This is a genomic window from Kribbella sp. DT2 (assembly GCF_049844575.1).
In the GTDB taxonomy this organism is placed as follows: Bacteria; Actinomycetota; Actinomycetes; order Propionibacteriales; family Kribbellaceae; genus Kribbella.
In genome coordinates, this window is the sequence record NZ_JBNCLH010000011.1 from 233,099 (window position 1) to 285,443 (window position 52,345).

61 protein-coding genes and 2 riboswitches (2 of these 63 cut by a window edge) are annotated in these 52,345 nt (G+C 69.9%); of the genes, 20 read left to right on the forward strand and 41 right to left on the reverse strand.

What is annotated here, in order from left to right; all coding sequences use genetic code 11:
- From ACLQ2O_RS36750 to ACLQ2O_RS36760, 3 genes are all read left to right on the forward strand, one after another.
- Window positions 1-71 carry the 3' end of a DUF418 domain-containing protein gene (locus tag ACLQ2O_RS36750; RefSeq protein WP_425841579.1) on the forward strand. Its footprint begins 1,147 nt before the window's first position, so 71 of the gene's 1,218 nt are visible here — the last part of the coding sequence; its start codon lies beyond the left edge, outside the window; it ends in the stop codon at window positions 69-71.
- A 24-nt stretch (window positions 72-95) separates the two neighbouring features.
- The gene (locus ACLQ2O_RS36755; RefSeq protein ID WP_425841582.1) at window positions 96-824 is read left to right on the forward strand and encodes a TetR/AcrR family transcriptional regulator; all 729 of its coding nucleotides are present in this window, start codon (window positions 96-98) and stop codon (window positions 822-824) included.
- 121 nt (window positions 825-945) lie between these two features.
- Window positions 946-2,682: a transglycosylase domain-containing protein gene (locus tag ACLQ2O_RS36760; RefSeq protein WP_425841585.1), complete on the forward strand. Its 1,737-nt coding sequence runs from the start codon at window positions 946-948 to the stop codon at window positions 2,680-2,682.
- A gap of 129 nt (window positions 2,683-2,811) precedes the next feature.
- On the opposite strand, the gene ACLQ2O_RS36765 is transcribed toward ACLQ2O_RS36760, so the two are convergent.
- The 6 genes from ACLQ2O_RS36765 to ACLQ2O_RS36790 form a co-directional block, all read right to left on the reverse strand.
- Window positions 2,812-3,345: an EF-hand domain-containing protein gene (locus tag ACLQ2O_RS36765; RefSeq protein ID WP_425841588.1), complete on the reverse strand. Its 534-nt coding sequence runs from the start codon at window positions 3,343-3,345 to the stop codon at window positions 2,812-2,814.
- 229 nt (window positions 3,346-3,574) lie between these two features.
- Complete coding sequence (locus ACLQ2O_RS36770) at window positions 3,575-3,958, reverse strand: hypothetical protein (protein WP_425841590.1); 384 nt, start codon at window positions 3,956-3,958, stop codon at window positions 3,575-3,577.
- The gene (locus ACLQ2O_RS36775; RefSeq protein ID WP_425841592.1) at window positions 3,955-5,334 is read right to left on the reverse strand and encodes a DUF4331 domain-containing protein; all 1,380 of its coding nucleotides are present in this window, start codon (window positions 5,332-5,334) and stop codon (window positions 3,955-3,957) included. Before ACLQ2O_RS36775 ends, ACLQ2O_RS36770 begins: the two co-directional genes overlap by 4 nt.
- Before the next feature lie 2 nt (window positions 5,335-5,336).
- Window positions 5,337-5,612, reverse strand: coding sequence for a twin-arginine translocation signal domain-containing protein (locus tag ACLQ2O_RS36780; protein ID WP_425841594.1), 276 nt, complete (start codon window positions 5,610-5,612; stop codon window positions 5,337-5,339).
- A 215-nt stretch (window positions 5,613-5,827) separates the two neighbouring features.
- Window positions 5,828-6,244, reverse strand: a complete 417-nt coding sequence (locus ACLQ2O_RS36785; protein WP_425841597.1) for a DUF805 domain-containing protein — start codon at window positions 6,242-6,244, stop codon at window positions 5,828-5,830.
- A gap of 122 nt (window positions 6,245-6,366) precedes the next feature.
- On the reverse strand, window positions 6,367-7,338 hold the full coding sequence (locus ACLQ2O_RS36790; RefSeq protein WP_425841600.1) for an endonuclease/exonuclease/phosphatase family protein: 972 nt from the start codon (window positions 7,336-7,338) through the stop codon (window positions 6,367-6,369).
- A gap of 163 nt (window positions 7,339-7,501) precedes the next feature.
- On the opposite strand from ACLQ2O_RS36790, the gene ACLQ2O_RS36795 reads away from it, so the two are divergent.
- Complete coding sequence (locus tag ACLQ2O_RS36795; RefSeq protein ID WP_425841602.1) at window positions 7,502-7,954, forward strand: PaaI family thioesterase; 453 nt, start codon at window positions 7,502-7,504, stop codon at window positions 7,952-7,954.
- 4 nt (window positions 7,955-7,958) lie between these two features.
- On the opposite strand, the gene rox is transcribed toward ACLQ2O_RS36795, so the two are convergent.
- The 5 genes from rox to ACLQ2O_RS36820 form a co-directional block, all read right to left on the reverse strand.
- Complete coding sequence (rox, locus tag ACLQ2O_RS36800) at window positions 7,959-9,374, reverse strand: rifampin monooxygenase (RefSeq protein WP_425841604.1); 1,416 nt, start codon at window positions 9,372-9,374, stop codon at window positions 7,959-7,961.
- 108 nt (window positions 9,375-9,482) lie between these two features.
- Entirely contained in the window at window positions 9,483-10,793 is a 1,311-nt protein-coding gene (glyA, locus tag ACLQ2O_RS36805) for a serine hydroxymethyltransferase (protein WP_425841607.1), read from the reverse strand.
- Window positions 10,790-11,170 (reverse strand): glycine cleavage system protein GcvH, encoded by a 381-nt coding sequence (gcvH, locus tag ACLQ2O_RS36810; protein WP_425841610.1) that lies wholly within the window; start codon window positions 11,168-11,170, stop codon window positions 10,790-10,792. Before gcvH ends, glyA begins: the two co-directional genes overlap by 4 nt.
- Window positions 11,171-11,179: 9 nt before the next feature.
- Window positions 11,180-12,286, reverse strand: a complete 1,107-nt coding sequence (gene gcvT, locus ACLQ2O_RS36815) for a glycine cleavage system aminomethyltransferase GcvT (protein WP_425841612.1) — start codon at window positions 12,284-12,286, stop codon at window positions 11,180-11,182.
- Between the two features lie 45 nt (window positions 12,287-12,331).
- Window positions 12,332-12,433: riboswitch (glycine riboswitch) on the reverse strand.
- A riboswitch (glycine riboswitch) is annotated at window positions 12,434-12,526 on the reverse strand. It abuts the riboswitch before it with no gap.
- A 62-nt stretch (window positions 12,527-12,588) separates the two neighbouring features.
- Window positions 12,589-13,638 (reverse strand): mandelate racemase/muconate lactonizing enzyme family protein, encoded by a 1,050-nt coding sequence (locus ACLQ2O_RS36820; RefSeq protein WP_425841615.1) that lies wholly within the window; start codon window positions 13,636-13,638, stop codon window positions 12,589-12,591.
- A 164-nt stretch (window positions 13,639-13,802) separates the two neighbouring features.
- Between ACLQ2O_RS36820 and ACLQ2O_RS36825 the strand changes: the two genes are divergently transcribed.
- Window positions 13,803-14,276 carry a carboxymuconolactone decarboxylase family protein gene (locus ACLQ2O_RS36825; protein WP_425841618.1) on the forward strand — a complete coding sequence of 158 codons (474 nt, stop codon included), beginning with the start codon at window positions 13,803-13,805 and terminating at the stop codon, window positions 14,274-14,276.
- 166 nt (window positions 14,277-14,442) lie between these two features.
- Here the strand turns inward: ACLQ2O_RS36825 and ACLQ2O_RS36830 are convergent, their stop codons facing one another.
- Complete coding sequence (locus tag ACLQ2O_RS36830) at window positions 14,443-14,949, reverse strand: NUDIX hydrolase (protein WP_425841621.1); 507 nt, start codon at window positions 14,947-14,949, stop codon at window positions 14,443-14,445.
- The gene (locus ACLQ2O_RS36835; RefSeq protein ID WP_425841624.1) at window positions 14,895-15,548 is read right to left on the reverse strand and encodes a GNAT family N-acetyltransferase; all 654 of its coding nucleotides are present in this window, start codon (window positions 15,546-15,548) and stop codon (window positions 14,895-14,897) included. Before ACLQ2O_RS36835 ends, ACLQ2O_RS36830 begins: the two co-directional genes overlap by 55 nt.
- A 54-nt stretch (window positions 15,549-15,602) precedes the next feature.
- Here ACLQ2O_RS36835 and ACLQ2O_RS36840 point away from each other — a divergent pair, with 54 nt between their 5' ends.
- Complete coding sequence (locus ACLQ2O_RS36840; RefSeq protein ID WP_425841626.1) at window positions 15,603-16,094, forward strand: winged helix-turn-helix transcriptional regulator; 492 nt, start codon at window positions 15,603-15,605, stop codon at window positions 16,092-16,094.
- A gap of 60 nt (window positions 16,095-16,154) precedes the next feature.
- On the opposite strand, the gene ACLQ2O_RS36845 is transcribed toward ACLQ2O_RS36840, so the two are convergent.
- Entirely contained in the window at window positions 16,155-16,478 is a 324-nt protein-coding gene (locus ACLQ2O_RS36845) for a hypothetical protein (RefSeq protein ID WP_425841629.1), read from the reverse strand.
- Window positions 16,479-16,587: 109 nt separating this feature from the next.
- Here ACLQ2O_RS36845 and ACLQ2O_RS36850 point away from each other — a divergent pair, with 109 nt between their 5' ends.
- Window positions 16,588-17,124 (forward strand): MerR family transcriptional regulator, encoded by a 537-nt coding sequence (locus ACLQ2O_RS36850; RefSeq protein ID WP_425841632.1) that lies wholly within the window; start codon window positions 16,588-16,590, stop codon window positions 17,122-17,124.
- On the opposite strand, the gene ACLQ2O_RS36855 is transcribed toward ACLQ2O_RS36850, so the two are convergent.
- Both ACLQ2O_RS36855 and ACLQ2O_RS36860 read right to left on the reverse strand, forming a co-directional pair.
- Window positions 17,107-17,940: an ABC transporter permease gene (locus ACLQ2O_RS36855; RefSeq protein ID WP_425841635.1), complete on the reverse strand. Its 834-nt coding sequence runs from the start codon at window positions 17,938-17,940 to the stop codon at window positions 17,107-17,109. The two genes, ACLQ2O_RS36850 and ACLQ2O_RS36855, sit on opposite strands and share 18 nt — an antisense overlap.
- A complete protein-coding gene (locus tag ACLQ2O_RS36860; protein ID WP_425841638.1) occupies window positions 17,937-18,779 on the reverse strand; it encodes an ABC transporter ATP-binding protein in 843 nt (280 codons plus the stop codon). Before ACLQ2O_RS36860 ends, ACLQ2O_RS36855 begins: the two co-directional genes overlap by 4 nt.
- Window positions 18,780-18,938: 159 nt before the next feature.
- Between ACLQ2O_RS36860 and ACLQ2O_RS36865 the strand changes: the two genes are divergently transcribed.
- Window positions 18,939-19,850 (forward strand): MarR family transcriptional regulator, encoded by a 912-nt coding sequence (locus tag ACLQ2O_RS36865; RefSeq protein ID WP_425841640.1) that lies wholly within the window; start codon window positions 18,939-18,941, stop codon window positions 19,848-19,850.
- On the opposite strand, the gene ACLQ2O_RS36870 is transcribed toward ACLQ2O_RS36865, so the two are convergent.
- The 3 genes from ACLQ2O_RS36870 to ACLQ2O_RS36880 form a co-directional block, all read right to left on the reverse strand.
- On the reverse strand, window positions 19,843-20,007 hold the full coding sequence (locus tag ACLQ2O_RS36870; RefSeq protein ID WP_425841643.1) for a hypothetical protein: 165 nt from the start codon (window positions 20,005-20,007) through the stop codon (window positions 19,843-19,845). The two genes, ACLQ2O_RS36865 and ACLQ2O_RS36870, sit on opposite strands and share 8 nt — an antisense overlap.
- A 31-nt stretch (window positions 20,008-20,038) precedes the next feature.
- Window positions 20,039-20,185, reverse strand: coding sequence for a hypothetical protein (locus ACLQ2O_RS36875; protein ID WP_425841645.1), 147 nt, complete (start codon window positions 20,183-20,185; stop codon window positions 20,039-20,041).
- A 98-nt stretch (window positions 20,186-20,283) separates the two neighbouring features.
- Window positions 20,284-21,390, reverse strand: coding sequence for an NAD(P)/FAD-dependent oxidoreductase (locus ACLQ2O_RS36880; RefSeq protein WP_425841648.1), 1,107 nt, complete (start codon window positions 21,388-21,390; stop codon window positions 20,284-20,286).
- A 195-nt stretch (window positions 21,391-21,585) separates the two neighbouring features.
- Between ACLQ2O_RS36880 and ACLQ2O_RS36885 the strand changes: the two genes are divergently transcribed.
- On the forward strand, window positions 21,586-23,256 hold the full coding sequence (locus ACLQ2O_RS36885; protein ID WP_425841651.1) for an alpha/beta hydrolase: 1,671 nt from the start codon (window positions 21,586-21,588) through the stop codon (window positions 23,254-23,256).
- Here ACLQ2O_RS36885 and ACLQ2O_RS36890 read toward each other — a convergent pair.
- The 4 genes from ACLQ2O_RS36890 to ACLQ2O_RS36905 form a co-directional block, all read right to left on the reverse strand.
- On the reverse strand, window positions 23,138-23,905 hold the full coding sequence (locus ACLQ2O_RS36890; protein WP_425841653.1) for a hypothetical protein: 768 nt from the start codon (window positions 23,903-23,905) through the stop codon (window positions 23,138-23,140). The two genes, ACLQ2O_RS36885 and ACLQ2O_RS36890, sit on opposite strands and share 119 nt — an antisense overlap.
- Window positions 23,906-24,147: 242 nt before the next feature.
- Window positions 24,148-24,966 (reverse strand): SigB/SigF/SigG family RNA polymerase sigma factor, encoded by an 819-nt coding sequence (locus ACLQ2O_RS36895; protein ID WP_425841656.1) that lies wholly within the window; start codon window positions 24,964-24,966, stop codon window positions 24,148-24,150.
- An 82-nt stretch (window positions 24,967-25,048) separates the two neighbouring features.
- Window positions 25,049-26,266, reverse strand: a complete 1,218-nt coding sequence (locus ACLQ2O_RS36900) for an APC family permease (protein WP_425841659.1) — start codon at window positions 26,264-26,266, stop codon at window positions 25,049-25,051.
- Window positions 26,267-26,349: 83 nt separating this feature from the next.
- Entirely contained in the window at window positions 26,350-27,174 is an 825-nt protein-coding gene (locus ACLQ2O_RS36905) for an SAM-dependent methyltransferase (RefSeq protein WP_425841661.1), read from the reverse strand.
- A gap of 406 nt (window positions 27,175-27,580) precedes the next feature.
- On the opposite strand from ACLQ2O_RS36905, the gene ACLQ2O_RS36910 reads away from it, so the two are divergent.
- Window positions 27,581-27,814, forward strand: coding sequence for a DUF397 domain-containing protein (locus tag ACLQ2O_RS36910; RefSeq protein ID WP_425841664.1), 234 nt, complete (start codon window positions 27,581-27,583; stop codon window positions 27,812-27,814).
- Between the two features lie 336 nt (window positions 27,815-28,150).
- Here ACLQ2O_RS36910 and ACLQ2O_RS36915 read toward each other — a convergent pair whose 3' ends face one another.
- Window positions 28,151-28,342: a hypothetical protein gene (locus tag ACLQ2O_RS36915; protein ID WP_012919557.1), complete on the reverse strand. Its 192-nt coding sequence runs from the start codon at window positions 28,340-28,342 to the stop codon at window positions 28,151-28,153.
- 23 nt (window positions 28,343-28,365) lie between these two features.
- Window positions 28,366-28,560 (reverse strand): hypothetical protein, encoded by a 195-nt coding sequence (locus ACLQ2O_RS36920; protein WP_425841667.1) that lies wholly within the window; start codon window positions 28,558-28,560, stop codon window positions 28,366-28,368.
- A 452-nt stretch (window positions 28,561-29,012) separates the two neighbouring features.
- On the opposite strand from ACLQ2O_RS36920, the gene ACLQ2O_RS36925 reads away from it, so the two are divergent.
- On the forward strand, window positions 29,013-29,882 hold the full coding sequence (locus ACLQ2O_RS36925) for a helix-turn-helix domain-containing protein (protein WP_425841837.1): 870 nt from the start codon (window positions 29,013-29,015) through the stop codon (window positions 29,880-29,882).
- Between the two features lie 3 nt (window positions 29,883-29,885).
- Here the strand turns inward: ACLQ2O_RS36925 and ACLQ2O_RS36930 are convergent, their stop codons facing one another.
- Window positions 29,886-30,512 carry a DUF2461 domain-containing protein gene (locus ACLQ2O_RS36930; RefSeq protein WP_425841669.1) on the reverse strand — a complete coding sequence of 209 codons (627 nt, stop codon included), beginning with the start codon at window positions 30,510-30,512 and terminating at the stop codon, window positions 29,886-29,888.
- 31 nt (window positions 30,513-30,543) lie between these two features.
- On the opposite strand from ACLQ2O_RS36930, the gene ACLQ2O_RS36935 reads away from it, so the two are divergent.
- A complete protein-coding gene (locus ACLQ2O_RS36935; protein WP_425841672.1) occupies window positions 30,544-31,668 on the forward strand; it encodes a MalY/PatB family protein in 1,125 nt (374 codons plus the stop codon).
- On the opposite strand, the gene ACLQ2O_RS36940 is transcribed toward ACLQ2O_RS36935, so the two are convergent.
- Both ACLQ2O_RS36940 and ACLQ2O_RS36945 read right to left on the reverse strand, forming a co-directional pair.
- Window positions 31,649-32,800 carry an epoxide hydrolase family protein gene (locus ACLQ2O_RS36940; RefSeq protein WP_425841675.1) on the reverse strand — a complete coding sequence of 384 codons (1,152 nt, stop codon included), beginning with the start codon at window positions 32,798-32,800 and terminating at the stop codon, window positions 31,649-31,651. The two genes, ACLQ2O_RS36935 and ACLQ2O_RS36940, sit on opposite strands and share 20 nt — an antisense overlap.
- Before the next feature lie 49 nt (window positions 32,801-32,849).
- Window positions 32,850-33,104 carry a hypothetical protein gene (locus tag ACLQ2O_RS36945; protein ID WP_425841677.1) on the reverse strand — a complete coding sequence of 85 codons (255 nt, stop codon included), beginning with the start codon at window positions 33,102-33,104 and terminating at the stop codon, window positions 32,850-32,852.
- Window positions 33,105-33,430: 326 nt separating this feature from the next.
- On the opposite strand from ACLQ2O_RS36945, the gene ACLQ2O_RS36950 reads away from it, so the two are divergent.
- A complete protein-coding gene (locus ACLQ2O_RS36950) occupies window positions 33,431-33,829 on the forward strand; it encodes an ArsR/SmtB family transcription factor (RefSeq protein WP_425841680.1) in 399 nt (132 codons plus the stop codon).
- Window positions 33,826-34,845: a cation diffusion facilitator family transporter gene (locus ACLQ2O_RS36955; RefSeq protein ID WP_425841683.1), complete on the forward strand. Its 1,020-nt coding sequence runs from the start codon at window positions 33,826-33,828 to the stop codon at window positions 34,843-34,845. The genes ACLQ2O_RS36950 and ACLQ2O_RS36955 overlap by 4 nt, the downstream gene beginning before the upstream one ends.
- Here the strand turns inward: ACLQ2O_RS36955 and ACLQ2O_RS36960 are convergent.
- Window positions 34,799-35,311 (reverse strand): GNAT family N-acetyltransferase, encoded by a 513-nt coding sequence (locus tag ACLQ2O_RS36960; protein ID WP_425841686.1) that lies wholly within the window; start codon window positions 35,309-35,311, stop codon window positions 34,799-34,801. The genes ACLQ2O_RS36955 and ACLQ2O_RS36960 overlap by 47 nt on opposite strands.
- 85 nt (window positions 35,312-35,396) lie before the next feature.
- Here ACLQ2O_RS36960 and ACLQ2O_RS36965 point away from each other — a divergent pair, with 85 nt between their 5' ends.
- Window positions 35,397-35,669 carry a DUF1905 domain-containing protein gene (locus tag ACLQ2O_RS36965; protein WP_425841688.1) on the forward strand — a complete coding sequence of 91 codons (273 nt, stop codon included), beginning with the start codon at window positions 35,397-35,399 and terminating at the stop codon, window positions 35,667-35,669.
- Between the two features lie 88 nt (window positions 35,670-35,757).
- Here the strand turns inward: ACLQ2O_RS36965 and ACLQ2O_RS36970 are convergent, their stop codons facing one another.
- Window positions 35,758-37,356 carry an ABC-F family ATP-binding cassette domain-containing protein gene (locus tag ACLQ2O_RS36970; RefSeq protein ID WP_425841690.1) on the reverse strand — a complete coding sequence of 533 codons (1,599 nt, stop codon included), beginning with the start codon at window positions 37,354-37,356 and terminating at the stop codon, window positions 35,758-35,760.
- Window positions 37,357-37,519: 163 nt separating this feature from the next.
- Between ACLQ2O_RS36970 and ACLQ2O_RS36975 the strand changes: the two genes are divergently transcribed.
- A complete protein-coding gene (locus tag ACLQ2O_RS36975; protein WP_425841693.1) occupies window positions 37,520-37,771 on the forward strand; it encodes an amphi-Trp domain-containing protein in 252 nt (83 codons plus the stop codon).
- Here ACLQ2O_RS36975 and ACLQ2O_RS36980 read toward each other — a convergent pair.
- Entirely contained in the window at window positions 37,768-38,676 is a 909-nt protein-coding gene (locus ACLQ2O_RS36980; protein ID WP_425841696.1) for a helix-turn-helix domain-containing protein, read from the reverse strand. The genes ACLQ2O_RS36975 and ACLQ2O_RS36980 overlap by 4 nt on opposite strands.
- A gap of 108 nt (window positions 38,677-38,784) precedes the next feature.
- Between ACLQ2O_RS36980 and ACLQ2O_RS36985 the strand changes: the two genes are divergently transcribed.
- Together ACLQ2O_RS36985 and ACLQ2O_RS36990 are read left to right on the forward strand one after the other, a co-directional pair.
- Complete coding sequence (locus tag ACLQ2O_RS36985; protein WP_425841699.1) at window positions 38,785-39,804, forward strand: aldo/keto reductase; 1,020 nt, start codon at window positions 38,785-38,787, stop codon at window positions 39,802-39,804.
- Window positions 39,805-39,846: 42 nt separating this feature from the next.
- Window positions 39,847-40,842: a 2-dehydropantoate 2-reductase gene (locus ACLQ2O_RS36990; RefSeq protein WP_425841701.1), complete on the forward strand. Its 996-nt coding sequence runs from the start codon at window positions 39,847-39,849 to the stop codon at window positions 40,840-40,842.
- Here the strand turns inward: ACLQ2O_RS36990 and idi are convergent.
- On the reverse strand, window positions 40,831-41,400 hold the full coding sequence (gene idi / locus ACLQ2O_RS36995) for an isopentenyl-diphosphate Delta-isomerase (protein WP_425841704.1): 570 nt from the start codon (window positions 41,398-41,400) through the stop codon (window positions 40,831-40,833). The two genes, ACLQ2O_RS36990 and idi, sit on opposite strands and share 12 nt — an antisense overlap.
- Before the next feature lie 202 nt (window positions 41,401-41,602).
- Between idi and tyrS the strand changes: the two genes are divergently transcribed.
- On the forward strand, window positions 41,603-42,823 hold the full coding sequence (gene tyrS / locus ACLQ2O_RS37000; protein ID WP_425841707.1) for a tyrosine--tRNA ligase: 1,221 nt from the start codon (window positions 41,603-41,605) through the stop codon (window positions 42,821-42,823).
- A 3-nt stretch (window positions 42,824-42,826) separates the two neighbouring features.
- On the opposite strand, the gene ACLQ2O_RS37005 is transcribed toward tyrS, so the two are convergent.
- Window positions 42,827-43,429 carry a TetR/AcrR family transcriptional regulator gene (locus ACLQ2O_RS37005; RefSeq protein WP_425841710.1) on the reverse strand — a complete coding sequence of 201 codons (603 nt, stop codon included), beginning with the start codon at window positions 43,427-43,429 and terminating at the stop codon, window positions 42,827-42,829.
- A gap of 94 nt (window positions 43,430-43,523) precedes the next feature.
- On the opposite strand from ACLQ2O_RS37005, the gene ACLQ2O_RS37010 reads away from it, so the two are divergent.
- Window positions 43,524-44,270: an SDR family NAD(P)-dependent oxidoreductase gene (locus ACLQ2O_RS37010; RefSeq protein WP_425841713.1), complete on the forward strand. Its 747-nt coding sequence runs from the start codon at window positions 43,524-43,526 to the stop codon at window positions 44,268-44,270.
- Window positions 44,271-44,487: 217 nt separating this feature from the next.
- On the opposite strand, the gene ACLQ2O_RS37015 is transcribed toward ACLQ2O_RS37010, so the two are convergent.
- The 8 genes from ACLQ2O_RS37015 to ACLQ2O_RS37050 all read right to left on the reverse strand — a co-directional run.
- Window positions 44,488-44,826: a hypothetical protein gene (locus ACLQ2O_RS37015; RefSeq protein WP_425841715.1), complete on the reverse strand. Its 339-nt coding sequence runs from the start codon at window positions 44,824-44,826 to the stop codon at window positions 44,488-44,490.
- On the reverse strand, window positions 44,813-45,106 hold the full coding sequence (locus ACLQ2O_RS37020) for a hypothetical protein (protein WP_425841718.1): 294 nt from the start codon (window positions 45,104-45,106) through the stop codon (window positions 44,813-44,815). Before ACLQ2O_RS37020 ends, ACLQ2O_RS37015 begins: the two co-directional genes overlap by 14 nt.
- Window positions 45,106-46,335 carry an NRAMP family divalent metal transporter gene (locus ACLQ2O_RS37025; RefSeq protein ID WP_425841721.1) on the reverse strand — a complete coding sequence of 410 codons (1,230 nt, stop codon included), beginning with the start codon at window positions 46,333-46,335 and terminating at the stop codon, window positions 45,106-45,108. The genes ACLQ2O_RS37020 and ACLQ2O_RS37025 overlap by 1 nt, the downstream gene beginning before the upstream one ends.
- Window positions 46,332-46,748, reverse strand: coding sequence for a hypothetical protein (locus ACLQ2O_RS37030; protein WP_425841724.1), 417 nt, complete (start codon window positions 46,746-46,748; stop codon window positions 46,332-46,334). Before ACLQ2O_RS37030 ends, ACLQ2O_RS37025 begins: the two co-directional genes overlap by 4 nt.
- Before the next feature lie 73 nt (window positions 46,749-46,821).
- Window positions 46,822-47,301, reverse strand: a complete 480-nt coding sequence (locus ACLQ2O_RS37035; protein ID WP_425841727.1) for a hypothetical protein — start codon at window positions 47,299-47,301, stop codon at window positions 46,822-46,824.
- Window positions 47,301-47,840 carry an isochorismatase family protein gene (locus tag ACLQ2O_RS37040; RefSeq protein WP_425841730.1) on the reverse strand — a complete coding sequence of 180 codons (540 nt, stop codon included), beginning with the start codon at window positions 47,838-47,840 and terminating at the stop codon, window positions 47,301-47,303. Before ACLQ2O_RS37040 ends, ACLQ2O_RS37035 begins: the two co-directional genes overlap by 1 nt.
- A 553-nt stretch (window positions 47,841-48,393) precedes the next feature.
- Complete coding sequence (locus ACLQ2O_RS37045) at window positions 48,394-50,058, reverse strand: family 43 glycosylhydrolase (protein WP_425841732.1); 1,665 nt, start codon at window positions 50,056-50,058, stop codon at window positions 48,394-48,396.
- Window positions 50,058-52,345, reverse strand: partial view of a DUF2961 domain-containing protein gene (locus ACLQ2O_RS37050; RefSeq protein WP_425841735.1) — the 3' portion only. It continues 922 nt past the right edge of the window; the window shows 2,288 of its 3,210 coding nt (coding positions 923-3,210); its start codon lies off the right edge, out of view; its stop codon occupies window positions 50,058-50,060. Before ACLQ2O_RS37050 ends, ACLQ2O_RS37045 begins: the two co-directional genes overlap by 1 nt.

Sequence of the window (52,345 nt, forward strand, 5' to 3'; positions counted from 1 at the left end):
AGCGGTACGGGTACCGCGGGCCGGTGGAACGGCTGATCCGGTGGTTCACCCATGGTGGCCATCGGCGATGATCGGACCATGCGAGCCGAGACCAGATGAGCGCTGACCGACATCCGGCCGACCTGGCCCGGCTGTGGCGGACCACCGGTCCGTCGCGGCTGGGCCGGCCGGCCGAGCTCGACACCGAGCGCGTCGTCCGGACGGCGGTCGAGCTGGCCGATCGCGACGGGCTCGACGCGGTCGCGCTGGCCAAGCTCGCGACCTCGCTCGGCGTGACGACGATGGCGCTCTACCGGCACATCGGGTCGAAGGACGAGCTGCTGGTGCTGATGCAGGACCTCGCCATCGGTCTGCCGCCGAAGCCGACGGCGGACCCGGACGACTTCCGCGCGGGCCTTCGCCAGTGGGCGAGCGCGATGCGACGGATGTACGCCGCTCACCCGTGGCTGGCCGATGTCACACCGGCCTCGCCACCGCTCGGCCCGTACAGCGTCGCCTGGATGAACCAGGGCCTCGCGCTGCTGCGTCCGACGAAGCTCGACTGGGGCGAGAAGCTCGCGGTCATCGGCCTGCTCGGCGGCTACGTCCGCCAGTCCGCCCAGCTCGCCGTCGGCTTCGCGCAGGCCGGCGTGGACACTCCCGAGGCCGAGGCCCAGTACGGTCGCAGCCTGGCCGAGCTGATCGATCCGGAGAACTACCCCGAGGTCGCCGCGCTCGTCGCCTCCGGCGTCTTCGGCACGATGCCTTCCTCGACCGGGGGTGATCCGGCCGTCGTACCGGAGTTCCTCTACAGCCTCGACGTGATCCTCGACGGCATCGGCTGACACCGGCTCGAACTTTCCGACGAGGGCGTCGTCCTTCCGGATGAAAACGCGGGCTTGCGTCCACCACCCGGTGTGGTCGCGGCGTCCTGATGGGTGACACACCACCCACCAGGAGGTTTCCGTGCGCCTGCCCGCTCGAGCTCGCCGGCGGATCGTCCGGGTCGCGGGGTGGTGCCTCGGCCTGTGCTTCGTCGCGGTGATCGGGGTCGTCGCGGCGTTCTTCATCGGGTACGCGCGGACCGCGATCCCGGACCCGAACGCGAAGTTCGAGGCGAACACGACGATCGTCACGTTTGCCGACGGCAAGAACGAGATCGGCTCGTTCTACGAGCAGAACCGCAAGTCCGTGCCGCTGGAGGAAGTGCCGCGGCACGTGCAGGACGCGGTGATCGCCGCGGAGGACCGCAGCTTCTGGACCAACGCCGGCGTCTCGCTGCCGGGCATGGCCCGGGCGGCCGTCGCGATCGCGCGCGGGCAGCAGCTGCAGGGCGGGTCGACGATCACCCAGCAGTACGTGAAGATCATGTACCTGACCCAGGAACGCACGATGCAGCGCAAGCTCGACGAACTGTTCATCGCGACCAAGATCAGCCGCACGCAGGACAAGCGGACGATCCTGCGCGACTACCTGAACACGATCTACTTCGGCGAAGGGGCCTACGGCATCCGGGCCGCCGGCCAGGTCTACTTCGGGGTCGACCGCCCGAAGGACCTCACCGTCCCGCAGGCGGCGTACCTCGCGACAGTGCTGAACAACCCGACCAAGTTCGACGCCGACAACCCCGACGCCGCCGAGCGGATCCTCGGGAGGTACCGGTACGTGCTGACCGGGATGGCCGAGATGTCGACCATCACGGCCTCCGAGTACGACGCCTACAGCGCCGCGTTGCCGCCGCTGCGCAAGAAGCCCAAGGGTGACCGGTACGCCGGGCCGACCGGCTTCCTGCTCGACCTCGCACGGCGGGAGCTGCGCAAGTACGGGTTCGAGGGCGATCAGCTGAGCGCGGGTGGCCTGCGGGTCGTCACGACCTTCGACGCCGGACTGCAGGCGCGGGCGGTCGCGGTCGCCAGGCAACGTCCCGGGCTGCAGGTCGGCCTCGCGTCGGTGCGGCCCGGGACCGGTGAGGTCGCGGCGCTTGTCGGCGGCAACGACTTCCTCGCGAGCCAGCGGAACTGGGCGACGCTCGAGGCGCCGCCGGGTGCCCTGCTGCGGCCGTTCGCGGTCGCTGCGGGGCTCGGTGATCGCGGTGGGCCGTTCGACGTACCGTCGTCGGAAGGCTCGTTGAACAAGGCGTTCTTCCGACTGGTCGACTCCAAGCGCGGGCATCTGGTGTCGACGGCCGCCGAGCACGCGGGGATCCCGCCGATCCCTGCGGCTGATCGGCCTGCGCCGGGGCTTGGACCGGACTCCTTGGCGTCGCCGGTGGACGTGGCGACGGCGTACAGCACGTTCACTGCCGGCGGGCGACGCGTTCCGGCGCATGTGATCAAGGAGGTGCGGGACTCACGCGGGAGGGTGCTGTGGACGGCTGCGAAACATCCCGGTCTCAAACAGGTTCAGGCCTTCGCGCCGGAGGTCGCCGAGCTGACCCGGCAACTCGTTGGTGAGGGCAGGGCGGCGACCGTCAACGGACTGAGCATCGAGAAACGCCGGCTCAATGCCAAGTGCCGCTGCCGCTCGCAGAAGGGCCTGCAACCGTTGGCTTCCTGGTACGTCGGCTTCACTCCTGAGATGTCGACCGCGTTGGTCTACCGGGCCGGCAAGGAGGGTGAGTCGGCGCTTCCGAAGAATGTCGACAAGTGGCCTGTTCAGGCGTGGGCGTCCTACCTCGGCGGCGCGGTGCCCGCCGGGCGTTAGGCTGCGGCGGCGCGGAGCCTCGCGCCCAGCTCCTGCCGGCACCACTGGACGAGCCACGGGTCGACGGACATGCTGACAACTCTCGCACCGATGGCCCGCCGCCGCGCGCCCGGCGGCGGGCTCAGTTCATCAGTACGGCCCGAAGACCCACTGGGACGGCGACTTCGGGTCGTCGCCGATCCAGAAACCGGCCCACAGCTCGCGGAACTCCTCGCGCGACAGGTGCCCGTCGCCGTCACCGTCGAGCTTCGGGAAGACCTCCTCGACGCCGTCGGCCGTTCCCTTCCACGCCTCGACGACCTGCTGGTGCTCGGCCAGCGCGATCCGGTCGTCGCCGTCCTGGTCGACCGCGTCGAACATCGCCTCCGCGGTCGTGTACACCGCGTCGTCGATCTTCGGCAGCTGGTCGACCACCGTCATCAGCTCGTCGAGCGACACCCGGTCGTCCCGGTCGCCGTCCGACATCGTCGCCAGCGCCGACCACCACCCCATCATGATCGCCCGCATCCGGTCGTGGTCCGCCGTCCCCGGATCCCAGCCGCGGATTCCCACCCACCGCGCGGTCAGCGTCTCGAAGTCGGACTCGTCGAGATACCCGTTGCCGTCGGCGTCCATCGCGTGGAACACCCCCGCCACCTTGCGCCGCTGAAAGTCAGTCGCCATCGTCGCTCCCCTTTCGCCACTTACCCGGTGATCCGGTTCAGACGATACGAGCGCATCTCCCGCCGCGCGCGGCGAGCGAGCACCGGAACGCGTCCCGCCCAATAGTCCGTGGGCGGGACGCGTTGACCCGGGGTTGACTTCGGAAAAACTCGGGGCCCAAGGCCATTACTCCGGGGGGGTGGACCGGCGGGAGTGGCCCCTGCACACGCCCGACGGTCCGATCCCCCGGCTAGTGGGGCCAGTGGGCCTCGGTCACCTGGCCGCTGGTGACGGCGACGGTCAGCTGGACCGGGCCGTCGGGGAGGACGTACAGGTCGTACTCGCCTTCCGGTACGTCGGGAAAGACCGCCGAGTGGATGGTCTCGCCCTCGGGGGACGGCCGTGGGACGACCGCGACGTGCGGCAGGTGGTGATGGTCCTCTCCATGGCCGTGCCCGTGGCCGTGGCCGTGCTCAGCCGGTACGCCGTGCGGCCGGCGTTCGATCTCGGTGTCGTTGAGGGCCGCGGGCATCGTCAGCACGATCGCGCCGATGCCCTCGCCGATGTCGAGCAGGACCGAGGAACCCTTGCCCGCATGGGGATTCTCCTCGGCGTTGCTGAGCGGCGCGGTCATGAGACGGCCGGGACGCCGGGCTTCGACTGGTACCCGCCGGCCGGCGTACCGAGGTACGGGAAGACCTTCAGGTAGTCGGAGTTCGTGTTCGACGTACCGTCCTGAACCGCCGACGCCGCACCGTCCGGCGTGAACGACGGGTCGACCAGCGGAATCGTCAACCCCGCGACGGCGCGGATCTCGACCGTGACGACGTCGTCGAACACCCGGCGTCCGTTCGGGAAACCGGCCGCGTCGCCCGCGACCAGGCCGAGCGGGTTCGGCGACTTCGACGGCGGGACGGCGACGTTCAGCCGCAGCATGTCGGCCTGCACCGGACCGGTGTAGTTCTGGAAGCCCGGTACGACGCCCTTCGGGATCCCCGTGAGCAGGATCGCGGCAAGGTCGGCGCGGGGCTTCTTGTACGCCGCCAGGTTCGGGAACACTCCCGGGTAGAGCACCGGCAGCAGCCCGGCCAGCTCCGGCTTGGTCACGTACTGCGCGTACTTCTTGTCCTCCGACGGCGGCCGGCTGTTCCACTTGTCCTTCTCGGCCATCGGCACGATGACCTCGTTGAACAACGGGTTGCCCAGCCGGGAGACCTGCTTGTACGGGCCGTGCCACAGCGACAGCCCGAGCAGGTCGTCGAAGATCTTGGACTGCTGCCGGCTCGCGGTCGCGTAGACACCGATGACGGACTTGGCGTCCATCACGTCCTTGGGCGTCTTGCCGTCGCGGGTCAGGTCCGAGATCGGCACCTGGAGCGCGATCGTGTGCACGTTCGAGCCCTGCAGCCCGTTGACGCCCATCGCCGCGGCGGACGGGATCAGGTGCGCGGCCTGGAACGGGCGCAGCGTGCCGAGGTCGAAGATGCTGCCCAGGTCGGCGAAGAATCCGTCCGCGCGCTGGCCGGCGAAGACCTTGCGGTTGGTACCGATGGTGTGGATCGCCTGGCCGGCCAGCTTGGCGTAGTCGGGCGTGCTGCGCGGGCCGACGTTGACCGGCGGAGCCGCCAGTTCGCGGGCCAGGATCCGGGACCGGCCGTCCTCGACCCGGGTGACCGAGTAGTACTGCGGCCGGTTCCAGGTGGTGTCCTTGATCGAGGTGATCGGACCGGTGTTGTAGAGGAACGTCTTCTTGTTCCGGATCTCGGCGTGGAAGCGGAACTGGTAGCTGATGTCGGCGCGGCCGTCACCGCCGTTGGAGATGTGGATCTGGTACAGCACGTCGTCGCCGAACTCGTAGAAGTTCGGGCCGCCGTACGGGTTCTGGAACGGGATGAAGTTCGCGATGATCGTCACGGTGTCCGGCTTGTCCGGGCTGACGAACGCGTAGACGTCGGTGTTGTCGGCGACCGGGTCCTTGGAGATCTCCGGTGCTTCGCGGTGGGACGACATGGTCAGGCCCCCTTCGCGCCGGCGAGGCGGGCGGCCAGCTCGCGATCGGTCACCAGGACCTCGCGCTCGCCGACCATGATCGCCAGCTGCCCGGACTTGACGTCCTTGACGTGGACGACGAACGACTCGGCGTCGGCCAGGTCGCTCGCCTCGAGCTGCGGTGCTGCCGCCTCGGCGGAGCGCTCGCTGAAGATCTTCGGCGCCGCGACCGCGCCGACCGCGGCCGCCGTACCCGCTCCCGCGAACACCAGGAATCCGCGCCGTGATGCGTCACTCATGAAGGTTCCTTCCCTCCCGTACCACCCGGCCGCCGATGACCACCGGCGGAGCAGCAGTTGCGACTCAGTCGCATCTGTTGTGATCTGGATCACGACCACAGCCGCAGGGCGTTCGGAGCGGGTCCGGTACCGGATGGGTGGCGAACGTCGCGGCGTCCACGGGCGAACGACTGAGCCCGCGCACCGAAACGGCGCGCGGGCTCTGGTCGAACGTGTCAGACGGTCGGGTACCCCGGTTCCGCGCTGCCGGCGGCGGTGCCGAAACGCTCGCTGCCCTTCGGGTCCGGGCCGTGGCTGTTCTGGCCCGACGTGCCCTCCTGGATGGTGAAGATCAGCAGCACGATCCACCCGATGATCGGGATCAGGCCGATGAAGATCCAGAACCCGCTCCGATCGGTGTCGTGCAGCCGCCGTACGGTGACGCCCAGGGTCGGCAGCAGGACGAGCAGCGAGTAGATCCCGCCGATCAGTCCGGTCCCCGTGCTGGCGTTGTCCGTGCCGATCGCGCGGTCGATCACGTTCAGCACGATCGAGATGATCGCGCTGAACAGCGTGAACATCCAGAACTCCTTGCGGCGCGCCCGGCCGCTGAACACGACGTACTTCTTCAGTACATCCACGTACCACTGCATGGTGGAACTCCGATCATCAGCCACCTGGCCGACCCAGGTCGTAGGACTCCAATGCCCTCCCGACCGTATGCGGTAAACGTGCGACCACCGCATGCCCGGGGCAACGCCGGACGGAAAGGTGATCAAACCGTGAACTCCACCCACAGCGGGTAGTGGTCGGAGATGCGGAAGGACAGCTGGGACTTGGTCAGGTCGGTGAGCACCAGCGGGACGAAGTCCAGGCTGCCGCAGCGGTTGGTGAAGCTCAGGCCGTTGAGCATCGGCGGCAGGCCGGGATCGGTCGGGTCGTTGAACCAGGCGATCTGGTCGTAGTAGTGGTGGTCCTTGTCGTTGTCGAAGATCGTGCGCGGCACCAGCCCGAGGTCGGGCGGCGGCCAGAGGCCGGTCGAGACGAACGCGGCGTACAGCGGGTCGTCGATCCGGTCCAGGTTGAAGTCGCCGAGCACGAGCAGGTTGTGGTTCCAGTCCTTCGGGCGGTCGGCCCACCGGCGCATCCAGTCGGCGAAGGCCTGCACCTCACCGAGCCGGTCCTTCGGGCCCTTGCCCCACAGCACGTGCACGGTGGTGAGGATGAAGTCGGTGCCGCCCCGTACGAAGGCCGCCGCGTACGGCGTCCGCGCGAACTGCTCGACCTTCTGCTCCGCCGCCGCCGCCGGCAGCACGATCTCGCCGACCAGCCCGGACGGCTGCACCCGCTCGGAGTCGTACACGTACGCGAGCCGTTCCGCGTTGCCCGGGGCCCCTTCGGTCGCGTCCGACACGATCACCCGGTAGCGCGGACCGAGGTGGTGCAGCAGCGCCATCAACGCGGTGGTGTCCCGCTTGCTCTCCTGGATCGCGGTCACGTCGAACCGCTCGACCACCGCGGCCACGCAGGCCAGCGCGTGCCAGTCCCGCTTCGGTGTGTCCTTCGGCCCCGACTGCCACTTCGGCGTCAGCCCACCGAACCCGCGCACGTTCCACGTCCCGATCAGCAGGTTGTCCTCGACCTTCGCCGGAAGCTGCTGGTCCAGCGCGGCCCCCAACCGCTTCAGGTCCTGCGTCACCGCTTTCGGCACCGGACCGGCCGGCGGCTTGACCATTTCACGCGCCACAATCCCCACCCCACAACGAGTTTCCCGGCCACCCCAACCGTTGTACCGAGCGTGATCGACCACCGGCCACCCGTCAATGGCCCGCACCAGAAGTTCACCCCGAGGCCCACGGCCGCTCCCCGGCCGCCGGTCGTGGGGATCCGTGCCGCGTAGCCTGGCGCGCATGGACGATCCCGACCAGCCGGCCACCCCGGAGACCCAGGCGCGCGTCGCGGCGAGCTTCGAGCGGCAGGGCCTGATGGCGCACCTCGGAGCCCGGCTCGGCCACATCGGGCCGGGCCGGGTCCACATCCTGCTGCCCGCGCGCCCCGAGCTCACCCAGCAGCACGGCTACTTCCACGCCGGCGCCACCAGCGCGATCGCCGACAGCGCCGGCGGCTACGCGGCGTACACGCTGTTCCCCGAAGGCACCTCGGTGCTCACGGTCGAGTACAAGGTCAACCTGCTCGCCCCCGCCGAGGGCGACCACCTGGAGGCGGTCGGCACGGTGCTGAAGCCCGGCCGCACTCTGACCGTGTGCCGGCTCGACGTCTTCGGCGTACGGGGTGCGGAGCGCAAGCTCGTCGCCGCCGGGCAGCAGACCCTGATCCAGATCGCCGACCGCCCGGAGCGATGACCTCCTAGCGTCCGAACCATCGCGGGAGGTGGGTCGCGAGGTCGGCCTGGTCTGCACCGATCCACGCGACGTGGCCGTCCGGTCGGAGCAGTACGGCGGGAGCATCCAGCTCCTCGCTGACGTCGACCACGTGGTCGACGCGGTCCTCCCAACTGCCCACCGAGAGCTGCCCGGTCTGGTCGAGCAGCAGCCCGCGGCCCTCGTGCATCCGCGCGTACAGCCGCCCGCCCTTCAGCTCCACGTCCCGCAGCCGCCGGCCGAGCAACCCGTGGCCGTCGCCGAAGTCGTACTGGATGTCGATCGCCACGATCCTCTCGGTCAGCAGCCGGTTCACGTCCTCGAAGTCCATCAGGTCCGTGAAGAGCCGGCGCAACGCCTGCGGACCGGCATCCTTCGACATCAGCACACCCTGCGCCCGCGTGCTGTCCAGTACGGCGGCCGCCACCGGCCGACGCTCGGCCTCGTAGGTCTCCAGCAACCCGGCCGGCGCCCAGCCGTTGATCTCGGCGGCCAGCTTCCAGCCGAGGTTGAACGCGTCCTGGACCCCGAGGTTGAGCCCCTGCCCACCGAGCGGCGGGTGAACGTGCGCCGCGTCGCCGGCCAGCAGCACCCGGTCGACCTGGTACCGGTCGGCCAGCCGCGTCGCGTCCCCGAACCGCGACAGCCACCGCGGCGAGTGCACCCCGAAATCGGTGCCTGCGACAACGATCAGCCGCTGCCGAAACTCCTCGAACGTCGGCGGCACGCTCCTGTCCGCCGCCACTCCGTCAGCCGGTACGACGACCCGGTACACGCCGTCGTCCAGCGGCATCAGCCCGAACCGCCACTCGGTCTTGCGCACCTCGCTCTGGACGGCGTTCACCCGGTCGAGCGAGTCGCCCACCTGCATCTCGCCCAGCAGCGTCTCCACCTTCGACGCCTCCCCCGGGAACCCGATCCCGAGCAGCTTGCGCACCGTGCTGCGGCCGCCGTCGCACCCGACGACGTACCCGGCACGCAGCCGCGAGCCGTCGGCCAGCTCGACGTCCACGCCCCGCTCGTCCTGGCTCAGCCCGACCACCTCGACGCCGGACCGGATCTCGGCCCCGAGCTCGACCGCGCGCTCGGCCAGGATCCGGTCGATCGCCGGCTGCGGGATCCCCAGCGTGTACGCGTGCGCCGAGTCCAGTGCCGGCGCCGGCTTCGGGATCGCCGCGAAGAACCCCGCGACCGGGTACCGCGTCCCGGCCGCGAGGAACCGCTCGAGCAGTCCCCGCTGGTCCATCACCTCGATCGACCGCGCGTGCAGGCCCAGCGCCCGCACGGCCTTCGTCGGTTCGGTGTCCTTCTCCAGCACGACCACGTCCACCCCGTGCAGCCGCAGCTCCGCCGCCAGCATCAACCCCGTCGGCCCGCTCCCCACCACAAGTACGTCAGTCACACGTCCCCATTTCCCCGAGCTGTTTCAGCAACTCGCAGGATTCTCCAGGACGCACTGGGCCTTGCGGCAAGCCCCCAGCTGCGCTATAACCTGATGACGGCAGGGAGATCAGTTCTCCTTGCCTTCGTCATGTCCGCCGTACAACGGATGGGCAGCAGCCAGTACTGCGACCCGTCGGCGCAGATCGGTCAGGTCCGCCTCGGCGTCCGCGGTCAGGGCCTCGGCGATGATGTCCGCGACCTCGGTGAACGCGTCCTCGCCGAACCCACGCGTCGCCAGCGCCGGCGTACCGATCCTCAGGCCCGACGTCACCATCGGCGGCCGCGGGTCGAACGGTACGGCGTTGCGGTTGACGGTGATGTCGATCGAGGCCAAGCGGTCCTCGGCCTGCTGACCGTCGAGCGCGCAGTCCCGCAGATCCACCAGCACCAGGTGGACATCGGTCCCGCCGGAGACCACCGAGATGCCGTGCTTGGCGACGTCGGACCGGCCCAGCCGCTCGGCCAGGATCCGGGCGCCCGCCAGTACGCGCTCCTGGCGTTCGCGGAACTCCTCCGACGCGGCGATCTTGAACGCCACCGCCTTGCCCGCGATCACGTGCTCGAGCGGTCCGCCCTGCTGGCCGGGGAAGACCGCCGAGTTGATCTTCTTGGCCAGGCCGGCGTCGTCGGTCAGGATGATCCCGCCGCGCGGGCCGGCCAGCGTCTTGTGCGTGGTCGACGTCGTGACGTGCGCGTGCGGTACCGGCGACGGGTGCAGCCCGGCCGCGACCAGCCCGGCGAAGTGCGCCATGTCGACCATCAGGTACGCGTCGACCGCGTCCGCGATCCGCCGGAACTCGGCGAAGTCCAGGTGCCGCGCGTACGCCGACCAGCCGGCCACGATCAGCTTCGGCCGGTGCTCGTGCGCGAGCCGCTCGACCTCGGCCATGTCGATCCGGTGATCGTCCGGGCGGACCTGGTACGGCACCACGTCGTACAGGCGGCCGGAGAAGTTGATCTTCATGCCGTGCGTGAGGTGCCCGCCGTGCGCCAGGTCGAGGCCCATGATCGTGTCGCCCGGGCGAATCAGTGCGTGCATCACGGACGCGTTCGCCTGCGCGCCGGAGTGCGGCTGGACGTTCGCGTACGCCGCGCCGAACAGCGCCTTGACCCGGTCGATCGCCAGCTGCTCGATCACGTCGACGTGCTCGCAGCCGCCGTAGTACCGGCGGCCCGGGTAGCCCTCGGCGTACTTGTTGGTGAGCACCGAGCCCTGCGCCTGCATGACGGCCGCCGCGGTGTGGTTCTCCGAGGCGATCATCTCCAGGCCGTCGCGCTGCCGGGTCAGCTCGTCGGCGATCTTCGCCGCGACCTCCGGGTCGAGATCGGCGAGCGTCGCATCCATGCTTGGGGCAACGATCTGCTGGAACGTGCTCACAAGTCACCACCGTGCTTGGCCGCGTAGTCCTCGGCCGACAGCAGCGGGCCGTCCGCGGTGGCGTTCACCTTGAACAGCCACACGCCGTACGGGTCCTCGTTGATCGCGGCGGGGTCGTCGGTGACGGCGGGGTTCACCTCGGTGATCTCGCCGGTGACCGGGGAGAACAGGTCCGAGACGGACTTCGTGGACTCCACCTCGCCGCAGGTCTCCCCCGCCGTCACGGTGCTGCCGGGCTCGGGCAGTTCGACGTACACGATGTCACCGAGCGCGTCGGTGGCGATCGCGGAGATCCCGACCGTGACGACGCCGGCCTCCTCGCGGGCCACCCACTCGTGCTCGTCGGAGTACTGCAGTCCAGCCTTGACTGTCGGCATGGTCGGTCCTCACTTCTGGCGCTGGTAGAAGGGCAGAGCGGTCACTTCGAACGGCTCGGGCGTGCCGCGCAGATCGACGTGCAGTGCGGTTCCCGGCTCGGTGTGCTCGACGTCGACGTACGCCAGAGCGACCGGTACGCCGAGCGTCGGGCTCGGCTGGCCGGAGGTGACCTCGCCGACGACGACGCCGTCCTTGAGCACCGGGTAGTGGCTGCGCGGCGCGCGCCGGCCGGAGCCGGTCAGGCCGACCAGCTTGCGGGCCGATCCCGCTTCCTTGCGGCGGACAAGGGCTTCCTGGCCGACGAAGTTTTCCTTGCTCAGCGCAACGACTCCGCCGAGGCCGGCGGCGAACGGATCGCCCTCGCGAGAGAGTTCGTTGCCGTAGAGCGGCATCCCGGCCTCCAGCCGGAGCGAGTCGCGGGCCGCGAGACCGGCCGGGGTGAGCTCGCCGTCCTCGGCCGCGGCCTCGATCGCGCGCCAGATATCGACCGCGTCGTCGCCTCCGACGAAGATCTCGAAGCCGTCCTCGCCGGTGTAGCCGGTGCGCGCGACCAGGAGGTCCAGGTCGGTCAGGGTGAGCTCGACCGCCGCGTAGTACTTGAGCGTGGTCAGGCGTTCCTGCTGCTCGGCGGGGATCAGCCGGAGCAGGATCTCCTGGGCCTTGGGCCCCTGGACGGCGATCAGCGAGGTCCGCGCCGACGCGTCGTCGACCGTGACGTCGAAGCCCCGCGCGCGCTCGGTCAGCGCGGCGACCACTGCTTCGGCGTTGCCGGCGTTGGGGACGACGAGGAACGCCTCGGGGCGCCGGTAGGTGATCAGGTCGTCGATCACGCCACCGTCCTCGGCGCAGATCAGCGAGTACTTCGCCTTGCCGACCGCCATCGCGGAGATCCTGCCGACCAGCGCGTGGTCGAGGAACGCCGCGGCGTCCGGTCCGGTCACCCAGACCTCGCCCATGTGGGACAGGTCGAAGAGCCCTGCCGAGCGTCGTACGGCGTGGTGCTCGGCGAGCTCGGAGCGGTACTTGAGCGGCATCTGCCAGCCGCCGAAGTCGGTGAAGCTCGCGCCGAGCCGCTCGTGCTCGGCGCGGAGTGCGGTGAAGGTCGAACTCGCCATGAGGAACTCCAGAATCCAGGTGGCGGGCGCCACGAGATCGGGGTTCCTCCCCGCTCTGTATCGGACCTGAGAGTTTCCGCGCGGCCGTCGTACGGGCCTCGCTTGCACCGTCGGTGAGCCGGACGTCCGGCTGCTTTCCAGAGTTGCCTGACCGCGGCGGTACGGGGGCCTGAGAGATTCCCGGGGAGGATTTGCTCCTACGGCACCTGCACGGCGGCAGGATTCTCCCGCCGCGGATCAACAGCGTGTTCAGTTGTCGGTCGCACCCTAAGCGGGGCACGGCCGGGCGCGCAAGGTCGGTCTCAGGTGAGCGTGAGACCGAAGCCGGGGCGGTCGGGGACGGTCAGGTTGCCGTCCTCCCAGCGGTACGCCGTGGTGTCGACGCCGTCGGTCGTGCCGGGCACACCCTCGACGGTCGGGACGTTGCCGAGACCGGCGGCGAGCTGTGCGGCGTACAGGGTCTTGAGCGGGAGACCCCAGGCGTGCGGCGAGGCCTGGCAGGTGATCCGGGGCATCACCTCGCGCCAGCTGGTCAGGCCGAACGACACCACGTCCATCAGCAGGACGTCGATGTCGCCTTTGGCGGCGATCTCCAGCAAAGGCTCCAGGTCGGGGTCGGACTCGCCCTCGGCGATCAAGGTCTGTGATCCCTGCAGGTGCTTCTTGAGCCGGGCCAGATCGGTCGCGTCGTCGAGGAACGGCTCCTCGACCCAGTACAGGTCGCAGTCCGCCACGGCCTTCAGGTACTCGATGAACCCGTCGCAGTCGTACCCGTCGTTGGCATCCACGAGGATCCGGTGCTCCGGGTACGCCGCCCGCACGGCCCGTGTCACCTCGATGTCCCGCGCGTCACCCTCCGCCCGCTCCATCCAGCGGTTTCCGCGCCCGATCTTCAGCTTGAACGCGCGATAGTCCGCCGAGTCGTCGGCGGCACAGTGGGCCAGTACGGCGTCCACGCCGCCGGCGTCGTCGAGATCCGCGAAGTAGATCGCGCCGTCGTAGCACGGGGTCGTCGTACTCCCGCGACCTCCGAGCAACGCGTGCACGGGGAGATCGAGGATGTGGCCGGCCAGGTCGTGCAACGCGAAGTCGAGCCCGCGCAGCCCTGGCTCTCGTACGCCGTTTGCTGGATCGATCAGCTCTTCCACCGGGCGCCCCACCACGTCCTCCGGGACGAGTCCCGCCGCGAGCCCCCACCCGGACTTCCCGGTGTCGGTGTGCAGGACGACGATCTCGTCCACCCCACCGTCCCCGTGGCTACCGAGCCGGGCGTTCCGCCCGATGGTCCGTGGATACCGCGACCGGACCGTCGAGCGCTCCACGCGGCTGATGAAGTGACCGTCCAACGTCATCGGGACTCCTCACATCGGGGTTCCCCACCCAGTCTGCTGCGTTGACCGCGCGGGCAAACCCTCTGACTCCCGGCGAGACGTGGGTCACAGCGGGGTCGTGTCACAACCCGGCGGTGGCGTCTGTCAAAGCTGTGACAGACGAAATCACCTTGGAGGAGATCCTGATGGATGCCCGTCTCAACCTTCACAGCAACGCTCTGGCCGGTCAGATTCTCAAGTACGTGAACTCGGCCGGGCGCGCGGTCAGCGGGTCGAGCCTGCCGATGGCGACGCAGGAACTGGTGAAGCTGCGCGCGAGCCAGATCAACGGGTGCGGCTTCTGCACCGACATGCACTTCAAGGACGCGATCGCCGCCGGCGAAACCCCGCAGCGCCTCAACCTGGTCGCGGCGTGGCGCGAGGCCACGGTCTTCACCGAGCCCGAGCGCGCCGCCCTCGAGCTCGCCGAGGAAGGCACCCGCATCGCCGACGCCGCCGGCGGCGTCTCCGACGAGGTCTGGGCCAACGCCGCCAAGCACTACACCGAGGACGAACTCGTCGCCCTCGTCGCGGTGATCGCGATCATCAACACCTACAACCGCCTCAACGTCATCATCCAGCAACCCGCCGGCGCCTACGAGCCCGGCATGTTCGGCTGATCCCCGGATAACCCGCGGGTGCCTTCCGGGGCACCCGCGGGGCTGTTGGCGCGGGCGTCTGCGGGCGTTGGCGCGGGCGCTGCGGGCGTCGGCGGGCTGCTCGGGTGTGGGTGGGAGCACCCGCGGACGCATTGCGTCTGCGGGCTAGTGGTGCATCCCCCGGCTTCTACGGGTGGGCGCCCGGTGACCTCCGGTCGGCTCCGAAGGCGGGAGCGGCCGGCGGATTCAGCGCGAGGGCGATCGTGGTGCGAAAGCGTTCGGCCAGCGGGGGCAGCGCGTGCTCGGAGAACCAGCCGACCGCCCGGGACTCGTCGTCGCCGACCTCCGCCGTACCGGCGACGGGACGGCAGCTGAACGCCGTGTCGTAGTACTGGACCTGGTCGCCGTTCGGGTATGTCGATCTCGGCAGGGTCTGGATCCACAGGACGCGGTCGACCACGACCTGGAGCCGGGTCTCCTCCAGCACCTCGCGAACGGCACCGACGTCGGCGTCCTCGCCAGGCTCGAGGGCGCCGGAGACCGGCGTCCACTCGGCGTTGTCTGCCCGTTGCACCAGGAGCACCTCGCGGTGGTCCGCGGCGTCGCGGACGACGACGGCGGTGACGCCGGGGCAGAGGATCAGTTCGTGGCCGACCAGGGAGCGGAGGTGCTGGAAGTAGTTGCTGATGCCCATGGTTGAGCTGACGCCTGCGGCGGGGTGTCGGTTGGGATGAGGAAGTTGATGAGGGCGCCGTCGCGTTCGGCGGGGGCGGTGGGCCAGCGGCGGCGGATGAGGCGGAGGGTTCGGTCGTTGGCGGTGCTGACGACCAGGAGGAGTTGCTGGGCGCCTGCCGCGCGGGCGTGGGCGCCGGCGAGGTTCAGGAGGCGCATGCCGAGGCCGCGGCTCTGGTAGGGGTCGGCGACTATGGCGGCCAGTTCGGCGGTGGGGGTGTCGAGGGCGCCGTGCGCCCAGGCCCACATCGCGTGGGCGATCAGGTGGTTGTCGTGCTCAGCAACCCAGGACTCGCCGGACGAGCGCAGCATCGGCTCGATCACCGAGGCGCGGGGTGGGCGGCCGACGGCGGTCTGGAAGCGGAAGTACAGGCTCAGCTCGGACAGACCGTCGAGCATCGCCGAGAGCCGGCAGTGGTCCTCCACCACCGCCCGCCGGATCAGAAAGTCGTCCGTACGGCGGGGAACCACGTCGGCGGGTGGGGCGCCGGCGGTGAGTGGACGCAGCTGCGCGGTCGGCGGTCCGTGCGGGGCGGGCGCAACCAGCTGAGTCTGATTCACAGATTCAGGGCGGCGGGACTGGCTGGGTCTGTCAAGTGGACTTATCGTGGTGGTATGAGCGAGCAGGAGACGGTCCCGGAGGCGTTGCGCTGGTCGACGGCGAACTGCACGATCTCGCGAACGATGGAGATCCTCGGCGAGAAGTGGACCTTCCACGTCCTGCGTGAGGTCTTCGTCGGACTGCGCCGGTTCGAGGACATCCGGGCCCGGACCGAGATCCCCCGTCAGGTGCTCACCGACCGCCTGGCCCGCCTGATCGACCGCGGCCTGCTGCGCCGCGTGCCGTACCGCCTGCCCGGCCAGCGCGAGCGCTACGAGTACCGCCTGACCCAGGCCGGCCTCGACCTCTACCCGGTGATGGTCGCCCTGGTCCAGTGGGGCGACGAGTACCTCCCCCTCGACGGCGGCCCGCCGCTCGTCGCCCGCCACCGCGACTGCGGCGAACAGGTCACCGTCACCATGCACTGCGCCGCCGGCCACGACCCCGAACCCCGCGAGATCGCCTTCACCCCCGGCCCATCAGCCCAACTGCGCGCCGTCGATTAGGGCGTGCTCCGAGGTGCCGTGCCGAGTGCCGCGCAGTAGGCGGGAATTAGGAGACACGCCCTAACCCCGCGCCACCCCGCCGTACTGGCGCCAGCTCAATCCAAGCCCCGCCACGCACCCCAGCACCGCCGTCGCCAGCGGCCAGCTCATCGCGCCCTCATCCAGCACCCCAACGAACGCCACCGTGAACACCCCCAACCCCGCACCGAACCCGATCGCCAGCACGAACCTCGCGCCCCGATCGGCCGGCAGTACGGCGGCGACCGCGAGCAGCACGACCACCAGCAGATCCGCGACGACGAACTCCGGCGGATGGTCGCCGATCAGCAACAACATCGCGGTGACGGCGGCGATCGCCACGGCGGCCAGACGCAGGGTCAGCATGCGGTCGAGACTAGTCGATAGTGCTACTATCAATCAAGCCCTTCCGGTCCGCGGGGGATGCTCCGAACAACCCGGCGGCGAAGGTAGGAGTGATCTCGAGAGGAACCGGATGCGGATCAACGAGCTCGCCGAGCAGTCGGGCGTGGCGGTCGCGACGATCAAGTACTACGTCCGCGAGGGCCTGCTCCCCGGTGGCGAACGCGCCGGCTACAACCAGGTCTCGTACGACGAGTCGCACCTGCACCGAATCCGGTTGCTCAGGGCAATGATCACTCTCGGCGGTCTCCCAGTGGCAACGGTCAAGCAGGTCGTGGCAGCCGTCGAAGACCCACAACGGACGATCCACAGCACCCTCGGCGAGGCCCAGCGCGCAGTCTCCTCGACAACCGCCGCCGAAGTGCTGGCAACCGCCGAGGACCTCGGCCACGGCGATATCGCGGACCTGCTCGACGCCTACCGTGAGTCCGCCGCCCATCTGGCAGAGCTCGAGCTCAAGTGGCTGGAACGCGCCGGCGACGACCTCGACGCGCTGACCGAGCGCGCCGTGATCGGCACCGTGCTCGGCGACGCACTGCTGACCGCCGTACGACGCGAAGCCCAGAAGCAGGCCTCGCGCACGCACTTCGGCTCACCCCATCCGCTGTAGAGCCTTCTCCCGCCGGACCGCCACCGACGAACCCGACTCCCGCCGCGCCATCCGCCGCAGGAGAACCGGCGCGACGAGCAGACCGGCGACAGCCCACGCACCAAGCACGGCAACGGTCTCCAGGTGCCGCCAGGACTCCGACACCTCGATCACAACATTTGCGTCCGGCAACAAAGCCGACCGCGTGCCGAGCCCCAGCCAGTAGATCGGCGAGCACTGCGCGATCACCTGCACCCACGAGGGCAGCGCCGTGAGCGGGTAGAAGATCCCGGAGATCCCGATCATCGCCAGCACCGGCAGCTGCACCAGCCCCTGCGCCCGCGCACTCGGGAACGCCGAGCCGAGGATCGCGCCGATCGGCAACGTCGCGACCAGTCCGAGCAGCAGCACCCCCAGCAGCGTGAGCAACGACAACGGCCCGAACACCAGCCCGTCGACCAGGAACAACGCCGGGACCAGCAGGATCGCGAGGTCCGCGATCAACCCGCCGGCGACCGAGACGACCTTGCCGACCAGATAAGCCTGTACGCCGTGCGGTGTCGCCTTCGCGCGCAGCAGCGTGCCGTCCTCACGGTCCGCGGTGAGCTGTTGACTCATGCTGACCATGCCCATCGCGGCGTTCATCCCGAGAATGCTCGGCAACGCCAGCGTGCCGAGCAGGATCCCGGTCCCGGCGAACTCGCGGTCCCGCAGGAAGTACAGCGCGACCAGCATCAGCACCGGCCACAGGAAGTGGCTGACCAGGTCGGCGCCGTTGCTGAACGACTGCCGCAGCTCGACCATCCCACGCGACCATCCCAGCCGCCACGCGTTCACCGGCCGCCTCCGACCAGCGCCAGGTACGCGTCCTCGAGCCGGGCCCGCCGGACTTCCAGGTCGCTCAACGCCTCGCCGTACCGGGTGAAGAGCTCGCGGGCGAAGGCCGTCGACTCCCCTGTCAGTTCCACGTACGGCGTACCGCCGAGCCGCCACCGCACCTCGTCGCGGCCGGCGATCTGGCGCGTCAGGTCGTCCGGCGTCCCGCTCGCCAGCACGCGACCGTCGGAGAGGATCAGGATCCGGTCGGCCAGCTTGCTCGCCTCGTCGAGGTCGTGCGTCGTGAGCAGGATCGTGGTGCTCAGCTCGGTCGCGAGCCGTCGGACCAGGGCGTGGAACGCGTGCCGGGCCGCCGGGTCGAACCCGGTGGTCGGCTCGTCGAGGAACAGCAGCTCCGGCCGGCCGACGATGCCGATGGCAACATCCAGCCGGCGCCGCTGACCACCCGACAGCGTCTTGAGCTTGTGGTCCGCGCGATCGGTCAGGCCGACCAGCTCGATCAGCTCGTCGGCGTCCCACGGATCGACGTAGTACCGGCCGAGGTGCGCGAGCAGCTCGCGGACCCGCCACTTGCCGTGGTCGCGCCAGGACTGGAGGACCACCCCGAGCTTGGCCCGCCAGGCCTCGTCGCCGCGCGCCGGATCGATCCCCAGTACGGCGACCTCGCCGGCCGAGCGGAGCCGGAAGCCTTCGAGGATCTCGATCGTGGTCGTCTTGCCCGCACCGTTCGGGCCGAGCAGCGCGAGCACCTCGCCGGATCGCGCGGTGAAGCTGACCTCGTGCAGGACGTCGGTGGCGCCGTACCGCATCCGCAGGCCGCGCACGTCTATCGTTTCCATGCTGGTGAACGTAGATTGCGTTCAGCGCCTCGGCAACACTCCTGATGCCTGGAAGCTCTTGTTTTCAAGCCGATCAGGCGATTCAATGCAATGGAGCTGACGGTGAATGCAAACCGCCGATGCAATGAGCTGCCGACTAACGCACCGAGGGGAGGGCCGATGCCGGGCGACAGGCTGAGCCAGGACGAGCGCCGGGCGATCGGCGTCGGGCTGGCCGACGGACTCGGGTACGCCGAGATCGCGCGCCGGCTGGACCGGCCGACGTCGACGGTGAGCCGCGAGGTCACCCGCAACGGCGGCCCGCGCGGCTACCGCGCCGAGCACGCGCACCACGCGACGGCGTACCGGGCACGCCGCCGGACCCCGCTGGACCGGCCGACCGTGCCCGGCGAGGAGCCCAAGGTCCTGGAGTTCATCGGCCGCCTCACCGACACGATGGTCGCGAACGGCGTACCGCGGATGGCCGCGCGCGTGCTCGCCCGGCTCTACACGACCGACGAGCCCAGCCTGACCGCGGCGCAGCTGGTCCGGCAGCTGCAGGTGAGCCCGGCCTCGATCTCGAAGGCGATCGGGTACCTCGAGGAGCTCGAGATGGTCGAGCGCGGCCGCGCACCGCAGAGCCGCCGCGAGCACTACATCATCGCGGACGACGTCTGGATGCGCGCCTGGATCACCAGCGCCCGCGCCAACGCGAGCTGGGCCGAGACCGCACGCGAAGGCGCGGCCCTGTTCGACCCCGGTACGCCGGCCGGCGCGCGACTTCAGCAGATGGCGCGCTTCTTCACCCAGCTCAGCGACGACATGTCCGGAGGCACGTCCTCGGCCGCCGCGGACGACATCGCGACGATCCTGGCCGCGCTCCTGCACGCCCGCCGCCCACTGACCGCCGCCGAGCTGGCCGACGCCCTCGACTGGGCGCCCGAACGAGTGGCCGAAGCCCTCGGTGACGCCGAGACCTACGCACCCTTCACCGACCCGCTGGCCCTCGAGCGCCCGACACCGACCGCGTACGCCGTCACGGCCGCGCCGGGCCGGTTGACGCCGGCCCAGCGCAGCGCGTTGCTCAGCTGAGGTCCACGCCCGAGAACAGCAGCGCGGACAGGCCGAGCTTGCCCGCGAGCCACCAGGTGAAGCCGAAGACCAGCACGATCATCAGGAACGCCTGCGCGATCGCGGGCCCCGCCGCGGTCACCAGGACCGCGAGATTGATCGACGCCCCGAGCAGCACCAGCCCGGTGGTGCGCTCCTCGACCTCGCGCTCAGGGGACCAGCCCGGTCGGGATCACTCCCGCCAGCACCAGCACGATCAGCACGAGCCCGACGACGGTGGCGGCCCAGTCCTCGCTGAACTGGATCCGGCCCTCGCGCTCGACGCTGCGCTCCTCGACTTCTTGCTCCTCGGGCATCGCGATCGGTCCTTCCCTGGGGCGGCGTGAGCCCCCACGGTAGAAGGAAACGAATCACCAGTAATCAAATCGACAATCTGGCCGAATACTGAGACACGTCAGCGGCGTACCAGCGACCGGAGGACCCGCCGGGTGATCCGTCCGTCGGCCAACCCCAACGCCACCAGGTCGTCGAACACGCCCTGATCAGCCGCCGCGCCACGAATCCCGGCGTCGAGGATGCGCGGGGCCCCGGACAGCCGCCCGGCCAGCGTCGCATGACGGAAATGCACAGCGAGCGGCCTCACCAGTTTCCTGTACACGGTCCCGGCTTCCGCTCCTGCAACAGCAGCCCGTCCCGCGTGCAGACCCGTGGCAACGGCGTAGTAGATCCCCTCCCCTGTCATCGGGTTGATCAGCGCCGCGGCATCCCCCGCCAGCAGCACCCGCCCGCGCCGCGGCTGCCATCTCCAGGTCGTCAACGGCAGGTGATGCGCCTTCCACGAAGTCCCGTCCCGCGTCGAGTCCGGCAGCAACTTCTCCAGCTTCTCCAGCAGATCGGCCCGCGTCGGATGCGCCCGCCCCGGATGCAGCGCCTCGCCGTACCCGACGTTCGACAGCCCGTCGCCCCGGTCGAACGACCACGCGTACGACGGCTGCCGCCCAGGCCCGTACACGATCACCTGCCGCTCCTCTCTTCCCTCCCGAGTCGGCGCGTACCCCCGAAGCGCCAGCGCGGCAGGAGCCGGGCCTTGTCCCAGCGCACGCCGTACGACGGACTGCGCGCCGTCCGCGCCGATCACCACCTTCGCCGCGATCGTGGAGTCGAGCAGAACACAGTCGGGCAAGACCTCCACCGACCGAATCCGGTGGTTGACCAGTTGCGCACCCGCCGCCACGGCAGCCTCGACCAATCGCGCGTCGAACACCTCCCGCGGCACCACCCAGGTCGCCCGCTGCATCTCCCGGTCGACCGCCAGCCCGTCGCGTTCGAGCGACAACCGCCGGACCGGCGTCCAGTCGTCGAGCAGCCCGCTCACCCCGACCGACGCGAGCAGATCGAGCACGTGCGGCGCGATCCCGTCCCCGCACGTCTTGTCCCGCGGGAAGTCGGCACGATCGAGCAGCAGCACCGACAGCGTCGGATCAGCGGCGAGCGCTCCCAGCGCGGCCGAAGCCCCGGCCGGGCCGGCCCCGACGATCGCCAAGTCCCACACGGGTTTCACGTGATCCAGCGTAGGTCGAGGTCCGCAGACCCCGCGCAGTCGGCGGGGAGTCCCTTGGTCGCGCCGGCGACTCAGACTCCGCGCAGTCGGCGGGGCGTCCCTGGGTCGCGCCGGCGCTACCTGTGCGCGGGTGTCAGGCCCAGTGCTTCGCGGCGACGCCGCTCATAGCGTCGAAGCACTCAGGAAGGAGTGCTCATGAAGCTGACCGTCCCTCTGGCGATCGCACTGCTCGGATCCGTTCTCGCCGTGCCGACCACCGCCGAAGCAGCGCCGGCGATCCAGTGGCACCAGTGCCGGACCGGCCCCGACGACCAGGAAGGCAAGGAGCTCGACCAGGCCGGAGCGCAGTGCGGCGACCTGCGCGTCCCTCTCGACTACGCACGGCCGAACGGCGCACAGATCACCGTCGCGATGTCGCGCCTGAAGGCGACCGACCGGCGGATCGGTGTGATGGTCCTGAACGACGGCGGCCCGGGCGGCCCGGGTCTCGGCATGCCGGTCCGGCTGAAGAAGGTCATGCGAGAGACGGGCGGCCGGTTCGACCTGATCGGGATGGATCCCCGGTTCGTCGGCCGCAGTACGCCGATCGACTGCGGCTGGTCGACCGGCAGCTGGATCGTCGGCGCCGGGGCATCGCGGGCGAGTTTCCAGCGCGGCGTCGGGATCGCTGCCGGCCTGGCCGAGCAGTGCGCCGACAACCCGTCTCTGCCGTACGCCTCGACCCGCAACACCGCACGCGACATCGACCGGATCCGCGCCGCGCTCGACGAGCGGAAGATCTCGTACCTGGGCTACTCGTACGGCACCTACCTCGGCGCCGTCTACGCCCAACTGTTCCCGCACCGGCTCGACCGCGTCGTGCTCGACGGCCCGATCGACCCCGACGCGTACGGACCGGGGCTGCTGCGCGACATCGCCCCGCAGAACGAGGCGGCGCTGCGCGCCTGGGCGGACTGGGCGGCGGCCCGCGACTCGACGTACGGGCTCGGACGGTCGCGGGCGCAGGTGCTCGGCACGATCGACCACGTCTTGCGCGTCGCGGCGCGCGGCGGTCAGCCCGGCGCTTCCCGAGCCGGTGGCGGCCGTGATCTGAAGGTCGGCGCTCCCCGAGCCGGCGGCAACAGTGGCGGCGGTCTGAAGGTGGGCGAGTACGAGCTGGACGACGGGTGGATCCCCGCGCTGCTGCTGAGCAACCTGGCCGACGACCGCGATCCGGCCCGGGCCTCGTTCAGCGAGCTGGTCAGGACGTTGTCCCAGGCAACGACCGGTCCGGTCGAGCCGACCGGGGCCACGGCGGAGATGCTGGAGTTCCTGTTCACCGGCAAGATGTCGGCGGCCGGCAGCGCACAGCTCGCGATCCTCTGCGCGGACCGCGCCGTGTCCGGCGATCTCGGCACCTACTGGCGCGACATCCAGAAGCACCGCAGGACCGAGCCGCACTTCGGCGCGCTCACCCGCACCGTCACGCCGTGCGCGTTCTGGCCCACCAAGCCGCGCGAAGCGCCGACGCAGGTCGACAACGACGTACCGGCGCTGATGATCACCGCCGACGGCGATCCGCGCGCGACCTACCCGATGGCGCGAAAGTTGCACCAGGCCCTGACCGGTTCGCGGTTGGTGACCGTGCGGAACGCCCGCAAGCACGGCATCTTCGGTGAGTACGGCAACGAGTGCGCCGACCGGAAGGTGATCGACTACCTTGCCACCGGCAAGCTTCCGGGCACCGACCAGAATTGCCAGACACGCCCTAGCGCTCGGGGCGCCGGCGACTGCGCGGCGTACGGCGTGCGGGCGGCACGCTCGGCGGCGTCCGGCGACGCACCACCCGGCGGTCCGCGTGGCCGGTCCCCTCGGCGACCGGCGTGATCTCCCGCGGCTCGTCGAGGTCGACCACCCGCGGCACGTACTCGGGCAACGGCTCGTCGTCGTACTCCGCAATCTCCAGCACCGGCTCAGGCTCGGGCTTCGGTACCCGTACCGGCGCCCGGGCCGCGGCTTCCTTACTGGCCCGCGGTTTCTCGTCCATGAAGGCCACCGCCCGCGCGGGCGCCGCGACCGGTTCGGCCTTCGCCGGCCACCGGGTCTGCACGTCGATCCTGAGCACCCGAACGAGCTTGCCCAGGACAACGATCGTCAGCGCCACCGCGAACACGCTGCAGCCCGCGAACAGCACCGCCTGCCACCCGGCGCTCCAGTCCGACGGATCGGTACGGCGCATCGCCGCCGCCATCGCCACCACGACCGCGTTGGTGAGCCCGAGTACGACGGTCGCCAGAACGGTCCAGACCAGCTCGCGCCGTTCCAGCCCGACATCGTCGGCCGCGGCAACCAACCCGGCGACCAACCCGGCCAGCACTGGCACTGTGTAGACCAGTGCGAGCGCGAGGCCAGGGCTGGCAACCAGGTAGAACACGTCGAACACGAGCGCCGTACCGGCCAGGGCGCCGGCGAAGCCCACCACCATCCGCGGATACCACCGCACCACGGCGATCGCATCCTTGGGCAACGTCCACATCAACCGGTAGTACAAGGCCCTCGTTTTCCCAGGCTCGTCCAGCGTTCACCGCCATTGTGCCCCTCCTCAACGGCGGTGAAAGGCACCCCGAGCGCGAGTCGGCCCTCTCCAGCCCCCACTTTGTGCACCGGCCGGCCACGATTTCGCACGATTCGTGGCTGGTCGGTGCACAAAGTGGGGTTCGGTCGGGGGAGCGGAGCGTGGAGTGGGTGGAGGGGGGTGAGTGAGGTGGAGAGGGTGGGTCAGGCGACCGCCGGGAGCGAGGTCAGCTTGTCCCGCAGGCCGTCGAGGATGCGGCGCAGGACCCGGGAGACCTGCATCTGACTGACCCCGATGTCCTCGCCGATCTCGGACTGGGTCCAGCCCTCGACGAACCGCAGCTCGAGGATCCGCCGCTCCCGCGGACCGAGGTCCTCCAGGACCGGCTGCAGCATGTCGACCGCTTCCAGCTGATCGATGCTGGTGTCCTCGTCGTCGGCGACCACGTCGGCCAGGGTCAGGTCGGCGTCGGTCTCGGCGGGGCGGTCCAGCGAGAGCACGTTGAAGCAGCCGCGCGCGGCCAGTGCCTGCTCGACCTCGGCCAGGTCGACGTTCAGGTGGTCGGCGATCTCGGCCGGGGTGGGCTCGCGGTTCAGCCGCTGCTCGAGCTCGGGCAGCTTGCCGGCGATCGTGCCCTGCATCTCCTGCAGCCGGCGCGGGATCCGGACGGTCCACGCGCAGTCGCGGAAGTAGCGTTTCACCTCGCCCCGGATGGTCGGGATGGCGAACCCGATGAACGGGGTGTCGGCGTCCAGCCGGTAGTGGTGCGCGGCCTTCAGCAGACCGAGCGAAGCGACCTGCTCCAGGTCGTCGGCCTCGGCCCCGCGCCCGCGGAACCGGCGGGCGATGCCCTTGGCCATCTCGAGGTTGAGCTCGACGATCTGCTCGAGCAGCTGCTGCCGCTCGAACTCGTCGGTGCTGGCGGCACGGAGTTCCAGTAGTTCGTGCGTGGCGGCTTCGCGGGCGGCCCGGTCGGCCGCGGTCGAACACTGGGTCGGAACGGTACTGAGGGTGGTAACCATTTCAACGACCTCGCGACAGGAGTCACGGCGTGGCACATCTCTGGACCACAGGCACTGCTGGCCCCTCCGTACCCCGATCCCCTCAACGCCATGCACGCCGCAGCAGATAGAGCGCCGCGCCCGCTCCCAGGACGACCAGTCCACCCACCACAGAACGCGGCGGCAGCGCGAACGCGAGCACCAGACAACCAAGGAGCCCAACCGCCGGTACGACGTACCGTCCGGGCCGCAGCGTCGCCGCCGAGGCGTTGGCGATCGCGTAGTACACCAGCACCCCGAACGACGAGAACCCGATCGCCCCGCGCAGATCCGCCACGAGCACGACCAGGACGACGACCAGCCCGACCACCAGCTCGGCGCGGTGCGGGACCCGGTGGCGTGGGTGGATCACGGCGAGCGCGCGCGGGAGGTGCCCGTCGCGGGCCATCGCGAGAGTGGTTCGGGAGACGCCCAGGATCAGCGCGAGCAGCGCTCCCAGGGACGCGACGGTGGCACCGAGCCGGACGGCCGGGCCGAAGAGCGGGATCCCGGCCGCGTGGACGACGTCGGCCAGCGGGTCCGGCGAGGCGGCCAGCCGGGTCGGACCGAGGACGACCAGGGCGGTGACGGCGACCGCGGCGTACGTGACGAGCGTGATCGTCAACGCGATCGGGACCGCGCGAGGGATCGTGCGCGCGGGGTCGCGGACCTCCTCGCCGAGCGTCGCGATCCGCGCGTACCCGGCGAACGCGAAGAACAACAGGCCTGCTGCCTGCAGCACACCGGACAGGCGCAGGCCGGTGAGCTCGAGCCGTTCGTACGGCGTCGTCCGCGCGGTCAAGCCGATGACGACGACGGCTGCGAGCACCAGGAGGACGAAGGCGACGATGATCCGGCTCACCCAGGCGGCCTTCTGGACGCCGAAGTAGTTGAGGGTCGTCAGCGCGACCACTGCGACGATCGCGACGAGCCGGTTGTGGTCGGGCCAGAGGTACGAACCGGCGGTGAGCGCCATCGCCGCGCACGAAGCGGTCTTGCCGACGACGAAGGACCAGCCGGCCAGGTAGCCCCAGAACGGGCCCAGACGTTCGCGGCCGTAGACGTAGGTGCCGCCTGACTGCGGGTAGAGAGCGGCCAGGCGGGCCGAGGAGGTCGCGTTGCAGTAGGCAACCAGTGCCGCCAGGGCGAGCGCGATCAGCAGACCGGAACCGGCGGCCGCGGCCGCGGGGGCGAACACGGCGAAGACACCGGCGCCGACCATCGCGCCGAGGCCGACCACCACGGCGTCACCGAGCCCGAGGTCGCGACGCAGCTCCGTCATGCCCGCAGTCGATCACACCGAGGGGGAACGACGAAGGCGCGCGGCCCGGGAGCGGGAGCGCGCGCCTTCGGTACGTCGTACGGTCAGACCTTCTTGGCGATCCCGGCCATCAGGATGCGCTGGTACGGCTGGAGGTCCTCGGCGGCGGGAACATCCGCCTCGGGGGCGGCCGGGTTCCAGCGCTCGAGGAAGTCGATGCCGGGCGGGATCAGCGGCAGGCCGAGGAAGTGCTGCTCGATCCGCTCCGGGGTGCGGATCCAGCCGTTGCCCAGGCTCTCCAGGCCGGCCTGCTCGATCGCCTTCTGCAGCGGCTCACCGGTGTCGACGAAGTCGGTGATGAACAGGTAGCTGCCCGGGACGAGCTTGTCCATCAGCGTGCGGACCCACTCGTCCGGCTGCTCGTCGTCGTGGAAGTGCATGTGGATGCCGACGATCATCAGCGCGATCGGGCGGTCCCAGTCGAGGTGGTCCTTGATCTCGGGGTGGTCGAGGATGTCCTGCGGCTTGCGCAGGTCCGCGGTCACCACGATCGTGCTGTCGTTGGTGGCCAGCAGCGCCCGGCCGTGCGCGAGCACGATCGGGTCGACGTCGACGTAGACCACCTTGGCGTCGGGCGTGATCTCCTGCGCCGCCTGGTGGGTGTTCTTCTGGGTCGGCAGGCCGCTGCCGATGTCCAGGAACTGGTCGATGCCCTCCCGGACGAGGTGCTGCACGCCCTTGACCAGCGCGGCCCGGTTGTCGATCGCGCAGCGACCGGCGTCCGGGACGAACTTCAGGTACGTCGCCGCGCCCTCACGGTCGGCGGCGAAGTTGTCCTTGCCGCCCAGCAGGGCGTCGTAGACGCGCGCGATGGTGGGTTGGGAGGTGTCGAACGTCGGAGTTGCCTCCGAGCCGTCGGGAGTCGCCATCGACGCAGCCTTTGTGTTGGAGGAATCAGTGCGGTCACTGTAGTGCATTTCGATACCAGTTGGTCCCCTGGATCAGCCCTCTCGCGAAGGTTGCTCGAGCCCGATCCGAAAAGCCTGATTTCTCAACTAGGCAAGGGATTCCGGGCCGCCCGGTCTGCAGTACCGGCAAGGGCACGCGAGTACGGCGTACCGGGGGCCCGGTCGGAGTCTGCCCCACCCGCGCGCCGGCCAATCGCCCAGCGCGGAACCGCCGATTTCCATCACCCAAAGCGACGCCGGGGGCCCTCGCGACACACCTTCGACCACGCTCCGTATTGGACCGGACACGAGAGCCCCCAACGTGTACGATGCAAATGCAAGCCCAAATGCACGTGCATATGCCAAAGACGTACGGAAGGTGCAGCTGATGACTGCTGTCTACAACGGCATGCCCGGCGACGCGATGAGCGAGCTGACCTGGCGCAAGAGCCAGCGGAGTGGCCCCCAGGGCAACTGCGTCGAGGTAGCGAAGCTTCCCGGCGGCGGCGTGGCGATGCGCAACTCGCGTCACTCCGACGGCCCGGCGCTGGTCTTCACCCAGGCCGAGATCGAGGCGTTCCTCGGCGGCGTCCACGACGGCGAGTTCGACGACCTCGCCTGAGAGCGGTCCCGACCAGGACCACAGACAAGAAGCCCCCTCACCGGGCGAGCGGTGAGGGGGCTTCTTCCTGTCCGGAGCAGTTCTTCCGACGCCGTACGGCGTGCTCCGGGCGGCCGAGAACACCGAGCACGGCCCAGGCATGACAAAAGGCCGTCCCTTGAGGAGGAGGACGGCCTTTTGCCCAGCCGTCTCCTGAGGAGAGAGACGGCCTTCCATCGAGGCGCTCCGGAACCGTGGAGCGGTGGTGCCACCGCCGGCGGACCCGATCACTGGCCCGCGGACGGTCGATCAGAGAGTGCTGTACTACTAGGGCCCTGCTGGGCCTCGCTCCTGGCGCTACTGCACCGTGAGCGGCCAGAGCTGCTCGCTGCGCGGCAGTTCCGAGGCGCTGCCCGGGCCGGCCGCGTTGTCGACGGTGATGCGCAGACCGGTGAACTTGGGCGTCATCACCCGCTGGTAGCGCGAGGCCCGGTCCGGCTCCGCGACGTACTCGGCGATCAGGTGGTCGCCCAACCAGATCCGCACCATTTTCCGTCCTCCTCGATCGGCGTTCATGGACTCAGGCTCACGATCGGGTCGCCGTCGAGCTGACGGACACCGCGCAGCCATCCTTCGAAGGCCCAGCGCTGCTGCTCGGGGCAGCGCGCCACCAACTCCTGGATCTCCCGCTCGGTGAGCTCGTCGGGGGCACGCTCGCCGGTCTGCGCGGCGACGTACTCGACGGGCTGTGCGTCGTTGTCACTCATCGACTCGGGTCCCCAACCAGTCGTGCCGGCAGCGAACTGCCGACGGGCCAAAGGTCCGGCCTGCTGGATCTCACTCGCCACCGTGATGTCACTTGGCGCGAGATCCAGCTCACCTTCTGTGCATGAAGTAATCATGGCGTCGGCACGCTGCGAATGCAAGCGCCCGATGCACGTGCATCCGCACGTTTTGCGTTTGTGACCTCGCGGAGACCTGTTTCAGGCTCACCGGACGCTCAGAAGGCCGGATTCAGCCGTTCCCGGCGCGCGATTTCGACACTATTATGTCCGGACAAAGTCGCCGGTTCGCATCGCCTATGCTGGCCCGGCATGACCCTGGGTAGTGGTCCGGCTGTGGCCACGACTCATGAGTAAGAACTTCGACAGATCACCCGCCGGACGTGCGATGATTTGGCTCGGGGTAGACAGAGGCTGCTGGGGCGTCGGAGGTGAGTGTGACGGAGTCGGGCGCGCAAAGCGGGCCGACCGCGCTTCGCATCATCCTGGGAGCGCACCTGCGCAGGATGCGTGAGGCCGCCGGCATCACCCGTTCCGACGCGGGCTGGGAGATCCGGTCGTCGGAGTCGAAGGTCAGCCGGATGGAGCTCGGCCGGGTCGGCTTCAAGGAGCGCGACGTCGCCGACCTGCTGCGGCTCTACGGTCTGGACGACCCCGAGGAGCGGGAGCGGCTGCTCTCCCTCGCGCGCGACGCGAACAACCCCGGCTGGTGGCACCGCTTCGGCGACGTCCTGCCGAGCTGGTTCCACTCCTACCTGGGTCTGGAAGCGTCAGCCCAACTGATTCGTACCTACGAGCTGCAGTTCGTGCCCGGTCTGCTGCAGACCGAGGAGTACGTGCGCGCCGTCGTCCAGCTCGGCCGTGGCCTGATCCCGGCCGATGAGGTCGACCGTCGCGTCGCGCTGCGGATCAGCCGCCAGGAGGTCCTCAACCGCGCCAGCAACCCGGTCCGCCTGTGGGCGGTCGTCGACGAGTCGGCGCTGCGCCGGCCGATCGGCGGGGTGAAGGCGATGCGCGACCAGCTGGAGTCGTTGATCGAGGCGACCCACCTGCCGAACGTAACGCTGCAGGTGATGCCGTTCGAGGCCGGTGGCCACGCGGCGACCGGTGGCGCGTACAGCATCCTGCGGTTCCCCGAGCAGGACCTGCCCGACATCGTCTACATCGAGCACCTGACCAGCGCGCTCTACCTGGACAAGCTCGAGGACCTCGACCAGTACACGGCGACGATGGAAGCCCTCTGCGTCGCGGCCCCGCCGCCGAGCCGGACCCGCGACCGGATCGCGACGATCCTGAAGGACTTCTGAGCGTCAGGCGTTGGCGTCGAGCCAATCCAGCAACGGAGTGACGTCGCGCCAGTCGGCCCGGACCCGGTCGACGAGCTCGGCGCTGTGGATCACCGGTTCGAACCCGTACGACTTGTTCAGCGCGATCGACTTGTGCCGCAGCAGCTCGATCCGCGGGTGCGTGGCGTCGTACCCGCGCGGTGAGGTCTTGAGCTTGTCGCCACCGATCGTCCAGCCGCCGGCGACCAGGTCGGCCAGCAGGTTCTCCAGCTCCTTGCCGCGGCGGTCCTCGTCGATCGCCGTCCGGATCCGGCCGAGCCGGTCCGCGGCCGCTTCGTAGAACCCGGCCCCCACCCGTACGCCGGGCGCCGACAGCTCGACGTACCGGCCGGTCGACGGCCCGGTCGGCAGGAACGCGCCCTGATGCGTCTTGTACGGCGTCTTGTCCTTGGCGAACCGCACGTCGCGGTACGGCCGGAAGATCTTCGCCGTCCCGAACTCCGCCTCCAGCTCGGCGAGCAACGCGGTCATCGGCGCCTTCACCGACTCCTCGTACACGTGCTTGTGCTCGGCCCAGAAGGTCTTGGTGTTGTCCATCTCGAGGTCGTCGTAGAAGTCCAGCGCGGCGACCGGGAACCCGGTGAAGCTCATGGCCTCACCATAGTGTGAGTAGCCTGAACCGATGCTGACGGTTCCCCCGTACGACGTCCTGCGCCGGCGCAGCAGCGAGAAGTGGTCCGGCCTCGCACCTGGCGTGATCGGCGCGACGGTCGCCGAGCTCGACTTCGAGCTGGCGCCACCGATCGCCGCGGTGCTGCATGAGGCCGTCGCCCGCGGCGATCTCGGTTACACCCCCGGCGTCTCGCCACGTCTGCGCGACGCCTTCACCGGCTTCGCCGCTCGCCGGCTCGGGTGGCGGGTCGACCCGGATCGGCTGACGCTCGTGCCCGAGGTGCTGATCGGTCTGGTCGAACTGTGCCGAGTGCTCGCGCCGGGCGGCAAGGTCGGGTTCGCGACCGCCGGGTACCCGCCCTTCCTCGAGCAACTGCCGGTCGCCGGGTTCGACGTCCGGCACCTTCCTCTGCGGGCTGACGGCTCCTTCGATCTCGCGCGCTTGACCGTCGAGCTGCGCGGCGGTCTGCGGGTGCTGATCCTGGCGAGCCCGCACAACCCGACGGGCCGGGTGCTGCCACGGGCCGAGCTGGAGAGCATCGCCGAGCTGTGCGCCGAGTACGACGCGTGGGTGCTGGCCGACGAGATCCACGCACCGCTCGTACTGCCCGGCGCCGAGTTCGTGCCGTGGCTGGAGGTGTCGGAGGCCGCGCGTGAACGCGGGTTCGCGCTCACGTCGGCGTCGAAGGCGTTCAACCTGGCCGGGCTCAAGGCCGCGCTGCTCGTCACCGCGTCCGACCGGGCGCAGGACGTCGTCCGCCGCTTGCCGTTCACCGCCGACCAGGTCGGGCTGCTCGGGGTGCTCGCGGCCGAGGTCGCGTACGCCGACGGCGATCCCTGGCTCGACGCGTTGCTCGGGCAGCTCGATCGCAATCGCACCCTGATCGGCGAACGGCTGCCGGCCGGGATCACCTGGTCGCCACCGCAGGCGACGTACCTGGGCTGGCTGGACTGCGCCGGGCTGGACCTGGCGCCGGATCCGGCGGGGTTCTTCCTGGCGCGGGCGAAAGTTGCCCTGGGCCCCGGTTCGGACTACGACCCGGCCGGGCGCGAACGGGTCCGGCTCAACTTCGGCACGGGGCCCGAGCTGCTCGGTGAGATCCTCGACCGGATGACTAGGGCGTGTAGGAGCTGAAGAACGCGCGGATGTCGTCGACCAGGACGACGGGCTGCTCCAGTGCCGCGAAGTGACCGCCGTCGGGGTACGACGTCCAGCGGACGATGTTCTCGGTCCGGTCCGCGATCGCGCGGAGCGGGATGAAGTTGTCGTGCGCGAAGTCGGCCACGGCGGTCGGCGTCCGGGACGGCTCGACCGGCCGGCCGTGGTGGGCACGCTCGTAGTAGATCCGCCCGGCCGACCCCGCCGTAGCGGTCAGCCAGTAGAGCATCACCGTGGTGAGCAGGTGGTCGCGGGCGATCGGGTTCCGCTGGTCGGCCCACTCGTGCCACTTCTCCGCGATCCACGCCAGCTGCCCGACCGGCGAGTCGACCAGCGCGTAGGCGAGCGTTTGCGGCCGGGTCGACTGCAGGTCGGCGTACCCCTGCTTCTCCTGCTGCCACGCGCGCATCCGCTGCCAGGACGCGATCGTCCGGGCCCGCTCGGCCGGATCGAGCCCGGCCAGCTCCTGCTCGGTCGGCTCGGCCGTCGCGCCGCCGCCGGGGAGCAGGTTGAGATGTACGCCGATCACCTGGTCCGGCCGGATGCGGCCGAGCTCACGCGAGATCCCGGCGCCCCAGTCACCACCCTGTACGCCGTACCGCCGGTGACCGAGCTGATCCATCAGCTCGGCGAACGCGCGGGCGACCCGGTTGACCTCCCAGCCCGGTTCGTTCGTCGGGCCCGACAGGCCGAAGCCCGGGATGCTCGGGATCACCAGCTCGAACGCCGGTGCTCCCCCGGCGCCGTGACCGCCCGGGTCGGTCAGCGGCCCGGCGACGTCGACGAACTCGGCGATCGAACCGGGCCAGCCGTGCGTGAGCAGCAGCGGGATCGCGTCGGGCTCGGGCGAGGCGACGCGCGCGAAGTGGATCCGGGTGCCGTCGATCGTGGTGGTGAACTGCGGCCACTCGTTCAGCTTCGCCTCGGCGGCACGCCAGTCGTACTCGTGCCGCCAGTAGCCGACGAGCTCCCGCAGGTGGTCACGCGGTACGCCGTACGCCCAGCCGACGCCGGGAAGCTCGTCGGGCCAGCGGGTCAGGTCGAGCCGCAGCGCGAGGTCGTCGAGCTGCTGCTGGGGAATCGCCAGCCGGAAGGGTTCGATGGTCACGGCCGCAGCTTCCCGCAGACCGGGGCCGTCCCGCACCCTATTTGCCGCCTCAGGCGGTGACCCGCCGGTCGCGGACGAGCTTGAGGACCAGCCCGGCGACCAGCGCCAGGACGCCGGCGGCGATCACGATCGTGACCAGCGTGACGGAGTTGTTGAGCTTCCCGTCGCAGGCCATCGGTGTGATCCCACCAGCCGGCGAGAAGGCCGATCCGCAGTCGACGCCGCCGGACGAGACCGACCGGAACCCCAGTCCCAGGCCGACCAGCAGCAGCACGACTCCGGCGGTCGCCAGAATCTTGTTCATTGTCGTCACGATCGCGCCGACACCGTTCCCCGCGGGCCGGCCAACGGCACGACCCGACTGCCCCGTAACACTTCGTTCACTCCCGACCTCGACCGACACCTTTACGAACTTACGGTCAGCTGTTCGCTGATCCACCTCGACAGAGCCGTCAGCAGCGATTCTTCACAGAGTCCTTACTCAGGACAAACCAGCTCGTCACGATGGTCTCAGAGCACGATACGGCCAGTGACAGTGGCATACCAGTGCCAAGTTCGCCGTCGCGGTGCAAGCGGTTCCGGCACTCCGGTTGCTGGCGATCGCCGGGCCGGTGCTCTACCGTGAGACGTATGAAGAGTTCTGCAGATGTGCAGCCTGACGCCTGTTCGGTGAAGCTGGTCGACCCCGAACGGGTGGCGGCCGTCGAAGCCAGGATGCCTTCTGAACAGGATGTCGTCGACACGGCCGACGTGTTCAGCCTGCTCGGCGACCCGCGCCGGCTCAAGCTGCTCGTCGCCCTGCTCGACGGCGAGCTGTGCGTCTGCGACCTCGCCGCGGTGACCGGGATGAGCGAGTCGGCGACGTCGCACGCCCTGCGTCTGCTGCGGGCCCATCGCGTGGTCTCCGTACGGCGGGACGGCCGGATGGCCTACTACCGGCTCGACGACGCCCACGTCCGGATGCTCGTCGACCTGGCGGTCGCCCACACCGAGCACACCGACGCCATCCATCCGGAGCGCTCCTCATGACCGCGCACGACTCGGTCGACGCCGCGCGCCCGGCGGCCGCCGCTGGGCATGGACACGGACACGGGCACGGCGTCAGTGCGGATGCGGACCGGAAGCTCCTGAGTGGGGCGCTCGCGCTGATCCTTGCCTTCATGGCGGCCGAGGTCGTGGTCGGTTTCGCCGCCGGGTCGCTGGCACTGATCACCGACGCCGCGCACATGCTCACCGACGCGATCGCCATCGCGCTCGCGCTGGTCGCGATCCGGCTGGCCGCGCGGCCGCCGGCCGGTGGGTTCACGTTCGGGTTCAAGCGGGTCGAGATCCTGTCCGCGCAGGCCAACGGGATCACGCTGCTGCTACTCGCGGCGTTCTTCGTGTACGAGTCGGTGCAGCGGATGATCCACCCGCCCGAGGTCGAGGGCGTGCTGGTCCTGATCACCGGTGTCGTCGGCATCTTCGTCAACCTCGCCGCGACCTGGCTGATCAGCAAGGCGAACCGCTCCAGCCTGAACGTCGAGGGCGCGTTCCAGCACATCCTCAACGACCTGTTCGCGTTCATCGCGACCGCGCTCGCCGGCCTCGTCGTGCTGCTGACCGGTTTCACCCGCGCCGACTCGATCGCCGCGCTGATCGTCGCCGCGCTGATGCTGAAGGCCGGTATCGAACTGGTCCGCGCCTCCGGACGGATCTTCCTCGAGGCCGCCCCCGCCGGACTCGACCCGGCCGCGCTCGGCAAGGAGCTGTGCTGCATCCCCGGTGTCGTCGAGGTGCACGACCTGCACGTCTGGGAGATCACCTCCGGCGAACCGGCCGCGTCCGCGCACATCCTGGTCCGCGAGGGTCTCGACTGCCACCTGATCCGCGAGCAGATCGAGCAGGTGCTGGCCGAGCGGCATCACCTGACCCACTCGACGCTCCAGGTCGACCACGCTTCAGGCGCCGTACCGGAGGTTCACTGCAGCGACGCGCACGGTGCGGTGCACCGCGCGGTCACAACCGCCGGGCCAGCACCTGACCAGGCCACACCGAATCATTGACCGGTACGGCGAACGTCTCCGTCCGGGTGAAGCCCTGGCGCTCGTAGTACCGGACGAGGGCGCCGTCGTCGCCGGCGTAGCAGTCGACGCGGACCAGCTCGACACCTTCTTCCTTCGCCAGTCGGAGGGCGTGCTGAATCAGTTCGGTGCCGATCCCGCTGCCCTTCGCCGTCCGGTCGGTGACCAGGAGGCGGATGTACAGCTCGGGCTCGGTCGCGGGCGGGATCTTCTCCTGGTTCGGTGCGCCGACCGCGAGCGCGCCCACCGCGCGGCCGTCGCGCTCGCCGATCCACAGCCCGCCGTCGGCCGCGAACCCGGTGATCTGCGCGATCCGGCGCGGGTTGGTCGAGTGCGGCTCGGTGCCCCACTGGCCGGTCCGGCCGTTGGCGACCAGCCACTCGGTCGCGCCGTCCAGCAGCGCCAGCACGGCCGGTACGTCGTCCTGTGTCCCCGTACGAATCTCCACGGCTTCATCTTCGCGCAGAATGATGTCGAAAACGGTGCGGCAGCTTCTACCTGTGGACAAAGCACCCGATCCGAGGAGGACCTCGATGAGCACCCTGGACCACGACTTCACCGCCGCACTGCAGACCAGCGACGCCAAGGGCGGCTGGACGTACGTCGTGATGCCCGGCTCCGCCGACTTCTTCGGCACCCGCGGCCTGGTCAAGGTCCGCGGCACGATGGACGGCCACCCCTTCGAGAGCGCCTTCATGGCCCTGGGCGACGGCACCCACAAACTCCCGGTCAAGGCGGAGGTCCGCAAGGTGATCGGCAAGACCACCGGCGAGCAGATCACCGTCCACCTCGCCGAACGCCTCTGACTGCCACCTTGTTCAACGACTGCTTCGTTGTTCGACGACTGACCCGATACATCGCGTCAGTCGTCGAACAAGGGAGCATCGGAGGCAATCAGGCCAGCGAGACCAGGTCCAGGTAGTCGTCGGTCCACAGGTCCTCGTTCGCGTCCGGGAGGAGCAGGACCCGGTCGGGGCGGAGGGCTTCGATGGCTCCCTCGTCGTGGGTGACCATGACGAGGGCTCCGGGATAGCTGCCGACTGCTCCCAGGACCTCGTCGCGGGAGGCCGGGTCGAGGTTGTTGGTGGGCTCGTCCAGCAGGAGCACGTTGGCGCCCGAGTGGACCAGGCCGGCCAGCGCCAGCCGGGTCTTCTCGCCGCCGGACAGGACGTGGGCGGGCTTGTCCGCGTCGTCGCCGCTGAAGAGGAACGAGCCGAGCACGTTGCGCACCTCGCCGTCGGTCAGCCGCGGAGCGACCGCCGACAGATTCTGCCGGACGGTGCCGGCGAGGTCCAGCGTGTCGTGCTCCTGCGCGAAGTACCCGAGCCGCAGCCCGTACCCGTGCACGACCTCGCCGCTGTCCGGTGTCTCGCGTCCCGCGAGGATCCGGAGCAGCGTGGTCTTGCCCGCGCCGTTGAGACCGAGGATCACCAACCGGCTCCCCCGGTCGACGGCGAGGTCGACACCCTTGAGCACCTCCAGAGCGCCGTACGACTTCGTCAGGCCGGCAGCGCTCAGCGGCGTCCGGCCCGAGGGCGCCGGGTCGGGCAGCCGGATCCGCGCGACACGGGCTGCCCGGCGTACCGGCTCGAGGTCGCTGAGCAGCTTGTCCGCCCGTCGCGCCATGTTGCGCGCGGCAACGGCCGTGCTGGCTCCGGCCTGCATCTTCGCCGCCTGGGCGTGCAGGACCGCCGCTTTGCGCTCGGCCGTGGTGCGCTCACGCGACCGGCGACGCTCGTCGGTCTCCAACTGGGTCAGGTACTTCTTCCAGCCCGTGTTGTGCACGTCGATGGTCCGCCGCTGCGGATCGAGGTGGAACACCCGGTTGACGGTCGCCGCCAGCAGGTCACGATCGTGGCTGATGACAACCAACCCGCCCGGGTAGCCGAGCAGGAACGACCGCAGCCAAACGACCGAGTCGGCGTCGAGGTGGTTGGTCGGCTCGTCGAGCAGCAGCGTGTCGTGCTCGGCGAACAGGATCCGCGCCAGCTCGACGCGACGCCGCTGCCCACCGGAGAGCTCCCCGATCGGCTGCTCCAGCGCACGGATCGGCAACCCGACGCCGGCCGCGAGCCGACCCGCCTCGGCCTCGGCGGCATACCCACCCGCCGCCTGGAACTCCGTCTCGGCCCGCCCGTACGACGCCATCGCGCGCTCCTGCTCGGCGCCGGTCGCCGTACTCATCGTCGCCTCGGCCCTCCCCAGCCGCTCGACCACGGCGTCCAGCCCGCGGGCGGATAGGATCCGGGCGGTGACGGTGAGCGCGGGATCGGCGGCCCGCGGGTCCTGCGGCAGGTACCCGACCGAGCCGGTCGCGGTGATGGTCCCCGTGGCCGGGCGCTCTTCGCCCGCCAAAGCCTTCAACAGCGTGGTCTTGCCGGCGCCGTTGCGGCCGATCAGGCCGATCTTGTCGCCGGGGCCGATGTGGAACGACAGGTCCGACAGCAGCAGCTGGGCGCCGGCACGAACGTCGACCGAGTGAACGGTGATCATGAAACTGGTTACTCTCTGTGATGACTAGCGGACACACTTCGGGTGCGGAAGCGGGTCGCGTCGCTAGACACAGAGGCAAGTAGCCATGCGCCCACGATAGGTGAGGCGATCAACAGTGCGCAGCTGGTTTTCGTCTCGCCCACCGGCTGCCAGGATGTGCGGCATGAGTGAGAGAGATGTCGAGAAGACGTACACCGTCGAGGAGTTCGCCGCGAAGCTGCGCCGGCTGGCGGACGCCCTGGAGACCGGCAAGCCGTTCCGCATCCAGGTCGCCGGCGAGCGGTTCACGGTGCCGAAGAACGCGCAGATCAGCGTGGAGCACGAGCGGGGCGAGGACGAGGAGGAGGTCGAGTTCCAGCTCAAGTGGAGCCTGACCGATTCCGACGAGGAGCCTGAGGACGACGACGCGGTCTAACCGCTGCGGTACTTGGCCGGGGAGTGCCCGACGACCCGTTTGAACGCGGTGCTGAAGGCACTCTCCGAGCCGTAGCCGAACTCGGTCGCCACGGAGTAGACCGTACGATCCGTCGACCGCAGTGCCCGCCCGGCGGCCAGCATCCTCCAGCGGGCCAGGTAGTCCACCGGCGGCAGCCCGACCAGCGTCTTGAAGCGCAGCGCGAAACTGCTGCGCGACATGCCCACCTTCTCCGCCAGCTCCGCGACCGTCCACTGGCGCGCCGGTTCCCGGTGGATCAGCTCCAGCGCCGGCGCGATCGTCTCGTCGGTCAACGCGCCGAGCCACCCGGCAGGACGGTTGTCAGAGGCCATCAACGCCCGCAACGCCTGCACGAACAGGACTTTGGTCAGCTGCTCGCGAACGTTGGTCGCGCCCAGCGTGTCCTGCGCGGACTCCTCGCCCAGCAGCTCGAGCAACGGGCCGAGCGCCCGCGCGGGAGCACTCTCGGCGCCGATCCGCACGATCGACGGCAGGTGGTCGACCACGAGCGCGGCCGAGGTCTCGTCGAGTGACACCGAGCCCCCGACGAGGATCGTCCGGTCCGGGTCGTCGGCGGTCGTCCCGTACCGAACGGTGCCGGGGTAGACGCCGTCGAAGACCCGGTGCCCGTCGATCGGCTCCAGCGCGGGATCGGACGTCGTACCGTACGGTCGCGCGCTGGCCAGCAGGTAGCCCTCACCGGCCTGCAGGAAAACGGGTCCGGCTGCTTCGGCGGTGATCCAGCACGCGCCCGCCAGGACCGCGCCGACCTTGAGGTGCCGCGATCCGGAAAACCTCAGCGACCAGTCGCCGGCCGCCTCGAACCGCGAAGGCTGGGCCGCCTCGACGTTCAGGAACGACAGCATCTGCGACAGCGCGTCCACCGGCCGGCCACCTCCTCGGACGATCGCTCAAGTAGTCCGGACTCCTGCTCATGGAGTATCCCCCAGCGCGTTCCTAGCCTGGCGACAGACATCCGGAAAGGAACCCTCATGAAGTTCGCACGGCTCGGCGCGACCGGCCTCTACGTCTCCCGCATCGCCCTGGGCACCATGTCGTTCGGCGGCGCCGGCAACCCCCGGTGGGAGGCGATCGGCGCGCTCGACGAGTCCGCCGCCGACCGTCTGCTCGGTACGGCGCTCGACCGCGGCGTCAACCTGGTCGACACCGCCGACATGTACGCCGGGGGCGAGTCCGAGGAGCTGCTCGGCAAGATCCTCGGGACGCGCCGCGACGACGTCGTACTGGCGACGAAGCTCGCGGCGCGGATGGGCCCCGGCCCCAACCAGGCCGGTCTCTCGCGGCACTGGCTGACCAAGGCGCTCGACGACAGCCTGCGGCGGCTGCGCACCGACCACGTCGACCTGTACCAGATCCACACGATCGACCCGGTGACGCCGATCGAGGAGACCCTGCGCGCGCTCGACGACGCCGTACGGCAGGGCAAGATCCGGTACGTCGGCGCGTCCAACCTCGCGGCCTGGCAACTGATGAAGGCCCTCGGCACGTCGGACCGCCTCGGCCTGCACCGGTTCCAGGCGTCGCAGTCGTACTACTCGCTCGTCGGCCGCGACATCGAGGCCGAACTGATCCCGCTGCTGACCGAGGAGCAGGTCGGGCTGCTGGTCTGGAGCCCGCTCGCCGGTGGGTTCCTGTCGGGCAAATTCGACCGCGACGGCACGACCGATTCCGGCGCCCGGCGCGCGCAGTTCTCCAACCCGCCGGTCGATCTCGAGCAGGGGTACGACGTCGTGGACGCGCTGCGCAAGGTCGCGGCCCGGCACGACGCGACGGTCGCGCAGATCGCGCTGGCCTGGCTGCTCGCCCAGCCTGCCGTCACCAGCGTGATCGTCGGGGCCAAGCGGCCGGAGCAGCTGGAGGCGAACCTGGACGCGGTCGACGTGACGCTGACGCCGGAGGACCTGCTCGAGCTCGACGAGGTCAGCCGCAAGCCCGCGCCGTACCCGGCGTGGATCCACTCCGCCATCGACACCTGGCGGTACCCGGCCTAGGGAGTGGTTGATACTGCAGGGGCTGACCGGAGGGAGAACGGTGTGACGATCGCGGTGTACGGCGCCGGTGGGATCGGGTGCTACGTCGGAGGGCGGCTGGTCGCCGGTGGAGCTGACGTCGTGTTCGTCGGGCGGCAGCGGGTCGGCGACGAGCTGGCCGAGGACGGGCTTCGGCTGACCGACTACCTGGGCGCGGACCTGCGGGTGAGCGACCTGCGGTTCGAGACGACTCCTGCGGCTGCTGCCGAGGCGGATCTGGTGCTGGTGACGGTGAAGTCGGCTGCGACCGCGGGTGCGGCCGACGAGCTGGCCGGCGTACTGAAGCCGGGTGCTGTCGTCGTGAGCTTTCAGAACGGGCTGAGCAACGGCGAGGTGCTGCGGGAGCGGTTGCCGGAGCACCTCGTGCTGTCCGGGATGGTGCCGTTCAACGTGCTGAACAAGGGCGGCGGGGCGTTCCACCAGGGGACGGAGGGCGGGCTGGAGGTGCAGGAGAGTGCCGCCCTGACGCCGTACGTCGAGGCGTTCGCGCAGGCCGGGCTGCCGTTGACGCAGCACGCGGACGTCGTACCGGTGCAGTGGGCGAAGCTGCTGCTCAACCTGAACAACCCGGTCAACGCGCTGTCCGACCTGCCGCTGCGCGACGAGCTGTCGCAGCGCGGGTATCGCCGATGCCTGGCCGCGGCGCAGGACGAGACGCTGAAACTCCTGCAAGCCAAGGGAATCCAGCCTGCCCGGCTCACGGCGCTCCCGGCCGAGCGGATGCCGATGGTGCTGCGGCTGCCGGACTTCCTCTTCCGCCGCCTGGCGTCGAAGATGCTGGCGATCGACCCGTACGCGCGCACGTCGATGTGGGAGGACCTGCAGGCGGGCCGTCGTACTGAGATCGACTACCTGAACGGCGAGGTCGTGCGCCTGGCCGAGTCCCTCGGCCGCACTGCGCCGGTCAACGCCAAGCTCGTCGAACTGATCCGCGCCGAGGAAGCCGGTCCGCGTCGCGCTTGGACAGGCGACGAGCTGTACAAGCAGTTACGGAGTTAGAGCCGCAGGTGGAAGCAGGTTCGGGTCACCGATCGGCCAGTCCCCTGGTGCCGGGCCCAGCTCGGCAAGCGCATCCAGCTGCAGCAGGCACCACGGTGACAGGCCCGGCCAGGCCGCGACGTCCGGCCACTCGACCCACTCGTACGCCGCGACCTCGGCCGGGTTGGGCTCGGGGACGCCGTCCCAGGTGACGCGGTAGACCGGGCAGAGCTCGTTCTCGACGATGCCGGCCGGCATCTCGGCGCGGTAGCGGAACGCGGGCAGCACCAGGTCGACCTGCTCGGCGATCACGCCGAGCTCGTCGGACAGCCGCCGCCGTACGGCGTCCGGCAGCGCCTCGCCCGGCAGCGGGTGCCCGCAGCAACTGTTCGTCCATACGCCAGGCCAGGTGGCCTTGCTGTGCGCCCGCTGGGTCAGCAGCACCCGGCCCTGGCGGTCGAAAACGTAGCTGGAAATGGCCAGGTGCAGCGGCGTCGACGCGTGGTGGACGGTCGCCTTGTCCTGGCTGCCGATCGCCCGTCCCGCCTCGTCCAGCAGGACGACCTTCTCCTCAGTCACCCGGCCAGCGTAGTGCTAATCTGTGGACGTGACGAAGCAGCAGGCAACGTATCGACCGGCTCTGGGAGGAGCCGGGAGCTAGTCGTTCCCTGAAGCAGCTTCACACCAGAGCCTCCGAGGCAGGAACCGTTCGGTTCCTGCCTCTTTCCGTTGCCGGGAGGCTCGCCCGTGGCCTCTCGCCGTCCGCTCCGAGAGGACCCCCATGAACGACGCCCAGGCCGTGATCGACCGGTTACGGCGGACCACCGACACCATCGTCGGCGAGGCCGACCTGCGCACCCGGCTGGAGTCGGGCCGCCCGCTGCGGATCAAGTACGGCGTCGACTGCACCGCGCCCGACCTGCACCTCGGGCACGCGGTGAACCTGTGGATGATGCGCGGACTGCAGGACCTCGGCCACACCGTCGTGTTCCTGCTCGGCGACCTGACCACCCGGATCGGCGACCCGACCGGCCGCAGCGAGACCCGCCCGATGCTGACGCCGGCGGAGATCGAGGTGAACGCGGCCGCGTTCCTCGAGCAGGTGTCGCTGGTCCTGCGGACCGAACCCGAGGTGTTCGAGGTACGGCGAAACTCCGAGTGGTACGACGCGATGGACGTCGCGACCCTGCTCGGCCTGTTCGCGCAGGTGACGCAGGCGCAGCTGATGGCGCGCGACATGTTCCGGTCGCGGGTCGCGGCCGGGCGCGAGATCGCGCTGCACGAGCTGACGTACCCGGTCCTGCAGGGCTACGACAGCTTCGCGCTGGGCAGCGACCTGACAATCGTGGGGTCGGACCAGCTGTTCAACGAGCAACTGGGCCGGCACTTCCAGCAGCGGCTCGGCGCCGAACCGCAGGTGGTGATCACCAGCACGATCACGCCCGGCCTCGACGGTGGAGCGAAGCAGTCGAAGTCGCTGAACAACTACGTCGCGCTGACGGACCCGCCGCGGGAGAAGTTCGGCAAGCTGATGAGCCTGCCGGACGAGCTGGTCGAGACCTACGCACGGGTCTACACCGAGCTCCCGCTGGACGCCGTCGCCGTACTCGGCAGCGCTACGGCGGACGGTGGTCCGGCGGCCCGGGACGCGAAGCTGCGGCTCGCCGCGGCCGTGGTGACTCGGTACCACGGCGCCGGCACGGCTCGGTCCGAGCTCGACGCGTTCCAGCGCGTGTTCTCCCAGCGGGCCGAGCCGGACGAGCTGCCGGAGGTGGTGATCGACTCGACGACGCTGTCGGCGCTGGAGCTACTGGTCGCCGTACGGCCGGATGTCAGCAAGTCGGAGCTGCGGCGGCTGCTGCGGCAGGGAGCGGTCAGTGTCGACGGGACTCGGCTGACCGACACCGAGCAGTTGGTCGACGTACAGGCTGGGGCGGTGGTGCGGTCCGGGCGGCGGACGTGGCATCGGGTACGACGCAGCGCGCAGGCGGCGACGGCCTGACGATCAGGTGACGCTCAGCATGCGGAGGTGGTCGATCATCGTGTCGACGGACTTGATCAGGGGGTCCGGGGAACGGCGCACCTGGCTGAGCAGGAGGCCGCCTTGGACCGCGGCGAGCATGGCGACGGCCAGCTGGGCGGTGTCGGCGGTCGCGCTGAGCTCGCCGCGGTCCTGCATGCGGGTGAGGCCGTCGCGGATGAGCTCCTCCCACATCTGGAAGGCGTTCGCGAGCTGGACGCGGGCGACCGGGTCGGTCTCGGACAGGTCGCTGGCCAGCGAGCCGAGCGGGCACCCGCCGACGCACTGACTCGCGGCGAGGATGTTCACCATCAGGTCGCGCCAGTTGCCCAGGGCATCGAAGTTGTCGAGCTTGTCGAGGCCGCCCTGGCACTGGGCGTCCAGGACCTGGCCGGTCTGGTGCTCGATCACGGCCAGGACCAGCGCGTTCTTGCCCGGGAAGTAGTGGTAGAGCTGCGACGGGCTGACGGCCGCCGCGCCCTGGATGTCCTCGACGGTCGTGCGCGCGACGCCCTGGTCGAGCATCAGCCGCGAGGCCGCCGCGACGATCCGCTCGCGGGTCGCCTGTCCCTTGCGTGTGAGTGCCACATCCTTGAGCCTACCGATTTTGGAGTTGATACTCCAATTTTGGATCCGCAAGATTGGAGCAACTACTCCAACTAGCGGAAAGCGACACCACCTGATGACTGCAGACTTCACCGGCCGGACCGCCCTCGTCACCGGCAGCACCAGCGGCATCGGGCGCGAGGTGGCCAACCAGCTCGCCGCCCGCGGCGCGCACGTCATCGTCAGCGGGCGGGACAGCGACCGCGGCGAGGCCACCGTCGCGACGATCCGCGCGAACGGCGGCAAGGCCGACTTCGTCCAGGCCGACCTGGCCGATCCCGCCGACGTGACCCACCTGGCCGCGCGGGCCGTCGAGCTCGGCGGGCAGGTCGACGTACTGGTCAACAACGCGGGGCTGTTCCCGATGGGGCCCACGTCGGAGGTACCGGCGAGCGATTTCGACACCGTGTACGCCGTGAACGTGCGCGCGCCGTTCTTCCTGGTCGCCACGCTGGCGCCCGCGATGGTCGAGCGCGAGTACGGCGCGATCGTGAACGTGACCACGATGGTCGCGACGTTCGGGATGGCCGGCATGGCGGTCTACGGCTCGAGCAAGGCGGCGCTGCAGTTGCTCACCAAGACGTGGGCAGCGGAGTTCGGCGGAGCCGGCGTCCGGGTGAACGCGGTAAGCCCCGGCCCGACGCGCACCGAAGGCACCGCCATCCTCGGCGAAAACCTCGACGGCTTCGCCGCCACCACACCCCTCAACCGCGTCGGCCGCCCCGAGGAGGTCGCGGCCGGCATCGTCTGGCTCGCCTCCGACAACGCCAGCCTCGTCCACGGCGTCACCCTCCCGGTCGACGGCGGCCGCCTGGCCGTCTGACCGCTCCCCCGACTTTGAGCACCGGCCAGCCGCCGCGGGCCCTCGAAAACGGCTGGGCGGTGCTCAAAGTGAGGGTCAGCGCGACGGGGAGCTCGCGGCGGAGTGCTCCCGGCGGGTGCTCGCGGCGGGTGCTCCCGGCGGGTGCTCCCGGCGGAGTGCTCGCAGCGGGGTACTCGCGGCGGAGTGCTCCCCGCGAAGTGATCGCGGCGAGCTCCTGTCAGTACCTGGCGACCTCGTCGAGCGGCCGCAGGTCGGCGTGCCCGCGGTGGATCGTCACGGTCTCGGCGACCTCGGCGACGTCCGCCCAGGGCAGGTACCAGACCTGACCGAGGCGCCGGTGGACCAGCCAGCGCAGCAGGGCCGGACCGACGTGCCGTTCGTACCCGAACAGCCGGGTGGCGTGCTTCTCGACCACGATCAGGCCGTCGATCCGCAGCGCGGCCTGCCGGGACGCGAGCAGCGGGCCGTCCTGCACCAGGCGAACGTCCGCGACGCCCCCGATGTCGTTGCCTTCGGCATCGACCACACGGCGGCCGAGCAGCTCATTCAGTCGCATCGCCGGCTCCTGGGATCCGGTCGATCACGTGCTGCTCGACCCAGTCGTCGTGGCGGCCCAGCTCCAGGCCCTGGTTGAGGATCTTCACCGCGGACCCGATCTCGGTGACCTGGTTCGCCGGGATCGTCTGGCGGCCGGAGATCAGCGCAGTGACCACCGGCACCTCGGCGTCCAGGTCGAGCTCGACGTCGTCGATCTTGCCGAGCATGTGCCCGGTGTGGAGATCGAGCAGCTGCCGGTCCAGCAGGTGCAGCTGCGCGTGCAGTACTCGTCCAGCCATCACTGCCCCGCTTTCGTCACGATCATCAACGGAATCGCCGCGATCGACGCCACCAGCAACAGTCCCAGGTAGATCAGCGCGAGAAAGTTGCGCACGGCCCCGTTCTTCGCCGTACCCATGTAGTCGGGGTCGTTGGCCACGATCAGGATCGGCAGGTAGGTCAGCGGCAGAGCCATCGCGGCGAAGACGACCGAGTACTCCGTCACCTTCACCGGGTCGACCGCGGTCAGCAGGGTGAGCACCGACAGCAGCAGGCAGATGATGATCACCAGGTGGAACCGCGACGCCTGCCGCGGCCGGACGAACTTGCCCCACTGCCAGCCGCGGTACTGCGCGATCGTGTAGCCGCAGGACAACGCGGTCTCCAAGGCCGCGCCGAAGGTCGCCGCGAACATCCCGATCAGCACGACCGCCAGGCCGACCTGCCCGAGCGCGACCGCGGTCGGCAGCGCGACCTGGCCGAGCGTGCTGACCTGGATCCCGGCCGGCAGGAACACCACCGCCGCGCAGCCGGCGATCGCCAGCGACAGCAGCCCGCCGAGCGGGAACCCGATGAACACGTTCGTCCGCTCGGTCGCCAGGTCCCGCCGTGTCCACTTCTCCTCGACGCCGCCGGAGGAGAAGAAGAACACCTCGTACGGCGTCATCGCCGCCCCGAACAGCGCGATCGCGTAGTACGCGTACGTCGCCCAGGACTCGTGCCCGATCGGGTGCGGGCGGGTCGCCTGGTGCAGGAGCTGACCCCAGTCCGGGCCGAGCTTCCACAGCGCGACGGCGAAGACGATCAGCAGCAGGCCGAGCAGGCCGAACGTGGTCTCGAGCTTGGAGAACTTGACCCGCCAGATCACCAGCCAGACGGCGATCGCGGCCAGCGGCATCCAGAGCAGGTAGTTGACGCCGCTGGCGAGCTCGAAGGCCAGCGCGACACCGCCGATCTCCGCGACCAGCGTCAGGACGGTCACCAGGAACGACGAGACCAGCGTGACGAATCCGGTCCGCGGGCCGAGCCGCTCGCGGATCAGGTCGAAGACCGGTCGGCCCGAGACGGCGACGACGCGGCCGGCCATGTCGGCGTACAGGCAGATGCCGATCACGCCGACCACGACCACCCAGGCCAGGTGCATGCCGAAGCGGGCGCCGACGAGCGCGTTGGTGACCAGGTCCCCGATGTCGACGAAGCCGCCGATCGCGGTCAGGATGCCGAGCGTGACGGCGAGGAGCTTCTTCACCGCGCCAGCTCCGTCAGCTTCTGCGCGGACTTCTCCAGTCCGCCGACCTGCTGCGCTGCCGCGGCCTTGTCGTTGTTCTTCAGCGCGATCCGGAGGGTCGTCACCGCCTTTGCGGCGTCGTCCAGGGCTTGGCTGTACTCGTCGTACAGCTTCTGCGCGTCTTGGCTGGAGGGCTGTTGACTGTCGAAGCCGGACACGATCCCGTCGAGCGCCTTCTCCGAGTCGGCAACCAACTGGTTGGCTGGTTGCGCCCAGACTTTGCCTTCGAGCAGTTGCTGTACGGCGACGCGGGCCGTGCCCACCTCGGCCGCCGCCTCTCGCGCCGCCTGAGTGCCGGCGTCCTGGAGCTTCTGGTCAGGGGCGGCGCAGGCGCTCAAACTGATGAGGAGCAGAACCCCAAGTACCCATCGCATCCGCCGCTCCCAGGTCCGATCCGTCGTGCGCTCGGACCGGTACCCATTGGTGGTGGATATAACCTGCGGGCAACTACTTCTGCAGGGCTCGCCCGACCGCCTGCTCGGAGGCTCGTTCGAGGAACTCGTCGAGGCGGGCACGCACCGAGTCGCCGAGTGCGTCGAGCGTCGCCCGGTCGTCGGCCTCCGACATCTCGTGGGTGGCCTCGATCGCGGCGAGCGCCAGCCGCTCGAGCGCGGGATCGCCGCTCAGGAGCTTCACCTTGTAGAAGGCGGCCCACGACCGCGCGCGCAGCACGTGGCTCTCGGTCCTGAGCGGCTCGTAGTCCTCGACGTCCGGGCCGGTGACCAACCGGTGGCGCAGGCGCGTCATGTGGGCACGGCGCCAGTCCATCACCCGCTCGGCGAACTCGCTGTACGCGTCGATCCGCCGGCCGCGCAGCTGCTCGTCGCGGGTGAACCGCTCGGTCCGGCGCTGGTTCAGCCGCTGGAACAGGAACGAGATGGTCGCCCCGACGACCGTCCCGACGATCGCGATCCAGGCTGTTCCCATCAGTCGGTGGTCGGGCTGAGGGCGGCGACGTACTCGGCGCCGGTGGTGGCGGTGCCGAAACGGGGGAAGACGTAGGAGACGGCAAAGTCGTGGGCCTTCGCGTCGAGGCCGGTCATCGCGTCGGTGAGGTAGACGGTGGTGTAGCCGAAGTCGTCGGCCACGCGACCGGTCGACTCGACACCGAAGTTGGTGGCGATGCCGGCGAGCACGATCGTGTCGATGTCCTTCGCGCGGAGTGCCTCGTCGAGCCCGGTGTTCGCGAAGGCACCCACGGTCCGCTTGACGATCTCCAGATCCCCCGGCTGCGGATCCAGCTCAGGCGCCAACTCACTGCCCTCCGGCTGTACGCCGACACCCGGCCGCTCGACGCGCACATGCACCACCAGCCCACCGACGGACCGAGTCGCCTTCGCCAGCGCGATGCACCGCTCGAGCACCTCACCCCCGGCCAACGGCCCGGTCTCCAACGCGATGATCCGAGGCATCAGGTCGATCAGAACAAGCGCGGTCCGCCGAGGCTCCAAGCTGAACGAGGTCATCCCCCGACCCTAGTCATCAACCCGTCCCACCGGCCAACCTCGGGCTCCAGCGTCCGAAGAATCCGTCTGCGTCCGAAGAATCGTGCCCAATAGCCTCGGGTTCTTCGGACGCATGGAGATTCTTCGGACGCATGGGGCCCGGGGGTTGGGGGCGTGTCGCGACGCGGGCGAGGCGCGGCGGGGCGGATGGCGCGCCAGGTGCGGCGAGGCGGGCGCGCGTGGCGCCGGCTGCGGCGAGGCGGGCGCGCGGCGCGGTGCGGCGGGGCGGATGGCGCGCCAGGTGCGGCGAGGCGGGCGCGGGTGGCGCCGGCTGCGGTGGGGCGGGCGCGCGGGGCGCGGGTGGCGCCGGCTGCGGTGGAGCGGGCGCGTGGCGCGGCGGATGGCGCGCCAGGTACGGCGAGGCGGGCGCGGGTGGCGCTGGCCGCGGTGGGGCGGGCGCGGCGCGCGGGCTCGCCTTTCTCCGGCGAGCGAAGCGACGCCGGGGCGGCTGCCCCTCCCCTCCCCACCAAACACACGGCCCCGCGCGCAGCGCGGGGCCGGGTGTTCTTCTGTACTACTTCAGACCAGCCGCCAGTTGATCGGCGTACTGAATGTCCTTCTCCTTGGCTGAGAAGCCGAAGCGGAAGGTGCCGCCCTCGTACGTGCCGGGTGGGAGCGCCCGCCCGCCGGGTTGCCACAGGGGCTGCCACGCGACGGCGCCGTTTGGCGGGTCGTACCAGTGGTTGTCGCTCGACCAGGCCGAGCCCGCCTTGTACGCCGTGACGACGCTCAGCCCCGGGCCGGTCGCCATCGACCACGCGGAGAGCCCGGCGACGTCGCCGTCGCGATCGAACCCGCCCGGATCACCTTGCACCGGCAGCGCCGAGTCGACGTTCAGCGCGACCTCCCACACCGGCGCCGTGGTCGCACCCCGGACGTTCCACCGCAGCTGTGTGTCGAACGTCCGAGCACCGAACGAGAACGACCAGTCCGCCGTCACCGGCTCGTCGTTGAAGGTGATGCCCTTCAACGTCAACCGATCCTGCCGAGCCTCCACCCGAGCAGCGGGCCCGGCCGTGTCCGTCGCCCCGAAGTTCCCCACCCCCAGGTACGGCGCGGTCGACCGCGACGACGAGTCCAGCGCCGCCTTGTACTTTCCCCGCCCCGACGGATCAACACCGAGCGACTTCAACGCGGATCGAGGAGCACTCTGGATGTCCGCCCGGTAGTACTTGGTCGACACCACCCTCCCCTTCGTCACCTGCAGCGCGTCGAAGTCCAGCGGAGCGACGTACAGACCGCCCTTGCCCCACCCGGCCCCCGTGACCCACCACTTGCGCCCGTCCTGCACGACCTCGGCCGCGTGCGCCGCGATCGTCCCGACCAGCTGGTCGACGGTGAACTTCAGCGGATCCTTGCTCTTGTAGACCTTTGTCGACTCGTACCCACCGTCGCAGCACACGAACAGGTACCAGTCCGACCCTCGCTGCACCACGAACGGCGACTCCGTCGGCCCACCGAACGTCCCGGTCGCAGGGTGCTGGAACGCCGTCTTCCGCTCGCTCCAGTGCCGCAGGTCCGGACTCGTGCGGTAGGCAACGATGTGGTTGCCGCCGGCAGGCGTCGAGTTGGCCGTGTAGTACATGACCCACTGGTTGCCCACCCGGTGCACCATCGGGTCCCGCCCGTCGAACCCGTCCGTGAACAACGGGTTCGCCGCCGAGTCCCGCGTCCAGTGCACGAGGTCCTTCGACGTCGCGAGCTGCATCTTGTACGCCGTGTGGTCCTCGGTCCCACCCGCGTAGAACATGTAGTACGTCCCCGCGTCGTACATCACGTACGGCGCCCAGATGTGACTCTCCCCCGCCGCCGGATCGGCGAACAACGCCGGCGCCTGCTTCGTCCACGGCCCGTTGGGCGTCGGCGCCGTCGCGTGCCCGAAGCTCTTCTCGTCGAGCGGGTTCGCCGGCTCGGCGTGCGTGATCGCGTAGACGTGCCAGGTCCCGGTCTTGCGATCCTGCACGAGCGTGTGGTCGTTGTAGTACCACTGCTCGTTCTCGCCCACGCTCGGGTCGTACACCTTCGTGAACTTGCCCGCCGCAACGACCCGGTCCACCTGCACGTACGGCGTACTGCGCACCCGCTCGTCACCTCCGCCTCGTCCGGCCGACGCCGGCAGGGCTGCCGCGCTCAGAACGGCAGCTCCCGCCAGCGCCACCAGGATCCTTCGCCCGCGCATCAGCCGAGCTCCAGATCCAGCAGGTCCACGCCGGCCAGGAAATTGGTCGCCGCGGCGTTCTTCCCGGTCAGCGTGACGCTCAACTGATGCTTGCCCGCGGCAAGCGTCGTGGTGCCCAGCTCGACCTTCTGCGTGCCGACCCCGGTCGCCTGGTACCCGTCGAACGACACCGGCGTACCACCGTCGACTGCCAGGTCCACGATCCCGTAGTCGGCGGCCTTGGTCAGCGCCGAGGACAGCTTGTACGTCCCGGCGGACGGCACCGAGAACTCCAGCACCACCTTGTCACCGGCCTTCGTGCCGTGGATCCACAGCTGGCTCCCGCCGGACCAGTTGGCCCCGCAGCAGTTGCCCTGCGCATCCACCGGCACCGTCGCCGACACCGCCGGCAGCAGCGACTCGGCCTCGACCCGGATCGTGCTGCCCGACGTCGCCTGCGCGACCGCGGACTTCGCGCTCTCGTGCCCGGCCAGGTCGACCGCCGAGACCCGGTACTTCCAGGTCTCCTTCAACCCGAGCGCCTTGTGCACGAACCCCGGCACGGTGCTCGTCCCGAGCAGCTTCTCGGCCGCACCGGCCTTCGCGCCGTACACCTTGTACGCCGCGATGCCGCTGTCGTCCGACGCCTCGGTCCACCGCAAGCCGATCGAGTTGTCGGTCCCGCCGGTCGCGACGAGGTTCGTCACGGCGGAGGGTGCGCGGCGGTCGGCGTACGGGAGGACGAGCGACTGTACGGCGTACGCCGCGGCCGTCCAGGCCGGTGCGCCGGCAGTCGGCCGGAGCTCGATGCTGAGCTTGGTCCGCCCGAACGTGAGCGACGCCGGGAGCTGGTAGTTGTCGTCCAGCCAGCGCTGCCGGTCGTTGCCGAGCGGCTGCAACCAGGTCCCCGCATCCTTGCCGTTGACAATCACCTTCGCGGACTGCCAAGCAACCTTCTGGTCGCCAGTACGACGCAACGTCACACCCCGGTTGATCGGGTCGACCTTCACGTCGAACTTGACCGGACTCGTTGCCGACCGCACCTGGTCGGTGAGCACGGTGTCGTCGTGGTCGCCCTCGTAGACCGACGTGAGGTCCGCGGTCTGCGTACCGGAGTCGGCGTACTTGTGCTCGGTCCGGCTGCTCGCCGAACCGGTGTCGATCCGGTCCGTCTCCCGGGCCCCGAACGCGGCGCTGGTGTAGAGGAACGCCGTCGAGCCGTAGAGCGACGCGTGGTCGTTCTGCTGCCCGTGCTCGATGCCGAAGGCCAGCTGGTTCTGGAAGCCGATCGAGTCGGTGATGTGCAGCCGGAACGCGCTGTCGCACTCGACCTCGCACTCGCCGGCCTTGACCTCGTGCCCGGAGTTGCCGTGGAACGGTGTCGAGTACGTGCCCTGGTTGAAGTACCAGCCCGACTCGTAGTAGTCCTCGGTCCCGGTGCCGTGGATCGCCGGGGTGCGCTCGCCGTCGACGTACACGCGCTCGTCGCCCTCGAGGTAGCCGCGGGTGTTGCCGTCCGGCTGCAGCCCCTCCATGGTGTGCGAGACGCCGACGAACTTGCCGCGGCCGGTGGCCTCGGCGATCATCCAGTCCTTGCCGTACGTCGGTTCGGCGCGGTGCGAGATCGCGGTGAAGTACCCGCTCTTGCCGGTCAGCAGATCGACGGCCGCACCGGCGTCCCGCGCACCGGTCACCTCGGCCGTGCCCTGCAGCGGGTACGGCGTGGTGTTGACCAGCGAGACGGTCGCGCGAGCCAGGTACGGCATCGGCCACCAGGACGAGTACCAACCGTCCGGGTCCATCGCGAAGAACAAGCTCTTGACCGGGTTCTCGCCGAGGCCGGAGCCGAAGAACTCGCCGATCGGCGCGTCCACCTGCTTCTTGCCGTCGACAACGACCTGGACCCGGACGCCGGCCAGCAGCGCGTCGGAGGACTTCACCCGGGCCGCGTCCCCGGGCGTCACGGCGTACGGCATCGAGTGCGTGCCCGACCAGGCCTGCTTGTCGATCACGTAACCGTGCGCCTGCTCGTCGGCGGCGTGGTTCGGGCCGACGTCGACGGTGTCGGTGCGCTTCGCCGTACCGCCGACGATCGAGTCGGCCCAGTAGGTGAACTCGTTGAAGTCGAGGTCGGAGGAGACGAACTCGTTCTTCACGGTGATCTGCGACTTGCCGGCCGTCGCGCTCGCGGGCAGGTCGACGGTCTGGTCGTGCCACTGCGCGCCCTGCGCGGGCAGCGGCGCCCACTCGCCGACCTTGACACCGTCGACGAGCACGTTGGCGCGCTGGTTTCCGATCCGCAGATCCA

What these genes read in the sequence shown, in the direction of transcription:
- ACLQ2O_RS36755 (WP_425841582.1), top strand. Translation starts at nt 96, where the DNA reads ATGAGCGCTGACCGACATCCGGCCGACCTGGCCCGGCTGTGGCGGACC.
- ACLQ2O_RS36765 (WP_425841588.1), bottom strand. Translation starts at nt 3,345, where the DNA reads ATGGCGACTGACTTTCAGCGGCGCAAGGTGGCGGGGGTGTTCCACGCG.
- ACLQ2O_RS36770 (WP_425841590.1), bottom strand. Translation starts at nt 3,958, where the DNA reads ATGACCGCGCCGCTCAGCAACGCCGAGGAGAATCCCCATGCGGGCAAG.
- ACLQ2O_RS36775 (WP_425841592.1), bottom strand. Translation starts at nt 5,334, where the DNA reads ATGTCGTCCCACCGCGAAGCACCGGAGATCTCCAAGGACCCGGTCGCC.
- ACLQ2O_RS36780 (WP_425841594.1), bottom strand. Translation starts at nt 5,612, where the DNA reads ATGAGTGACGCATCACGGCGCGGATTCCTGGTGTTCGCGGGAGCGGGT.
- ACLQ2O_RS36785 (WP_425841597.1), bottom strand. Translation starts at nt 6,244, where the DNA reads ATGCAGTGGTACGTGGATGTACTGAAGAAGTACGTCGTGTTCAGCGGC.
- ACLQ2O_RS36795 (WP_425841602.1), top strand. Translation starts at nt 7,502, where the DNA reads ATGGACGATCCCGACCAGCCGGCCACCCCGGAGACCCAGGCGCGCGTC.
- gcvH (WP_425841610.1), bottom strand. Translation starts at nt 11,170, where the DNA reads ATGCCGACAGTCAAGGCTGGACTGCAGTACTCCGACGAGCACGAGTGG.
- gcvT (WP_425841612.1), bottom strand. Translation starts at nt 12,286, where the DNA reads ATGGCGAGTTCGACCTTCACCGCACTCCGCGCCGAGCACGAGCGGCTC.
- ACLQ2O_RS36820 (WP_425841615.1), bottom strand. Translation starts at nt 13,638, where the DNA reads ATGACGTTGGACGGTCACTTCATCAGCCGCGTGGAGCGCTCGACGGTC.
- ACLQ2O_RS36825 (WP_425841618.1), top strand. Translation starts at nt 13,803, where the DNA reads ATGGATGCCCGTCTCAACCTTCACAGCAACGCTCTGGCCGGTCAGATT.
- ACLQ2O_RS36830 (WP_425841621.1), bottom strand. Translation starts at nt 14,949, where the DNA reads ATGGGCATCAGCAACTACTTCCAGCACCTCCGCTCCCTGGTCGGCCAC.
- ACLQ2O_RS36840 (WP_425841626.1), top strand. Translation starts at nt 15,603, where the DNA reads ATGAGCGAGCAGGAGACGGTCCCGGAGGCGTTGCGCTGGTCGACGGCG.
- ACLQ2O_RS36845 (WP_425841629.1), bottom strand. Translation starts at nt 16,478, where the DNA reads ATGCTGACCCTGCGTCTGGCCGCCGTGGCGATCGCCGCCGTCACCGCG.
- ACLQ2O_RS36850 (WP_425841632.1), top strand. Translation starts at nt 16,588, where the DNA reads ATGCGGATCAACGAGCTCGCCGAGCAGTCGGGCGTGGCGGTCGCGACG.
- ACLQ2O_RS36860 (WP_425841638.1), bottom strand. Translation starts at nt 18,779, where the DNA reads ATGGAAACGATAGACGTGCGCGGCCTGCGGATGCGGTACGGCGCCACC.
- ACLQ2O_RS36865 (WP_425841640.1), top strand. Translation starts at nt 18,939, where the DNA reads ATGCCGGGCGACAGGCTGAGCCAGGACGAGCGCCGGGCGATCGGCGTC.
- ACLQ2O_RS36875 (WP_425841645.1), bottom strand. Translation starts at nt 20,185, where the DNA reads ATGCCCGAGGAGCAAGAAGTCGAGGAGCGCAGCGTCGAGCGCGAGGGC.
- ACLQ2O_RS36885 (WP_425841651.1), top strand. Translation starts at nt 21,586, where the DNA reads ATGAAGCTGACCGTCCCTCTGGCGATCGCACTGCTCGGATCCGTTCTC.
- ACLQ2O_RS36890 (WP_425841653.1), bottom strand. Translation starts at nt 23,905, where the DNA reads ATGTGGACGTTGCCCAAGGATGCGATCGCCGTGGTGCGGTGGTATCCG.
- ACLQ2O_RS36895 (WP_425841656.1), bottom strand. Translation starts at nt 24,966, where the DNA reads ATGGTTACCACCCTCAGTACCGTTCCGACCCAGTGTTCGACCGCGGCC.
- ACLQ2O_RS36900 (WP_425841659.1), bottom strand. Translation starts at nt 26,266, where the DNA reads ATGACGGAGCTGCGTCGCGACCTCGGGCTCGGTGACGCCGTGGTGGTC.
- ACLQ2O_RS36905 (WP_425841661.1), bottom strand. Translation starts at nt 27,174, where the DNA reads ATGGCGACTCCCGACGGCTCGGAGGCAACTCCGACGTTCGACACCTCC.
- ACLQ2O_RS36910 (WP_425841664.1), top strand. Translation starts at nt 27,581, where the DNA reads ATGACTGCTGTCTACAACGGCATGCCCGGCGACGCGATGAGCGAGCTG.
- ACLQ2O_RS36915 (WP_012919557.1), bottom strand. Translation starts at nt 28,342, where the DNA reads ATGGTGCGGATCTGGTTGGGCGACCACCTGATCGCCGAGTACGTCGCG.
- ACLQ2O_RS36920 (WP_425841667.1), bottom strand. Translation starts at nt 28,560, where the DNA reads ATGAGTGACAACGACGCACAGCCCGTCGAGTACGTCGCCGCGCAGACC.
- ACLQ2O_RS36930 (WP_425841669.1), bottom strand. Translation starts at nt 30,512, where the DNA reads ATGAGCTTCACCGGGTTCCCGGTCGCCGCGCTGGACTTCTACGACGAC.
- ACLQ2O_RS36935 (WP_425841672.1), top strand. Translation starts at nt 30,544, where the DNA reads ATGCTGACGGTTCCCCCGTACGACGTCCTGCGCCGGCGCAGCAGCGAG.
- ACLQ2O_RS36945 (WP_425841677.1), bottom strand. Translation starts at nt 33,104, where the DNA reads ATGAACAAGATTCTGGCGACCGCCGGAGTCGTGCTGCTGCTGGTCGGC.
- ACLQ2O_RS36950 (WP_425841680.1), top strand. Translation starts at nt 33,431, where the DNA reads ATGAAGAGTTCTGCAGATGTGCAGCCTGACGCCTGTTCGGTGAAGCTG.
- ACLQ2O_RS36955 (WP_425841683.1), top strand. Translation starts at nt 33,826, where the DNA reads ATGACCGCGCACGACTCGGTCGACGCCGCGCGCCCGGCGGCCGCCGCT.
- ACLQ2O_RS36965 (WP_425841688.1), top strand. Translation starts at nt 35,397, where the DNA reads ATGAGCACCCTGGACCACGACTTCACCGCCGCACTGCAGACCAGCGAC.
- ACLQ2O_RS36970 (WP_425841690.1), bottom strand. Translation starts at nt 37,356, where the DNA reads ATGATCACCGTTCACTCGGTCGACGTTCGTGCCGGCGCCCAGCTGCTG.
- ACLQ2O_RS36975 (WP_425841693.1), top strand. Translation starts at nt 37,520, where the DNA reads ATGAGTGAGAGAGATGTCGAGAAGACGTACACCGTCGAGGAGTTCGCC.
- ACLQ2O_RS36985 (WP_425841699.1), top strand. Translation starts at nt 38,785, where the DNA reads ATGAAGTTCGCACGGCTCGGCGCGACCGGCCTCTACGTCTCCCGCATC.
- tyrS (WP_425841707.1), top strand. Translation starts at nt 41,603, where the DNA reads ATGAACGACGCCCAGGCCGTGATCGACCGGTTACGGCGGACCACCGAC.
- ACLQ2O_RS37010 (WP_425841713.1), top strand. Translation starts at nt 43,524, where the DNA reads ATGACTGCAGACTTCACCGGCCGGACCGCCCTCGTCACCGGCAGCACC.
- ACLQ2O_RS37015 (WP_425841715.1), bottom strand. Translation starts at nt 44,826, where the DNA reads ATGCGACTGAATGAGCTGCTCGGCCGCCGTGTGGTCGATGCCGAAGGC.
- ACLQ2O_RS37020 (WP_425841718.1), bottom strand. Translation starts at nt 45,106, where the DNA reads ATGGCTGGACGAGTACTGCACGCGCAGCTGCACCTGCTGGACCGGCAG.
- ACLQ2O_RS37030 (WP_425841724.1), bottom strand. Translation starts at nt 46,748, where the DNA reads ATGCGATGGGTACTTGGGGTTCTGCTCCTCATCAGTTTGAGCGCCTGC.
- ACLQ2O_RS37035 (WP_425841727.1), bottom strand. Translation starts at nt 47,301, where the DNA reads ATGGGAACAGCCTGGATCGCGATCGTCGGGACGGTCGTCGGGGCGACC.
- ACLQ2O_RS37040 (WP_425841730.1), bottom strand. Translation starts at nt 47,840, where the DNA reads ATGACCTCGTTCAGCTTGGAGCCTCGGCGGACCGCGCTTGTTCTGATC.
- ACLQ2O_RS37045 (WP_425841732.1), bottom strand. Translation starts at nt 50,058, where the DNA reads ATGCGCGGGCGAAGGATCCTGGTGGCGCTGGCGGGAGCTGCCGTTCTG.